At 66.1% G+C, this 56,527-nt stretch carries 57 protein-coding genes (1 of these 57 cut by a window edge); 38 read left to right on the top strand and 19 right to left on the bottom strand.

Going from position 1 to position 56,527, the window contains the following annotated elements:
* The 5 genes from D6T63_RS14565 to D6T63_RS14545 form a co-directional block, all read left to right on the top strand.
* Positions 1–1,008, top strand: the end of a protein-coding gene (locus D6T63_RS14565; RefSeq protein ID WP_120149788.1) for a DUF4118 domain-containing protein. The gene continues 1,524 nt to the left of window position 1, outside the view; 1,008 of the gene's 2,532 nt are visible here — the last part of the coding sequence; the start codon falls outside the window, past its left edge; its stop codon occupies positions 1,006–1,008.
* Complete coding sequence (locus D6T63_RS14560) at positions 1,005–1,706, top strand: response regulator (RefSeq protein ID WP_120149787.1); 702 nt, start codon at positions 1,005–1,007, stop codon at positions 1,704–1,706. Before D6T63_RS14565 ends, D6T63_RS14560 begins: the two co-directional genes overlap by 4 nt.
* A gap of 157 nt (positions 1,707–1,863) precedes the next feature.
* Positions 1,864–2,472 carry a DUF308 domain-containing protein gene (locus tag D6T63_RS14555; RefSeq protein ID WP_120149786.1) on the top strand — a complete coding sequence of 203 codons (609 nt, stop codon included), beginning with the start codon at positions 1,864–1,866 and terminating at the stop codon, positions 2,470–2,472.
* Between the two features lie 47 nt (positions 2,473–2,519).
* The gene (locus D6T63_RS14550; protein ID WP_120149785.1) at positions 2,520–2,897 is read left to right on the top strand and encodes a hypothetical protein; all 378 of its coding nucleotides are present in this window, start codon (positions 2,520–2,522) and stop codon (positions 2,895–2,897) included.
* A gap of 51 nt (positions 2,898–2,948) precedes the next feature.
* The gene (locus D6T63_RS14545; protein WP_120149784.1) at positions 2,949–4,556 is read left to right on the top strand and encodes an AAA family ATPase; all 1,608 of its coding nucleotides are present in this window, start codon (positions 2,949–2,951) and stop codon (positions 4,554–4,556) included.
* Between the two features lie 111 nt (positions 4,557–4,667).
* On the opposite strand, the gene D6T63_RS14540 is transcribed toward D6T63_RS14545, so the two are convergent.
* Entirely contained in the window at positions 4,668–5,213 is a 546-nt protein-coding gene (locus tag D6T63_RS14540) for a CGNR zinc finger domain-containing protein (protein ID WP_120149783.1), read from the bottom strand.
* Between the two features lie 88 nt (positions 5,214–5,301).
* Between D6T63_RS14540 and D6T63_RS14535 the strand changes: the two genes are divergently transcribed.
* The 3 genes from D6T63_RS14535 to D6T63_RS14525 all read left to right on the top strand — a co-directional run bounded on the left by D6T63_RS14535 (position 5,302) and on the right by D6T63_RS14525 (position 8,429).
* Complete coding sequence (locus D6T63_RS14535) at positions 5,302–6,270, top strand: EamA family transporter (RefSeq protein WP_235830775.1); 969 nt, start codon at positions 5,302–5,304, stop codon at positions 6,268–6,270.
* A 128-nt stretch (positions 6,271–6,398) separates the two neighbouring features.
* Entirely contained in the window at positions 6,399–7,169 is a 771-nt protein-coding gene (locus tag D6T63_RS14530; RefSeq protein WP_120149781.1) for an SRPBCC family protein, read from the top strand.
* A 231-nt stretch (positions 7,170–7,400) separates the two neighbouring features.
* Positions 7,401–8,429 (top strand): ion channel, encoded by a 1,029-nt coding sequence (locus tag D6T63_RS14525; protein WP_120149780.1) that lies wholly within the window; start codon positions 7,401–7,403, stop codon positions 8,427–8,429.
* A 34-nt stretch (positions 8,430–8,463) separates the two neighbouring features.
* On the opposite strand, the gene D6T63_RS14520 is transcribed toward D6T63_RS14525, so the two are convergent.
* Genes D6T63_RS14520 through D6T63_RS14510 form a run of 3 tightly spaced genes read right to left on the bottom strand, consistent with a single transcriptional unit; the run spans position 8,464 to position 11,300 of the window.
* A complete protein-coding gene (locus D6T63_RS14520; RefSeq protein WP_120149779.1) occupies positions 8,464–10,719 on the bottom strand; it encodes a heavy metal translocating P-type ATPase in 2,256 nt (751 codons plus the stop codon).
* Between the two features lies 1 nt (position 10,720).
* A complete protein-coding gene (locus tag D6T63_RS14515) occupies positions 10,721–10,945 on the bottom strand; it encodes a heavy-metal-associated domain-containing protein (protein ID WP_120149778.1) in 225 nt (74 codons plus the stop codon).
* Between the two features lie 28 nt (positions 10,946–10,973).
* Positions 10,974–11,300 (bottom strand): metal-sensitive transcriptional regulator, encoded by a 327-nt coding sequence (locus tag D6T63_RS14510; protein ID WP_120149777.1) that lies wholly within the window; start codon positions 11,298–11,300, stop codon positions 10,974–10,976.
* A 156-nt stretch (positions 11,301–11,456) separates the two neighbouring features.
* On the opposite strand from D6T63_RS14510, the gene D6T63_RS14505 reads away from it, so the two are divergent.
* The 5 genes from D6T63_RS14505 (at position 11,457) to D6T63_RS14485 (ending at position 15,947) form a co-directional block, all read left to right on the top strand.
* Positions 11,457–12,119 (top strand): DUF305 domain-containing protein, encoded by a 663-nt coding sequence (locus tag D6T63_RS14505; RefSeq protein ID WP_120149776.1) that lies wholly within the window; start codon positions 11,457–11,459, stop codon positions 12,117–12,119.
* Positions 12,120–12,242: 123 nt separating this feature from the next.
* Positions 12,243–12,896, top strand: a complete 654-nt coding sequence (locus D6T63_RS14500; protein ID WP_120149775.1) for a DUF3105 domain-containing protein — start codon at positions 12,243–12,245, stop codon at positions 12,894–12,896.
* Positions 12,897–13,074: 178 nt separating this feature from the next.
* A complete protein-coding gene (locus D6T63_RS14495; RefSeq protein ID WP_235830774.1) occupies positions 13,075–13,815 on the top strand; it encodes a GAF and ANTAR domain-containing protein in 741 nt (246 codons plus the stop codon).
* An 8-nt stretch (positions 13,816–13,823) separates the two neighbouring features.
* Positions 13,824–14,924 (top strand): alanine racemase, encoded by a 1,101-nt coding sequence (locus tag D6T63_RS14490; RefSeq protein WP_120149774.1) that lies wholly within the window; start codon positions 13,824–13,826, stop codon positions 14,922–14,924.
* A 144-nt stretch (positions 14,925–15,068) separates the two neighbouring features.
* Positions 15,069–15,947: a TPM domain-containing protein gene (locus tag D6T63_RS14485; protein ID WP_182977024.1), complete on the top strand. Its 879-nt coding sequence runs from the start codon at positions 15,069–15,071 to the stop codon at positions 15,945–15,947.
* A gap of 29 nt (positions 15,948–15,976) precedes the next feature.
* Here D6T63_RS14485 and D6T63_RS14480 read toward each other — a convergent pair whose 3' ends face one another.
* Together D6T63_RS14480 and D6T63_RS14475 are read right to left on the bottom strand one after the other, a co-directional pair.
* The gene (locus D6T63_RS14480; protein ID WP_235830773.1) at positions 15,977–17,590 is read right to left on the bottom strand and encodes a peptide chain release factor 3; all 1,614 of its coding nucleotides are present in this window, start codon (positions 17,588–17,590) and stop codon (positions 15,977–15,979) included.
* Positions 17,591–17,792: 202 nt separating this feature from the next.
* The gene (locus D6T63_RS14475; protein WP_120149772.1) at positions 17,793–18,398 is read right to left on the bottom strand and encodes a dihydrofolate reductase family protein; all 606 of its coding nucleotides are present in this window, start codon (positions 18,396–18,398) and stop codon (positions 17,793–17,795) included.
* 216 nt (positions 18,399–18,614) lie between these two features.
* On the opposite strand from D6T63_RS14475, the gene D6T63_RS14470 reads away from it, so the two are divergent.
* Positions 18,615–19,157, top strand: a complete 543-nt coding sequence (locus tag D6T63_RS14470; protein ID WP_147394386.1) for a hypothetical protein — start codon at positions 18,615–18,617, stop codon at positions 19,155–19,157.
* A 192-nt stretch (positions 19,158–19,349) separates the two neighbouring features.
* Here the strand turns inward: D6T63_RS14470 and D6T63_RS14465 are convergent, their stop codons facing one another.
* A complete protein-coding gene (locus tag D6T63_RS14465; protein ID WP_220725949.1) occupies positions 19,350–20,936 on the bottom strand; it encodes an MFS transporter in 1,587 nt (528 codons plus the stop codon).
* A gap of 91 nt (positions 20,937–21,027) precedes the next feature.
* Between D6T63_RS14465 and D6T63_RS14460 the strand changes: the two genes are divergently transcribed.
* From D6T63_RS14460 to D6T63_RS14450, 3 genes are all read left to right on the top strand, one after another.
* Positions 21,028–21,582, top strand: a complete 555-nt coding sequence (locus D6T63_RS14460; protein ID WP_120149769.1) for a TetR/AcrR family transcriptional regulator — start codon at positions 21,028–21,030, stop codon at positions 21,580–21,582.
* Positions 21,583–21,683: 101 nt separating this feature from the next.
* Complete coding sequence (gene mscL / locus D6T63_RS14455; protein ID WP_120149768.1) at positions 21,684–22,103, top strand: large conductance mechanosensitive channel protein MscL; 420 nt, start codon at positions 21,684–21,686, stop codon at positions 22,101–22,103.
* Positions 22,100–22,792 carry a Pr6Pr family membrane protein gene (locus D6T63_RS14450; protein ID WP_120149767.1) on the top strand — a complete coding sequence of 231 codons (693 nt, stop codon included), beginning with the start codon at positions 22,100–22,102 and terminating at the stop codon, positions 22,790–22,792. The genes mscL and D6T63_RS14450 overlap by 4 nt, the downstream gene beginning before the upstream one ends.
* An 81-nt stretch (positions 22,793–22,873) precedes the next feature.
* On the opposite strand, the gene D6T63_RS14445 is transcribed toward D6T63_RS14450, so the two are convergent.
* The gene (locus D6T63_RS14445; protein WP_120149766.1) at positions 22,874–24,361 is read right to left on the bottom strand and encodes an FAD-dependent oxidoreductase; all 1,488 of its coding nucleotides are present in this window, start codon (positions 24,359–24,361) and stop codon (positions 22,874–22,876) included.
* A 133-nt stretch (positions 24,362–24,494) separates the two neighbouring features.
* On the opposite strand from D6T63_RS14445, the gene D6T63_RS14440 reads away from it, so the two are divergent.
* The 5 genes from D6T63_RS14440 to D6T63_RS14420 all read left to right on the top strand — a co-directional run bounded on the left by D6T63_RS14440 (position 24,495) and on the right by D6T63_RS14420 (position 29,082).
* Positions 24,495–26,111: a cryptochrome/photolyase family protein gene (locus tag D6T63_RS14440; RefSeq protein WP_120149765.1), complete on the top strand. Its 1,617-nt coding sequence runs from the start codon at positions 24,495–24,497 to the stop codon at positions 26,109–26,111.
* An 8-nt stretch (positions 26,112–26,119) separates the two neighbouring features.
* Positions 26,120–27,103 carry an aldo/keto reductase gene (locus D6T63_RS14435; RefSeq protein ID WP_120149764.1) on the top strand — a complete coding sequence of 328 codons (984 nt, stop codon included), beginning with the start codon at positions 26,120–26,122 and terminating at the stop codon, positions 27,101–27,103.
* 131 nt (positions 27,104–27,234) lie between these two features.
* Positions 27,235–27,489 carry a hypothetical protein gene (locus D6T63_RS14430; protein ID WP_120149763.1) on the top strand — a complete coding sequence of 85 codons (255 nt, stop codon included), beginning with the start codon at positions 27,235–27,237 and terminating at the stop codon, positions 27,487–27,489.
* Between the two features lie 13 nt (positions 27,490–27,502).
* Positions 27,503–28,420: an FHA domain-containing protein gene (locus D6T63_RS14425; protein ID WP_120149762.1), complete on the top strand. Its 918-nt coding sequence runs from the start codon at positions 27,503–27,505 to the stop codon at positions 28,418–28,420.
* 95 nt (positions 28,421–28,515) lie between these two features.
* On the top strand, positions 28,516–29,082 hold the full coding sequence (locus D6T63_RS14420) for a 2'-5' RNA ligase family protein (protein WP_120149761.1): 567 nt from the start codon (positions 28,516–28,518) through the stop codon (positions 29,080–29,082).
* On the opposite strand, the gene D6T63_RS14415 is transcribed toward D6T63_RS14420, so the two are convergent.
* The 3 genes from D6T63_RS14415 to purB form a co-directional block, all read right to left on the bottom strand.
* Entirely contained in the window at positions 29,059–30,501 is a 1,443-nt protein-coding gene (locus D6T63_RS14415; RefSeq protein ID WP_120149760.1) for a lipase maturation factor family protein, read from the bottom strand. The genes D6T63_RS14420 and D6T63_RS14415 overlap by 24 nt on opposite strands.
* Positions 30,502–30,600: 99 nt before the next feature.
* The gene (locus D6T63_RS14410) at positions 30,601–31,476 is read right to left on the bottom strand and encodes an endonuclease/exonuclease/phosphatase family protein (protein WP_182977023.1); all 876 of its coding nucleotides are present in this window, start codon (positions 31,474–31,476) and stop codon (positions 30,601–30,603) included.
* A gap of 61 nt (positions 31,477–31,537) precedes the next feature.
* On the bottom strand, positions 31,538–32,968 hold the full coding sequence (gene purB, locus D6T63_RS14405) for an adenylosuccinate lyase (protein ID WP_120149758.1): 1,431 nt from the start codon (positions 32,966–32,968) through the stop codon (positions 31,538–31,540).
* Between the two features lie 117 nt (positions 32,969–33,085).
* On the opposite strand from purB, the gene D6T63_RS14400 reads away from it, so the two are divergent.
* From D6T63_RS14400 to D6T63_RS14370, 7 genes are all read left to right on the top strand, one after another.
* Positions 33,086–33,400: a hypothetical protein gene (locus D6T63_RS14400; protein WP_147394384.1), complete on the top strand. Its 315-nt coding sequence runs from the start codon at positions 33,086–33,088 to the stop codon at positions 33,398–33,400.
* The gene (locus tag D6T63_RS14395) at positions 33,397–34,740 is read left to right on the top strand and encodes a hypothetical protein (protein ID WP_120149756.1); all 1,344 of its coding nucleotides are present in this window, start codon (positions 33,397–33,399) and stop codon (positions 34,738–34,740) included. The genes D6T63_RS14400 and D6T63_RS14395 overlap by 4 nt, the downstream gene beginning before the upstream one ends.
* Positions 34,724–35,884: a histidinol-phosphate transaminase gene (locus tag D6T63_RS14390; protein ID WP_120149861.1), complete on the top strand. Its 1,161-nt coding sequence runs from the start codon at positions 34,724–34,726 to the stop codon at positions 35,882–35,884. Before D6T63_RS14395 ends, D6T63_RS14390 begins: the two co-directional genes overlap by 17 nt.
* A gap of 135 nt (positions 35,885–36,019) precedes the next feature.
* Complete coding sequence (gene pdhA, locus D6T63_RS14385) at positions 36,020–37,240, top strand: pyruvate dehydrogenase (acetyl-transferring) E1 component subunit alpha (protein WP_120149755.1); 1,221 nt, start codon at positions 36,020–36,022, stop codon at positions 37,238–37,240.
* Positions 37,240–38,214 carry an alpha-ketoacid dehydrogenase subunit beta gene (locus D6T63_RS14380; protein ID WP_120149754.1) on the top strand — a complete coding sequence of 325 codons (975 nt, stop codon included), beginning with the start codon at positions 37,240–37,242 and terminating at the stop codon, positions 38,212–38,214. Before pdhA ends, D6T63_RS14380 begins: the two co-directional genes overlap by 1 nt.
* Positions 38,215–38,223: 9 nt before the next feature.
* Positions 38,224–39,894, top strand: a complete 1,671-nt coding sequence (locus D6T63_RS14375; protein WP_120149753.1) for a 2-oxo acid dehydrogenase subunit E2 — start codon at positions 38,224–38,226, stop codon at positions 39,892–39,894.
* A gap of 9 nt (positions 39,895–39,903) precedes the next feature.
* Positions 39,904–40,128, top strand: coding sequence for a hypothetical protein (locus D6T63_RS14370; protein ID WP_120149752.1), 225 nt, complete (start codon positions 39,904–39,906; stop codon positions 40,126–40,128).
* Positions 40,129–40,152: 24 nt separating this feature from the next.
* On the opposite strand, the gene D6T63_RS14365 is transcribed toward D6T63_RS14370, so the two are convergent.
* Both D6T63_RS14365 and D6T63_RS14360 read right to left on the bottom strand, forming a co-directional pair.
* Complete coding sequence (locus D6T63_RS14365; RefSeq protein WP_120149751.1) at positions 40,153–41,448, bottom strand: aminotransferase-like domain-containing protein; 1,296 nt, start codon at positions 41,446–41,448, stop codon at positions 40,153–40,155.
* A gap of 58 nt (positions 41,449–41,506) precedes the next feature.
* Positions 41,507–42,475 carry a helix-turn-helix transcriptional regulator gene (locus D6T63_RS14360; protein WP_120149750.1) on the bottom strand — a complete coding sequence of 323 codons (969 nt, stop codon included), beginning with the start codon at positions 42,473–42,475 and terminating at the stop codon, positions 41,507–41,509.
* A 364-nt stretch (positions 42,476–42,839) separates the two neighbouring features.
* Here D6T63_RS14360 and D6T63_RS19285 point away from each other — a divergent pair, with 364 nt between their 5' ends.
* From D6T63_RS19285 to D6T63_RS14340, 5 genes are all read left to right on the top strand, one after another.
* Positions 42,840–42,980 (top strand): hypothetical protein, encoded by a 141-nt coding sequence (locus tag D6T63_RS19285; protein ID WP_182977022.1) that lies wholly within the window; start codon positions 42,840–42,842, stop codon positions 42,978–42,980.
* Positions 42,981–43,068: 88 nt separating this feature from the next.
* On the top strand, positions 43,069–44,040 hold the full coding sequence (locus tag D6T63_RS14355; RefSeq protein ID WP_120149749.1) for a lantibiotic dehydratase C-terminal domain-containing protein: 972 nt from the start codon (positions 43,069–43,071) through the stop codon (positions 44,038–44,040).
* A 43-nt stretch (positions 44,041–44,083) separates the two neighbouring features.
* Positions 44,084–44,275, top strand: coding sequence for a hypothetical protein (locus tag D6T63_RS14350; RefSeq protein WP_120149748.1), 192 nt, complete (start codon positions 44,084–44,086; stop codon positions 44,273–44,275).
* A gap of 102 nt (positions 44,276–44,377) precedes the next feature.
* Positions 44,378–44,869, top strand: coding sequence for a universal stress protein (locus D6T63_RS14345; RefSeq protein WP_120149747.1), 492 nt, complete (start codon positions 44,378–44,380; stop codon positions 44,867–44,869).
* Positions 44,866–45,717, top strand: coding sequence for a universal stress protein (locus D6T63_RS14340; RefSeq protein WP_182977021.1), 852 nt, complete (start codon positions 44,866–44,868; stop codon positions 45,715–45,717). Before D6T63_RS14345 ends, D6T63_RS14340 begins: the two co-directional genes overlap by 4 nt.
* 72 nt (positions 45,718–45,789) lie before the next feature.
* Here the strand turns inward: D6T63_RS14340 and D6T63_RS14335 are convergent, their stop codons facing one another.
* Complete coding sequence (locus D6T63_RS14335) at positions 45,790–47,295, bottom strand: AAA-type ATPase lid domain-containing protein (protein WP_120149745.1); 1,506 nt, start codon at positions 47,293–47,295, stop codon at positions 45,790–45,792.
* Positions 47,296–47,460: 165 nt separating this feature from the next.
* On the opposite strand from D6T63_RS14335, the gene D6T63_RS14330 reads away from it, so the two are divergent.
* The 3 genes from D6T63_RS14330 to D6T63_RS14320 are packed head-to-tail and all read left to right on the top strand — an operon-like array spanning position 47,461 to position 50,350.
* Entirely contained in the window at positions 47,461–48,504 is a 1,044-nt protein-coding gene (locus D6T63_RS14330) for an amidohydrolase family protein (RefSeq protein ID WP_120149744.1), read from the top strand.
* The gene (locus tag D6T63_RS14325; protein ID WP_120149743.1) at positions 48,504–49,319 is read left to right on the top strand and encodes a metal-sulfur cluster assembly factor; all 816 of its coding nucleotides are present in this window, start codon (positions 48,504–48,506) and stop codon (positions 49,317–49,319) included. Before D6T63_RS14330 ends, D6T63_RS14325 begins: the two co-directional genes overlap by 1 nt.
* Positions 49,320–49,324: 5 nt before the next feature.
* Positions 49,325–50,350: an NAD(P)-dependent alcohol dehydrogenase gene (locus tag D6T63_RS14320; protein WP_120149742.1), complete on the top strand. Its 1,026-nt coding sequence runs from the start codon at positions 49,325–49,327 to the stop codon at positions 50,348–50,350.
* Positions 50,351–50,866: 516 nt separating this feature from the next.
* Here D6T63_RS14320 and D6T63_RS14310 read toward each other — a convergent pair.
* From D6T63_RS14310 to D6T63_RS14290, 5 genes are all read right to left on the bottom strand, one after another.
* A complete protein-coding gene (locus D6T63_RS14310; protein ID WP_407923751.1) occupies positions 50,867–51,091 on the bottom strand; it encodes a hypothetical protein in 225 nt (74 codons plus the stop codon).
* 196 nt (positions 51,092–51,287) lie between these two features.
* Positions 51,288–51,911: a 3-hexulose-6-phosphate synthase gene (hxlA, locus tag D6T63_RS14305; protein WP_120149740.1), complete on the bottom strand. Its 624-nt coding sequence runs from the start codon at positions 51,909–51,911 to the stop codon at positions 51,288–51,290.
* Between the two features lie 55 nt (positions 51,912–51,966).
* A complete protein-coding gene (hxlB, locus tag D6T63_RS14300) occupies positions 51,967–52,566 on the bottom strand; it encodes a 6-phospho-3-hexuloisomerase (RefSeq protein ID WP_120149739.1) in 600 nt (199 codons plus the stop codon).
* Positions 52,567–52,991: 425 nt separating this feature from the next.
* Positions 52,992–53,735: an IclR family transcriptional regulator gene (locus D6T63_RS14295; protein ID WP_120149738.1), complete on the bottom strand. Its 744-nt coding sequence runs from the start codon at positions 53,733–53,735 to the stop codon at positions 52,992–52,994.
* Complete coding sequence (locus tag D6T63_RS14290; RefSeq protein WP_120149859.1) at positions 53,735–55,081, bottom strand: APC family permease; 1,347 nt, start codon at positions 55,079–55,081, stop codon at positions 53,735–53,737. Before D6T63_RS14290 ends, D6T63_RS14295 begins: the two co-directional genes overlap by 1 nt.
* 635 nt (positions 55,082–55,716) lie before the next feature.
* On the opposite strand from D6T63_RS14290, the gene D6T63_RS14285 reads away from it, so the two are divergent.
* The coding region (locus D6T63_RS14285) for a copper amine oxidase (protein WP_456236542.1) at positions 55,717–56,527 on the top strand (811 nt) is incomplete at its 3' end.

Genomic DNA, 56,527 nt, shown 5'->3' with positions numbered 1-56,527 from the left:
CTGCTGGCCCTCGTGGCCCGGACCCGGGAGGCGTTCGGCCTCGACGCCGTGCGGCTGCGGGGCACCGACGGTACCCTGCTGAGCGAGGACGCTTCCCGGCCGCCGTCATCCGTGGAGGCCGATCCCGCGACCGTACCCGTGGGTGAACATGCAGTCCTCGAGCTTGTTGGCCGACCGCTGGAAGCTGCGGACCGGAGACTGCTGGGCGTCATCACTACCCAAATGGACACAGCCCTGGAGTACCGGGATCTTTCCCGGGCCGCGAGTGAAGTAGGCCCACTCGCCGAGGCGGACCGCGTGCGCACGGCGCTGCTCGCCGCCGTCGGGCACGATCTCCGCCGTCCACTCACCGCAGCGACCACCGCCGTCACCAGTCTTCGATCATCCAACATCTCCTTCTCGCCCGACGAGCAGGGTGCGCTCCTCGAGACCGCCGAACAGAGCCTCGGAACCCTGTCGAAGCTCGTGACCGACCTGCTCGACGCCAGCCGCATCCAGGCCGGCGTGCTCGGCGTCGTGCTTGAACCCGTTCGTCCCGAGGACGTGATCCTTCCCGCACTCGAGGAACTGGATCTCGGTCCTGGCGATGTCCAGCTCGACCTCCCTGCCGAGTTCCGGCTCCTTCTTGCCGATGCCGTCCTGTTGCAGCGCGTACTCGTGAACCTGTTGTCCAATGCCATCCGATACACCGGCCACGGGGAACCACCGGTGCTGTCGGTGAGCGACTTCGGCGGGCGAGCGGAACTGCGGATCATCGACCGTGGGCCTGGAATCCCGGACGACCGGAAAGGCCAGGTGCTCATGCCCTTCCAACGGCTGGGTGACACCGATAATGACACCGGCCTCGGGCTCGGGATGGCGCTGGCCAAGGGTTTCGTCGACGGCATGGGTGGTCGGCTGACACTCGAGGACACTCCCGGAGGCGGACTCACCTCCGTGATATCACTGCCGCACGCGCCGCAACCGCACCCGGTGCTCCTCACCGGGGACAGTGTCGGAGCGGCGTGAAGGTCCTCATCGCCGACGATGATCCACAGATCCTCCGGGCCCTCAGTATCACCTTCACGGCGTCCGACTACGACGTCGTCACCGCAGCAGACGGCGCCGCGGCGCTCCGGCGCGCGGCCGAGCACCACCCCGACATCGTGGTGCTGGACCTCGGCATGCCGCGCCTGAGTGGAATCGACGTCATTCATGGGCTCCGTGGCTGGAGCTCGGTACCGATCCTCGTGGTCTCCGGGCGAATGGACTCGATCGACAAGGTGCAGGCACTCGACGCGGGTGCAGACGACTACGTCACCAAACCGTTCCTCACCGACGAGTTGCTCGCTCGGGTGAGGGCCCTCACCCGGCGGCGCCTGCCCGCACAGGAAGAAGCAGGCGCGAGCTTCGGAGACGTGCGCGTGGACCTTGTCGCCAAATCGGTGGTCAGGACCACCGATGGCTCCTCCATCCACCTCACGCGCACCGAGTGGCGCCTGCTCGAAACGTTGATGCTGAACCCCGGGCGGCTTGTAGCGCAGGAGAACCTGCTGACAGAGGTATGGGGGCCGGAGCACGTCCGTGACTCCGGCTACCTCCGCCTGTACATCCGGCAGCTGCGAAAAAAACTCGAGCCGGACCCAAGCACACCCCGGTACCTGCTGACCGAAGCGGGCATGGGGTACCGATTCATGGCGAACGGCAATCAAAGGCACGATAGCTGAGACAGTGAAGCCGATGTTCATCAGATCGGCACCGCGCTGCTGATGATTCCCACCTCGAAGGTCGGGGCGGTTCCCGGCAATCAGGGGCGAGGCCTGGAGGACTAAACTGAACTGGCCGGAGATCGCCCGGCCACCGCACTCCCCAGAGAGGGCCTTGATGGCTGCTGCACCGCCTGCCCCGGGCGCTGGTCATGACACCGCCGAGTCGACGGTCTGGAAGCCGTTCCTCGCCCGCGCGGTGGTGAGCGCCGTGTTCGGGCTGGTGACGATCTTCTGGCGTGAGCCCTCGACCCTCGTGATGTCACTGGTGGGCGGGCTGTACTTCCTGCTCACCGGCGCGGCCTACCTGTGGACGCACCGGATGTCGCACTGGGGTGCGCGGCCGCTCCTCACCGACGTCGGCGGTGGGCTGCTCGTCGGGGCGGGCATCGCGAGCCTGGCCTTTTCGGACGAACGCAGTTTCGCGTTCGCCGGAGCCGTCGCGCTCGTCGTCGCGGGTATCGCCGAACTGGTGCGCGGCCTCGGGATCCGCAGCCATGTTGCGGCCCGCGACCTCGTCGTCGTGGGAGTGGTGAGTTCCGCCACCGGCGTCATCCTCCCGTTCGTCGAACAGCTCGGGGCCCACGCCCTGCTGGGAGTGACCGGGGGAGGAGCCCTCCTGTCCGCGGTTGTGCTCGGCATCGCCGCACTCAGCTACCGGCACGATTCAGCGCTGAGCGCATCGGCCACTTCCGGTGCCGAGGGCGAGCCCGAGCCCGTAAACTAGAACCTCTACGCCTCGTAGAAGATCTCGCATCACCGGAAGGAGTGCCCGTGGCCAAGCGCCAGCCGGGAAAACCCACGCAGGGACGGTTCCGCCACGGCATCAAGGCTCCGCTCGTCTTCTCCGCCGTGCTCGCCGTCGTGGCCGGGACGGCGACGTCCATCTTCGCGACCGGTGGCGGCTCGAAGGTCCTGCGGGTCGATCTGGGCATCACAGCGGCCGGGATCGCCTTCATCACCTCCCTCGTGATCTGCGCGATGCTCATGATGGCCGAGACGCCGAACGCAGGGCATCTCAGCGAGGGCTCAGGCATCAACCGATCGTCGGCCAAGCCGGACCGTAAACCGGACGCAACCCAGCCCACAGCCGGACCGGAGGACGACGACGAACCCCGGTACGGTGAGCGCCTGCCTAAGCAGGACACCTAGGATTACGGTCCCCCTGGCACATTGCCTTGACGGCGCTGTTAGCCTCCCCACATGGGGGATACCACAGCAGGCTTCATCAGGGACTTCAGTACGATGGTGCGGCTCGCGCAGGAAGCGCAGCCGCACTCGATGCGCGGACGGGAGCTCCTCGACACCCTCACCGCACACCTCGGCACGGACGCGGGCGGGGTCGCCGTCGTGCTGGAGGAGGTGGGCGCCCACCGCTTCGTGGACGCGGACATCGTTCTCGCAGCACTCGTCGGGGAGGACGCCCGACTCGTAGGGATCGGTGGCGGCGACCAGCGCAACCACATGTCGCTCAGCGACATGCTCCAGCAGTCCCAGATGTACCCGAACTTTCCGCTGTCGCAGCCGGATTACGCGAACCTGCCGGTGGGGCCGGACGAGCAACGCCAGACCGTTGCCCTCGGTTTGCGTCTCTTCGAGCGCGACGGCGTGCCCGTTGCCCTCCTGCAGCGCAAGGCCGAGCCGCGCTTCGGACGTCAGGCGGCGTCGCTCGAGGTCCTGTGTACCGATCCTGCCGTGACGGCAGCACTGCTGGCCGAGTTCCGGCGGCGCATGCAGAGCGAGAGCGTGCTGAAGGGCCAGGTCCTCTCCTTTACCGTCGGCGATTTCGGCGCCGGCGGGGCAGGCGTCACGTTCCACCACAGGCCGCTGCTCACCGTCGACGACGTGATTCTCCCCGAGGGACTCCTCGAAAGGGTGACGGAGCACGCCCTCGGCATAGCGGCCCATCGCGAGGCCCTCATCGCCGCCGGTCAGCACCTCAAGCGGGGCATCCTCCTGTACGGCCCGCCCGGCACGGGCAAGACCCACACGGTGCGATTCCTGCTCAGCGGGAGCGAGGGTACGACGGCGATCCTCCTGACCGGCGGTACGCTCGCGCACGTCGGCGAGGCCGCGAGGATGGCGCGCGCCCTGCAGCCCTCCATCGTCGTCCTCGAGGACTGCGACCTCATCGCCGAGGATCGCAGCTTCGGGCACGGACCGCAGCCGCTGCTCTTCGAGGTGCTCGACGCGATGGACGGGCTCGACCCCGACGCCGACGTCACGTTCATCCTCACCACCAACCGCGTGGACATGCTGGAGCGGGCGCTTGCGCAGCGCCCGGGGCGCGTGGACCTGGCCGTCGAGGTGCCGCTTCCAGCTGAGCACGAGCGTGCCGCCCTGCTGCGCCTCTACGCCCGCGGGCTGCCCTTCAGTGCGGGGACCATAGGGACGGTGGCCGGCCGCATGGAAGGCACGACGGCGTCCTTCACCCGTGAACTGGTGCGCAGGACGGTCCTCGCGGCAGCGCTGCTGGGAGTGCCGGTCGCCGACACGCATCTGCTCGCCGCCGTCGACGAGCTCTTGTCGGACAGCGCCGCCCTCACGAGGAGCCTGCTGGGCAGCGGCAGCGGCGGCGAGGACGGTGGACCAGAAGCCGGGGGACGGCCATCCGGCTGGATGCAGGGCCCGATGACGTACGCCGGCAGCTACACGCCGGTGCCCGGAAGCACCTCCCCTGGGCTCGTCGACCGTACGGGCTTCGCGGACGGTGGCTTCTCCGAGGACGGATTCCCCGGTGACGGGATCGAAGCCGTTCCTCCTGTGGAGCGCAGTCGCGAGGACGGACAGCCGGACGCCGCCGGGCGGTAGGAGAGTGTTTTACGAGCTCCAGGGACTACGCGGGCTGAATGCGCCGTCGTCGCCCCTGTTCCTCTTTCCAGGGCGGGAGGGAGCCGAACCCTGATGGCGGGAGCGGACGGATCACGCGCTCGATGCTTTCCTCGCCCGGTATGCCCTGACGTGCGTGCGGTTCGCGCAGTTGCCGGTGTCGCAGAAGCGTTTGGAGCGGTTGCGGCTGAGGTCCAGCACCACGCCGTCGCAGTCCTCGGCCGCACATGAATGCAGTCGGTCGAGCTCGTGCCCGCGAATTACATCGGCGAGGGCCATTGCGGCCTCCGTAGCCATGCGCTCCTCGAGGGGGGCTTCTGGAGCGGTGGCGTGCAGATGCCAGTCCCATTCGTCGTGGCGGACGAGTTGCGGGAGTGCGTTGGACCTGCGGAGGATCGCGTTGACGGACCCGACGGCGTCGTCCTCCTCCGCGAACCAGATCACCTCGAGCTCCGCACGTAGCGCCCGGACGGACTCCAACTCCGCCGTGGTGTGGGTCCTGGAGCCCGAGAAGCGCTGCTCCTCGAGGAATCGGTCCAGGCCCTCGAGGGTGTCCAGCGGATCGACGTCTTCCCTGGCCGTGTTGATGAGCGCGGCGGCTGAGGAGAGTGCGACTTCCGTGTCATAGGTGAACAACATGTTGACTCCTGACTTTGCACTCGTTTAGTGTCATCACCATACTTACTCGACACTCATGACACCAACCACCGACCCGAAAGGAGGGGACGTGACACTACGCCCCGCTGCCGGACTCTGGATAGCCCTCGTCTCCGCCGCGACCTTCGGCGTCTCGGGTCCGTTCGCCAAATCCCTCCTCGAGATCGGCTGGAGCCCCGGCGCCGCGGTCGGACTGCGCATCGGAGGCGCCGCCGTCGTGCTCCTCATCCCCGTGCTGATGGCGCTGCGCGGGCGCTGGTCCACGATGCGCGGCAACGCCCTCACTGTCGCGATCTACGGGACGACGGCAATCGCCCTGTGCCAGCTGTTCTACTTCAACGCTGTGCAGCGGATGTCCGTCGGGGTGTCGCTGCTGCTCGAGTACCTGGCGCCCGTGCTGCTCGTGGGGTTCCTCTGGCTGCGCTCGCGGAATGCGCCGCACGCACTGACGATCATCGGCTCGGTCACGGCGATCCTCGGGCTCCTGCTCGTCCTGGACCTCACCGGCGATGCCCGGCTCGATCCCGTCGGCGTCCTGTTCGGGCTGGCCGCCGCCGTCTGCCTCGTCGTGTTCTTCCTGATGTCGGCGAGGGTGGACGAGTCGCTGCCGCCGATCGTCATGGCGGGTGGTGGGATGGTCGTCGCCTCGATCACCATCCTGGTCCTCGGACTGACGAACGTGATGCCGTTCCGCTTCGTCTTCTCGGACGTGGAACTGGCCGGGCAGACCTACAGCTGGATCGTGCCCGTGGCGGTCCTCGTTCTCGTCGCCACGGTGGCCGCGTATGTGACCGGTATCCTCGCTGCACAGCGCCTCGGGTCCAAGGTGGCGAGTTTCGTGGCCCTGACCGAGGTGATGTTCGCGGTCCTCGCGGCCTGGCTCATCCTCGGTGAACTGCCCGGCGCGGTTCAACTTCTCGGTGGGCTCCTGATCGTGGCCGGTGTCGTGTGCGTGCGGCTGGACGAGCTACGGTCCACGCCCGACGACGACGCGGCGCTCGATCAGCCCCATACGGTGGAGCCGCTGCTGCGGCCCTGAGGGGAACGGATCCGCGCGCGGCCCTGCCATACAAGGCGCGACCCACGCTATGCTAAGCATGCTGATGAACTGCTTCAGTAACTGTTTGCATTCCTAGCCGTAGCTTGTTCCAACCCGGAGGAGACGCCATGAGCACGAAGTTCGAGAAGAGCATCCTTGTCAACGTCCCGATCAGCATCGCCTACAACCAGTGGACCCAGTTCGAGGAATTCCCCCACTTCATGGGCGGGGTCACATCCGTGACCCAACTCGATGACGAGCGTCTGAACTGGGTTGTCGAAATCGGCGGTGTCCGCCGGCAGTGGGATGCCGTGATCCTCGAGCAGGTACCCGACACCAAGGTGTCGTGGGCCGCGACAGAAGGCGCAACGAACGCCGGCTCGGTCTCCTTCGAGGACGTCGGAGGCGGGCAGACCCAGGTGCATCTCGTCCTCGAGTACGAGCCCGAGGGCCTGGTCGAGAAGATCGGCGACAAGCTCAACGTCGTCGAGAACCAGGCAGAGGGTGACCTGAAGCGGTTCAAGGCATTCATCGAGGATGAGGGCTACGCCACAGGAGCGTGGCGGGGCTCTGTCGGAACCGGCATCGGCGCCGGCGAGCCAGGGGTCGAGGCCGCCGCCGCTTCGCGCGGTGACAGCGGCAAGGCAGGAATCTCGGGCAAGGTCGCTGCCGGTGTCGGTCTTGCCGCTGCTGCCGCGGCTGTCGGAGTCGCGGCCAGCAAGAAGAAGGACGAGGAAGCACCGGACCTGGACGCCGATGTGACGCTGACGCCGGTCGATGATGCCGCACCCGAGGTGTACACGACGAGCGAGGACGATGTGCTTTCCCCGAGCACCGCAGAGACCCTCCTACCCACCGACGGAACGGACAAGAACCGCGGCACGGGTGGGGCACCGTGACCATCGGTCCGCTCCGCCTGCACCAGCACAGCGGATAACACCCGTCCCCTAGGGCCGGGACCAGCAGCACGGACAGCCACCCACTCCACGACGGAGGGGGTGGCTGTCGGCTGTTCGGCGGAAAGGAGGCGGCGATGAAGGACATCAGCGCCGTCGGGACCGCGTGAACACGGGATCGACGTCGGAGGATAGGGTCGAACGGTACTGACAGGGAGAGAAGGGAACGCCGGCGTGCCATTCGTCTTGATCCGCCTGATCCGGGGCCTCGGGCGCTCACGCATCTGGGTGATGCCGGCTGTCATCATCGTCGCGGTGTTCCTCACCAGTTGGCCCCTGATGGTGTGGGCCGAGCCGTCCAGCAACACCATCACGTCGGCGGCGAATTACTGGTGGTGGTTCCTGGTGACTGCCGCCACGGTCGGCTACGGCGATTTCTTCCCGACCACGGTGGGCGGTCGCGTCGTCGGGGTGTACGTCATCGTCGGCGGAATCGTCACGTTGACCACCCTGTTCACCAGGATTGCAGCGGCTATCGAGAATGCGAAAGGACAACGCATGAAGGGCACGATGGATCTGGATATGGCGAACCACCTCGTGATCGTGGGTTACACGCCCGGACGCACCGAACGGCTGATCCACGAGATCGTCTCCGACGAAGCCCATGCCCTTGCCCTGTGCGCCTGGGACGACATCCAGGAGAATCCGATGCCGGCGCAGCCCGACCTCGGCTTCGTTCGGGGAGACCTCGCCGAAGAGGGCGTGCTGCGCCGTGCCGGAGTTCATCGGGCTGCGCGCGTGCTCATCGATGCCCGGGACGACAACGAAGCACTCGCCGTCACCGTAGCGGTCAAGCATGTGAATCCCGAGGCGCACACTGTCGTCACGCTGCGCGATATGAGCCGGGCCGTCAACTTCTCCTACATCGCCGCCGACGTCCGCTGCGTACAGTGGCACTCGCCTCGCCTTGCCACCGAGGAACTGCAGGATCCCGGCATCGCTGTCGTGTACGCCGACCTCATGAGCCACGGCGGCCGGAACACCTACAGCACGCGACTGCCGCGGACGCTCCCGCAGGTCAGGTTCGGGCAGGTCCAGGAGGCCATGGGACGAAGTTTCACCACGACGGTGCTCGCCGTGCAACACGAAGGGGCCGTGATCAATCCCGGCTGGGACACCGAACTGCCCGACAGCGCCGTGCTGTACTACGTTGGCGAGCGCAGGCTGTCCGCGGAGGAGATAGCGCGGGCCGTTGCGCCGTAGCCATCGAGCGCGGTTCCGCTGCGACCTGGATGGACTACCTGCCGAAGCCGCGAAGCCGTAGGGAGTTGGCGACGACGAGCACCGAGCTCGCCGCCATGGCGGCTCCGGCGAGCATCGGATTGAGCAGGCCGAACGCCGCGACGGGGATGCCGACGGCGTTGTAGAAGAACGCCCAGAACAGGTTCCCCTTGATGGCGCTCAGCGTCCGCCGGGAAAGCTCGATGGCCTGCGCCACCTGCTCGAGGCTGTTGCCCATCACCGTGAGATCGGCGGCCTCGATGGCAACATCGGTCCCGGAGCCCATGGCGATGCCGAGGTCCGCCTGCGCCAGGGCCGCGGCGTCGTTCACGCCGTCGCCCGCCATGGCGACGGTGGCGCCCGCAGCCTGGAGGCCACGCACGACGTCGACCTTGCCCGCCGGCGTCACGCCGGCATGCACGTCTGCGGCATCGATTCCGACGGTCGCCGCGACCTGCAGGGCGACGGCGCGATTATCACCGGTCAGCAGGACGGGGCGGAGGCCAAGACGGCGGAGCCGCTCGATCGCCGCTGCCGAACCGTCCTTGATGGAGTCGGACAGCGTGACGAAGCCGGCCACGGCATCATCGATCGCAACCCACACCGCCGTCGTGCCCGCATCCTCGACGGCGCCGAAGGCCGCCATGTCGACGTCGTTCGGGCGGATGCCGTTCCGCTCGAGCCAGCCGGTCCGCCCGGCGGTGACCGTGACACCGTCGACCGTCCCGCGCACTCCACCTCCGGGCGCGCTCGAGAAGTCCCGTGCTGCGGGCAGTCGGCCGGCGTCGGTAGCGTGCCGCGCGATGGCTTGCGCGATCGGATGCTCACTCTGGGCCTCGACAGCCCCCGCGAGGCGCAGCAGTTCAGCACCGGACGCGTCGTGGAGGGAGACGACGTCGTCGACGGCCATGGTACCGGTGGTGATGGTGCCGGTCTTGTCGAGGACGATGGTGTCCACGGTCCGGGTGTCCTCGAGGACCTGGGGCCCGCGGATGAGGATGCCGAGCTGCGCTCCGCGACCGGTACCGGTCAGGAGCGCCGTCGGCGTAGCGAGCCCGAGGGCGCAGGGGCAGGCGATGACCAGGACCGTCACCGAGGCGGTGAAGGCAGCGTCGAGGTCGCCGGTCAACAGGAGCCAGAGGACGAACGTGACGATCGCGATGACGAGGACGACGGGGACGAAGACCGCGCTGATGCGGTCCGCGAGCCGCGCGATCCGCGCCTTGCCGCTCTGCGCCTGGCTGACCAGCCGGCCCATCTGGGAGAGCACGGTGTCGGACCCGACGCGCGTCGCCCGGACCACGAGCCTGCCGGACGTGTTGATGGTGGCGCCCGTAACGGCATCGCCCGCGGTCACCTCGACGGGGATGCTCTCACCCGTCAGGAGCGCGGTGTCGAGCGCGCTGTGGCCCTCGATGACGACGCCGTCGGTCGCGATCTTCTCGCCCGGACGAACCACGAATTCGTCTCCGGGAATCAACGCCTGGGCGGGCAGCGTCACTTCGGTGCGCTCGCCGTCGACGGTGCGCAGCACGTGCGCCTCCTTCGCGCCGAGGGTCAGCAGCGACTTCAGGGCGTTGCCTGCGCGTTGCTTGGCGGAGGCTTCGAGGAAGCGCCCGAGCAGCAGGAAGGTCACGACGACGGCGGCCACCTCGAAGTACAGGGAGTACTCGCTCATGTCCATGCCGGCCATCCCGCCGTGCTGCGTCAGCGTGGGGTCCGCGAAGAGCTGCCACGACGAGAAGAGGAAGGCCGCCGTGACGCCGATCGAGACGAGCGTGTCCATGGTGGAGGACAGGTGGCGGGCGTTGATGGCCGCGGCCCGGTGGAACGGCCAGGCCGACCACGTCACCACGGGCAGGGACAGTCCGAAGACCACCCAGCCCCAGTTCGTGAACTGCAGGGCGGGCACCATCGAGATCAGCAGAACCGGCACGGAGAGGACGGCGGCGAGGGTCAGGCGGGCGCCGAGGAGGGACGGCGTGTGGTCGTGGTCGTGACCGCCCTCGACGTCGTGCTCAGGCTTGACGACATGCGCCCCATAACCGGTGGCGACGACGGTATCGATCAGGTCCTGGTCACTGATGGACGCGGGAACCCGCACGACGGCGGTTTCCAGCGGCAGGTTGACGCTCGCCTGGACGCCGTCGAGTTTGCCGAGTTTTCGCTCCACGCGCCCTACGCATGACGCGCACGTCATCCCCGAGATGGAGAGTTCGACGACGCGCTGTTCCTGCTCGGCACCCTGCGCCGGGATCTGCTGCATGGTCATGTCAGGCGCCGTCGTGCACCACGGTGTAGCCCGCTTCGGCGACGGCTTCGTCGATCGAAGCGGCGTTCAGTGGCACCGAGGAGGAGATGGTGGCGGTGGAGTTGCCGCCGTTCACGAGGTCGACGTCGACGGTCTCGACGCCGGGGAGGTCCGAGAGCTCGTTCGTGACAGCGCTTACGCAGTGGCTGCAGGTCATACCGGTGATGTTGATCGTGGTGGTGGTCATGATGTTCTCCCTCAGTGATTCGATGTGTTCAGCGGAGCAGGCGGCCGATGGCCGCCGTCGCTTCCTGGACCTTGTCCTGCACGGCCTCGTTCTTGCCGGAGGCCTGGGCCTCCTGCGCAGCTCCGACCACGCAGTGCGCGATGTGTTCCTCGAGCAGCCCCATGGAGACGGCGTGCAGGGCTTTGTTGACCGCCGCGACCTGCGTGAGGATGTCGATGCAGTACTTGTCCTCCTCGACCATGCGGGCAATACCGCGAACCTGTCCTTCGACCCGGCGTAACCGCTTGAGGTAGGCATCCTTGTCCGCCGTGTAGCCGTACGGCGCCGTTTCCTCCACAGGTGTCCCTGTCGTCATGAATTTACTCCTCGCTCACCGATCGATCATACCCTTGGGGGGTATAACGCAACGGCGCGAGGAATCATTCCCGGCTGGGTCCGGCCATCATTGCGGGAATACCCAGCGGGATGCCGTACGTTGGCTAACCGGCACTCAACCAATCCAAGGACCTTCATGACCCTCTCGCTGCCGACCTGGCAGAAGCGCGTTCTCCTGATCCTCTCGGGGATCGCGGTCCTCGCGCTGTTCGCGTTGGCCTTCTCCGCAGGGCGCGTCTCCGCCGGCCCTTCGTACCCGAATACCACGAGCGCCGATGCGGGATTCGCCCGCGACATGCAGGTGCACCACAACCAGGCCGTCGAGATGTCCATGATCGTGCGGGACAACGTCACCGACGAGACACTCCGCACCATCGCCTACGACATCGCACTCACGCAGCAGCAGCAGGCCGGGCAGATGTACGCCTGGCTCGAGGAATGGACATTGGACCAGAGCAGCTCGCAGCCGCGTATGGAGTGGATGGCCGGTGGTTCCGGTGACCACGGAGATATGGCCATGGGAGCCGGCGCCGATGCAGGATCCATGCTCACGTCCGAGGGGCTCATGCCGGGCATGGCGACCGGGGTGCAACTCGATGAGTTGCGCTCCGCCCGCGGTGAGGACGCCGCGAGGCTGTACCTCGAGCTCATGATCAACCACCACGAGGCAGGAGTGGAGATGGCGGCGGCCGGGGTCGAGCTCGCGGACACGGAGCAGGTCCGGACCCTCGCCACCAAGATCCAGTCCGGCCAGCAAGCCGAGATCACGCTGATGCGCAGCCTGCTCGAGGACCTCTAGTCCCGTCGATCCGGCCTCCCCCGCGGGCCGGTTGAAGGACTGGCACGCACCGCCGGTACATTGGAACCGGCGCCATCCGATCCGCGGCCAACGCCGCAACTCCCCAGCACTGAAGGACGACCGTTGAACAAGAAGCGATCACAGGAGAACCAGGACCGCCAGGCGCGCCTGGCTGCCATCCAGGCTGAACAGCGGGCCGGTGAGCGGAAGCGCAACGCCCTGATCTTCGGTGGCATCGGTGCCGTCATCCTCGCCGTCATCATCGCTGTGACCCTGGTGATCGTGAATCAGATTCAGGTGAACCAGACCCGGGAGGCTGCAGCTTCCAAGCCGATCGCGGACATCCAGGAATACCCGGACGTCACCTTCAATCACGTCGAGGGTGCGGTCGAGTACGACCAGTCGCCTCCCGTCGGCGGTGACCACAGTCCGGTCTGGACCAACTGCGGCGTTTACACAGAGCCGGTCCCCGACGTGAACTCCGTCCACTCCATGGAGCACGGAGCCGTCTGGATCACCTACAACCCCGACCTGGACCAAGCCGAGATCGACAAGCTGACGGACCTGGTCGGCACGCGCTCCTATGTCCTGCTGAGCCCCTATCCCGACCTGGATACGCCGATCGCGGCCAGCGCCTGGGGCGTGCAGCTGAAAATCGATTCCGCGGACGATGCGCGGCTCGCGACATTCCTCGACAAGTACATCCAGGGGGAGCAGACCCGCGAGCCGGGTGCTGCCTGCTCGGGTGGAATCACGCCGCCGGGACGCGCCTCCTAGTTCCGCCTCGCTGGTGTCGACGGGGCTCGACGAAGCCCGTCGCTCCATGCTCGTTTGTCCACACCCGATGCCCGACGACAAACCTGTTCCGCATATTTCGCGCAGGGGTACCTGCCCGGTAACGTGGCAGCACGGGGTGGCATGAAGGCGGCCTGTGGCAAGTGAAAGGCGGACAGTCGTGACGAACGACCAGATCCTCGGCGAGGTGAGCCTGCCGAGGATGCTCCAGGACATCGTGTTGGAGAGTTCGGACATCCACCAGTTCCTGGACAACCTGGCCAAACTCGCAGCAGATGCGCTGTCCTCCGAGGGTACGCAGATGCTGTGCGGCATCGTCCTGCTTCGACCCCGGTCCAAGGCCACGGTTGCGAGCAGTAGCGAGCGGGCCCAGCGCTTGGACGAGGTCCAATACCAGTTCGATGACGGCCCCTGCATCCGTGCCGCCCGCGAGGGTCAGATCTACGTCGTCGCCGATTTCACGGAAGAGTCGCGTTTCGGGGACTACCCGAAGGCTATTGCCGACCACGGGCTGAGGTCCGCTCTCGGGGTCCCGATCCCACTCGACGGTGTTGCCGCAGCCGGCCTCAACCTGTATTCCCCTCGGCCCAATGCCTTCGACGAGGCTATGATCGCAGCGGCCAGTGAGCTCGCGCGGGAGGCTTCCCGCTCGTTGAGGATGGCCGTGCGCGTCGCGCACCTGTCCGACACCGGGGCGCAGCTCAAAGAGGCGATGAATTCCCGCACCACCATCGACGTCGCCGCGGGCATCATCATGGGCCAGAACCGCTGCAGCCACGACACCGCGATGATCATCCTCAAGGCGGCGTCCAGCGGGCGCAACATAAAGCTGGGGGAGATCGCCGCCGCGGTGGTCGCGTCGATCGGGCAGCAACTCCCCGAGACCCACTTCGACGCCTGAGCCGCGCCATGGCTCCTCCACCCGATGACGCCTCGACCCCTGCCGTTGTGATCGATGCAGCCCTGCTCGAGCGCAACATCACCGCCATGGCGAAGTCCGCCCGTCAGCGGGGACTTGCCTTGCGTCCCCACGCCAAGACGCACAAGATCCCCGAGATAGCGCACTTACAGGTCGCTGCCGGCGCCGTGGGACTGACGGTCGCCACCATAGGCGAGGCCGAGGTCTTCGTCGACGCCGGGATCGGGGACATCTTCATCGGCTATCCACTCTGGGTCGACCAGCGCGCCGCCGCCCGGTTGCTGGCGCTCGCCGACCGGGCACGGGTGACGGTCGGTATCGATTCCGCCGAGGGCGCACGGCAACTGGTCCGTAGCCTGGGGGCCGATGCCCGGCGCGTCCCGGTGCGGGTGGAGCTGGATTGCGGCCACCATCGCAGCGGCGTGCGGCCCGAGGACGCCGTGGACGTGGCGAAGGCCGCCGAATCGGCCGGGGCGCGGGTCACGGGGATGTTCACTTTCCCGGGCCACAGCTACGGGCCCGATGCCGCCGCCCCGGCGGTCGCCGATGAGCAGCAGGCTCTTTTCGCGGCCGAGGCGTCCTTCCGGGACGCCGGTTTCCGTGGACTAGACGTCAGCGGCGGATCCACACCCTCTGCGGGCCTGGCCACCGGTGGCATCCTGACCGAACTGCGACCTGGTGTGTACGTGTTCGGGGACGCCCAGCAGTGGGAGCTCGGGCACTGCCGCCCGGAGGACATCGCCCTGACCGTCGAGAGTACGGTTGTCAGCCACCGGATCGGTCCGCCCGGAACTCCGGGCCGCTTCATCGTCGACGCCGGCAGTAAGGTGCTGGGCAGCGACCGTGCAGCATGGGCCACCGGCTATGGCCGGCTCCTCGACCACCCGGACGCCCGTATCGTGGCGCTGTCCGAACACCACGCGACGGTCGAATGGCCACTGAACGTGTCCCTTCCACCGCTGGGTTCACGCCTGCGCGTCGTCCCCAACCACGTCTGCCTGACCATCAACCTCGTGGACCGGGTGCACGTGGTGCGGGACGGCGTGGAGCAGGGCACCTGGGCCGTTGCGGCGAGGGGCCGGAACAGCTAGGAGCGGCGAAGGTGGATCGGGCTGGGGCCCTTGGCCCCTGGGGCATTGCAGGAGTGCCGCCTACAATGACACCGACGGCGGATGGTCCACCGCCGGAAGCGCACAGCGATTCCCCGGCTGCTGCGCCTGATCAGGGGGCATGCAATGAAGCGCATGATGGACGTCGCGCGAATCACCGGAGCCACTGCCGCGGTGGTGCTCGTCCTGACCGCCTGCGGCGGCAGTGGGACGGAGGCAACGCCCGAACCTCCCGGGCAGGGCAGCCTCGTCGACGCCGCCGATGTCCTGACCTCCGGCGAAGAGCAATCCCTCAACGCCCTCATCGTGGAGCGGAACAGCGCTACGGATGCAGCGCGGGTCGCAGTACTCACGGTCGACGGCGCGGGCGGCTCGATCGAGGATTACGCTCGATCAGTGGCTACCGCGTGGGGCGTCGGCGACCAGGGTGCCGACAACGGGGTGCTGATCGTCGCCGATACGGGCGAGCGCGAACTCCGGATCGAGACGGCGGACGGGGTGCGGGACGCCCTGTCGGACGACGACGCCGAGAGCATCATCGACAACGTCCTGGAGCCCGCCTTCGCCGACGAGGAGTACGCGCGTGGGCTGACCGAGGCAGTGGAACAGGTGTACCTCTACGCAGAGGGTGGAGAGCCGGTACAGGAGCCCTTCAACATCGGGCTCCTCGCTGCGGTGCTCGCGGGCGGTGTCCTGGTGATCGGCGCACTCACCTGGTGGATCGTGGCGGACTCGCGGCGCCGGCGTCGAGCGGCGGACGAGGAACTGCGGACCGCGGAGAAGGCCGACCTGGATTTCCGACTGACCGATGAGCAGCGGGACGCCTACCGGAAGTACCGCTATCGCAAGCGGGGTGACGATGCCGTGTCCAATCCGGTGGTATGGCTTCCCCTGTACGCGGCCAACCCGGCTCTGTACTCGGGAGGTACCGCAGGGGGCTCGTCCGGATCGTCCATCAACGGAGGCGGGGGCTTCAGCGGAGGCGGAGCGTCGGGCAGCTATTAGCGACGTCCGCGACTCGGAGCATGGCGGTGCTACTGGTCGACGGCGGCGCCGATCGCCTCGAGGACGACGTCGGGGTAGTCCTTCTTGAAGTGCCCCACCTTCCACTTGTCCCCGAAGACGGCCACGATCTCGCCGTCGGAACGGAACATGATCTCGCCGCCGCGGAAAGTCTCGGGGACGCCCTGGCTCTCGGGGGACACACGCATGGCCAGCGAGTAGGACAAATGGTCCAGCGACGTCGGAGCATTGAACTCGGTGCCGAGGCGCTCCGCGGCCACCTCGAACTGCAGGGCCCCGACGGCAGCGAGGACGGGCGCCTGGTCACCACGAAGGTCGGAGCGCAGCACCTGCACCACGCCTTCGTGCTCGAGCTGCTCGATGCCGCGCCGGAACTGCTTGTAGCGGCCCGGGTCCTTCGCTCGGGCGACGGCGAACAGCTCGGGGGAGAAGCGGGGGATGTCCGGAAACTGCACGGGCTGTTCGGCGAAGAGGCTGTCTCCCACGCGGAGGCTCGTTGCATTGACCAGCCCGACGACGTCGCCCGGCCAGGCGGTGTCCACCACTTCGCGGCTACGCCCGAGGACGCGGTGCGCGTACTTGGTGGCGAAGGGCTTCCCGGTGCGCTGGTTGGTGATGACCATGCCGCGCTCGAACGTACCGGAGCAGATGCGGAGGTAGGCGATGTGGTCTCGGTGTGCGCTGTCCTGGCCGGCCTGGACCTTGAAGACGAAACCGGACAGCGGCGCCTCGATCGGCCTCGGCTCGTCCTCCTTGGACGGCCTCGGCGACGGGGAGGGGGCTACGTCGACGAGGATGTCGAGGAGTTGCGAGACACCGAAGTTCTTGGCGGCGGCAGCGAAAAGAACGGGCGTCTGGCGGGCGGCCTCGAACTCTTCGCGGTCGAAGGATCCGTTGGAGGCCTCGACGAGTCCTGATTCTTCGCGGGCCTCGAGCCACGCACCGGCGTCGCGCGGGTCGAGGGCATCGATGTCGACGTCCGTTTCGTCGGCAGCCTGTGCGCCGGCCTCGACGGCTTCGAGGGCGATGGCACGTTCCGCCCGGAGATCGAGCAGCCCCTTGAAGTCCCCGGCAATACCGGCGGGCCAGGTGAGCGGAACCGGCGTCATGCCGGTGCGCTCGCCGACGTCGTCGATCAGGCCGAGGGCGTCGAGGCCCGGGCGGTCCCACTTGTTGATGACGGTGATGATCGGGATATTGCGCGCCTTGCACACCGCCAGCAGTTTCACGGTCTGCGGCTCGAAGCCCTTGGCGGCATCGATGAGCATGACGGCCGAGTCGACGGCGGCGAGGACGCGGTAGGTGTCCTCGGAGAAGTCCGCGTGGCCGGGGGTGTCCACGACGTTGAGGATGGTGTCGCGGTAGGTCAGTTGCAGTGCGGCCGAGCTGATGGAGATGCCGCGGTCCTGCTCTATGCCCATCCAGTCGGACACCGTCGCGTGGCGGCTCGACTTGCCGTGGGTCACGCCGGCGTTCTGGATGGCGCTGGCGAGCAGCGCGAGAGCCTCCGTCAGCGTGGACTTGCCGGCGTCGGGATGCGAGATGACGGCGAAGGTGCGACGTCGTCCGGCCTCGCGGCGGACGGCATCGGCGTCGAGGACGGGGGATTCGGTTAACAGGGCCACGTCTCCATTGTCCCCGATCCGGCACCGCAGCCCGTCGGGGTGGTCCGCTGTTCGCTGTGCGCGTGGGCGGTGGGAATCCCAGAGGGGCCCTGGATGCAGATCTGGTTCGCATCGAGCCTCACTCCATCGGCATCCTCGTGGTCCCTTGCTAGGCCATCTCGCTCGGCGTCAGTTGCGGGTACCACGTCGACCCGGTGTTCCATCACCGGACCCTGTAGATGAGATGGGTGACACGAGTGCCGGGCACGACCACGGGATCGTCGAGCAGTATCTCTTCAACGAGGCCGTCGAACCAGCGGATGCCTTCGCCTAGGAGCACCGGAATCAAGTCAACCCGGAGCTCGTCGACGAATCCTCGTCGCAGGCACTGCTGCACGACATCGGGTCCCGCGACGCCGATCTCTCCGCCATCTGCCAGTCGGGCGGCGCGAGTGAGCGCGGTGTCCAGATCGGCGACGAACTCGAACGGGGCAGGGCCTCCGTCCCGCCGCGCCGGCGGCCAGTCCGGTGGTGGCCCACGGTGCGTGAGCACCACGGTGGGTGATTCGTTCGGAGGGTGTCCGCCCCAACCGTGCGTGACATCGAACAATCGCCGCCCCGTCACGAATGCACCCTCACGCGGCAGCGAATTCCAGTACGCGGCGTCCAACCCGCTCAGATGAAACGGTTGGGCAAGTCCTGGCATCCACGTAGCAATGTCTCCGGCCTCGTACCAGTCGAAAAGCGGCCCGACACTGTCGTCGGCCCGGGCGATGAATCCATCGAGCGACATGGAGAACTGCGCGGAGACCTTCACGGAGTTGAACATGGAGACATTGTGTTGATTGCCACCACCGTAATCAACCGATCCTGCCGGCCCGTGAATTCCTCGGAAACTCCAAGCGGAATGTCCTTGCGAGGAGGCACTGGCCAATCTCCCCGCACAGGCCTATCTTGACCCTTACGGGCGTCGTTCGCGTCCCGTAGGCGGTAGGACGTGCTGGTCTTCAAGGTTCGTGTCGAAGCGGCTGAGGACGGGTTCGCAGTGACCTGTCCGAAGGTTCCTGCGCTCCACTACCGGATCGGATCGATCTGGGATGCCTGCGGTGTGCGCCCTGTCCTGGCCGAGCTCAACGGGGTTCCCGACGACCTGGTGTGGCTGCACATCAAGGCCCAGGCAGGCGCAGTGACCATCGTCTCCGACGTGCATCCGCTGCACAGGGTGTCGTTCCACTCCGTCGCACGACCGTCGCATCCGTCCTTCGATCGCGGAACCGTCGTGTTCGATCATGCGATGACCGCTCTCCAGCACGAGGCCGATTACGCCGAGCGGGAAGGCCGGACCGATGCAAGGGTCAAGGTAGTCGTCTCGTTCCTGGACGGCACGAAGATTCAGGTGCCTCGAACAGGGGGTTGCGCGCTGTCGGAGGTGGTCGAGTGTACCCGCGTGACGGGCGACTTCAGCGGGTGGCTCAGGGTGCAGTTGACCGGGCAGAACCCGCCGGTATCGGGCTGGCATGCTCCTGTCGTCGGTCTGCAGGTCGGAGTCTTCGCGCCGGAAGCCACCAACGCCCGGCGGTACCGGTGACCGGTTGAACGCCGAAGATTCCCGGCCCGGAGGGCCCTCGTCGAGGGCCGGAACGGACGGTTGATACGCCAGGCGTTCCGGAAGAGGGTGTCCGTCGGATCAGCCGACGAGGGGCATGACGGCATTCACTACGAGACGGACGAGGCGCTGNGGGGGGGGGGGGGGGGGCTGGAGCCGACGGTCCGTTCCTCCTTATCGGGAGGCGCCTGCGGACGTGCCGTGCGTCCGGGAGGGTGCGACTGCGGCCTTGCCGCGCAGGCTCCAGGCGGCGAGGACCGAGGCCCCGACCATCAGCAGGGCCGCAATGCCGGCGGTGACCGTCACTCCACTGTCGAAGGCGTGGAACGCGGAGTCCCGGAGGAGCGACGCACTGCCGGGACCGAGCTGGGACGCCACCTCGACGGCGCCGCCGAGCGTCTCGGTGGCCGATTCGGCCTGCACGGAACTGAGCCCTGCGGGGAGTATCAGGTTCCGCTGGTAGGACGCGAGGAGGATGCTCCCGAGGACGGCGGTCCCGAGGACGGAGCCCACCTCGTAGGCAGTCTCCGAGACCGCGGAGGCGGCGCCCGCTTTCGCTGCAGGAACGGTCGAGAGAATGAGGTCGTTGGAGACGGTCTCCGAGGCGCCGACGCCGATGCCGAGGATGACGAAGGCGATCATCAGGAATCCTGCAGACCCACCCTCCCCGAGCAGCGCGATCATCGCATAGGCCACGGCGGAGAACAGCAGCGCCACCGAGACGACGACGTGCGGCGGCAGCCTGCGTGCGAGGGGCACGACGGCAAGGCCCGCGATGATCGTGACGAGGAGTCCCGGCAGGAGCACGAGTCCGGCGTCGAGCGGGGTGTAGCCGAGCACCAGTTGCAGGTGTTGTGCGACGAAGAACAGGAAGCCCACGAGCGAGAAGATCGCCAGCAGGTTCACCAGGACGGCGCCGGAGAAGGCCCGCACCCTGAACAGGCGCACATCCAGCATGGGATCGTGCCGCCGGAGCTGACGCACCACGAATGCCGTGCCCGCAGCGATGCCGATGAACGCCGCCGTCACGGACACCAGCAGGGGCCCGCCCTTCGCGAGGTTCTTGATGGCATAGACGACCGGAAGCATGGTCGCGACGGACAGGACGATGCCCGCGTAGTCCACGCGACCGGGATTGGCATCCCTGGACTCGGGCACGACGGCAGGCGTCAGCGCGAGCATCAGCACGAGCACAGGAACGGCGAGGAGAAAGACGGAGCCCCACCAGAAATGCTCGAGGAGGATGCCGCCGAGCAGGGGACCGAGCGCAGCGCCGGCGGAGAAGCCCGCGGCCCACACGGCTATGGCGATCCGACGCTGGTGGCGGTCGGTGAAGATGTTGCGGATGAGCGAGAGGGTCGACGGCATGAGCATCGCACCGAAGACACCCAGACCGACGCGGGAGGCCAACAGGAAGCCCGCAGTGGGGGCGAAGGCGGCGGCGACAGAGAACACGGCGAAACCTGCGGCACCGATCATGAGCATGCGACGGCGGCCGAAGCGGTCCCCGAAGCTACCCATGGCGACGAGCAGGCCCGCCAGGACCAGCGGATAGCTGTCCACGATCCACAGCAGCATGGTGCCGCTGGTGAAGAAGTGTCGGGAGATCTCCGGCAACGCGAAGCTCAGCACGGTGTTGTCCACCGAGACCAGCAGCACCGGCAGCATCAGCACGGCGAGGGCGAACCACGCGCGGCGGCCTGCAGGCGGAACGGGAAGGACGGGAGAGGACTGGATGGCACGCGGGTTCACCCCGGACATACGTGCGGAGGGGGACGGTGTAGTGGTCATCTCCCAAAGGTATACCGTCCAGCCGGTACAGTACAACAAAAGTGACGGGTATCATCAGGGAGTGTCAAGTTCCCGCGAGCGCATCCTCGACAGCTTCGAAAACGCGCTGATCCGAGACGGCGAGAGAGCCGCCACCATGGAAGCCGTCGCAGCGGCGGCCGACGTCTCCAAGGGCGGCCTCCTCTATCACTTCCCCTCGAAGGAAGCCCTCGTGGAGGGACTGGCCGAACGCCTCCGCGGGCTCGCCGACAGGGACCGGGACGCCATGACGAAGGCCCCCGACGGAGCGGCTCGCTACTACGTGCGTACCTCCGTGTTCGAGGACAGCGCCCTTGATCGTGCACTCGTGTCGATGGCACGCCTCGCCCAGCAGGGGCACCCGACGGCAAAAGGCTCCCTGGCCGAGATCCAGGAACGCTGGCTCGACGCCCTCGAGGCCCAACTCGGGGACCGCACCACCGCGCGCGCGGTCAAGCTGCTGGGGGACGGCCTCTACTACGACGCGGCATTCTTCGCATCGGCGGGCTCGGGACGGACGAGCAGCCGGGAAATCGATGGCCTGCTGGACATCGTCGACCTGATCGTCGCGGGCCGGGGCAGGATCACCAGCACCTAAAGACCCGGCTCCCTGCCCGCGACCGGTCGGGTGCTTGCCCACCTCACTAGAGTTGGTCCCGCAATCACTTCGGCAGGACATCGACCACAGGGGACGAGCGCATGATCAAGGGTTTTCGGGACTTCATTCTGCGCGGCAACGTGATCGAACTGGCGATCGCCGTCGTCATCGGCAGCGCGTTCACAGCTCTCGTCGGGGCATTCACCGCAAACATCATCGACCCGGTGATCGCCTCGGCAGGCGGTATCGACGCGGCCGGATTCGGCTTCCTCGTCCGTCCGGGCAATGACGCAACCTTCGTCGACGTCGGCGCCGTCATCACGGCCGTCGTCACCTTCCTGATCACAGCCGCCGTCGTCTACTTCCTCTTCGTGGTGCCGATGAACCGTGCCAACGCACGGCTGCGCTCCCTCGCCGCCCCGCATGAGCCCGAGGAGGAGCCCACGCCCATGGACATCGCGCTCCTCACGGAGATGCGGGACCTCCTGCGGGAGATATCGTCGAGGGACGCCCGGCCGTGACCGCAGCAATCCGCTCGGGCACGAACCCGGGTGTCCTCCGTCTGCAGAACCTTCCGACCAGGGCGGTCGTTCGAGTCACCGTGGCAGCGGTGGTGTTGCTGGCGGTCCTGTCGACCTTCCTCGACACAGCCTCCCGCACCGCCGTCAACCCATTCAATTTCTTTGGCTTCTTCACCATCCAGTGCAACCTCCTGGCCGCGGCAGTGCTGCTCATCGTGGCCGTGCTGCACCTCCGATCAGTTGCCGAACCCGAGTGGGTCGTCCCGGTCCGAGCGGCTGTCACCACCTACATGTTCGTCGTCGGCGTCGTCTACAACCTGCTGCTCGCCGGACTTCCAGGCGGTGTCGACCTCGCTTGGTCCAACTGGGTGATGCACGTGGCCTTCCCGATCTATGCCGTCCTGGACTGGCTCGTGACCGCTGACCGCCGTCGATTGTCCTATCGCGTCCTCCGGCTGATCCTCATCTACCCCCTGGTGTGGGTGGTCGTCGTCCTCGTCCGGGGGGCGACGGACGGATGGGTGCCCTATCCTTTCCTCGATCCGGCGTCCGGCTACGCGTCGGTTCTCCTGTACGTCCTCCTCATCGCAGCCACGTGCACAGGCTTCGGCGCCCTCTTGATCCTGGCCAGCCGCCACGTCGCTCCGCTCGCCGACCTGTTCGGCAGGGTGCGGAGGGGCCGTTCCTGAAGCACCCTCGGGGGCGTCCAGGGGTCGCCCTCCGCGGGTGTCGGCTCGGAACGTTCCGATCCGAGCAGCGCCTGTCCCGGTCTACCTTCGCGTATCCGACAGGTCCGACGTCGACGGTCCCTCGAGCAGTTTCCCGCTCGCCGTGAAACGGGAGCCGTGGAGCGGGCAGTCCCACGACCGTTCCGCATCATTCCAGGAGAGGATCCCCCGGAGGTGAGGGCAGACGGCCGAGACGCGATGCTGAACGCCGTCGACCGTGCAGACGCCGATAGGTCGTGCTCCCTCGCGGATGACATGCCCCTCGCCTTCCCCGGGAGCAGAAGCGCTGCTCCTGGAAAGGCCCGACAACCAGCCGCTCACCATGTTCATGCCCACCGAGGCATTCGCCTGCGTTGTCTGCAGGGCGTCGGCCGGGCTGATCTTCGTGCGATAGAGCGTCTCCGCCCAGGGCATGTTGCCGCCGAGGATCTCACCTGCCAGGGCGAGGGAGGCGGCCACGGCGTTGGTCATGCCCCACTTGTTGTAGCCGGTGGCAGCGTAGATATGGCCACCTCCGGCCGGTACCTTGCCCACGTAGGGCACGGCTGCGGCGGGCGTGTAGTCCTGGGCGGACCAGGTGTAGGCCGGCCTCGCCGTCGGGAAGTATTCCTGCGCCCAGCGGATCAGGTCGTCCACTCTGGCCTGCGTGTTGGAGCTGTGGCCGACCTTGTGCCCGTTGCCGCCGACAATCAGGTACTTGGTGCCGTCCACCGTCGCCGTCCGTAGAGAGCGGGTAGGGGAATCCGCGCTGAGGTACATGTCCTCGGGGACGTCATCCTCGACCGTCAGCGCCACGCAGTAGGAGCGCATGGGCTGCAGCACGGCGAAGTACCCGCCGCGGTCGAGGATGGGGATGCCGGTCGCGAGCACGACGTTCGACGCCGTCACCGCCCCCGCGCTCGTCTTCAACTCCACGCCCTCGGCCCCGGTCCTGGCGACCCCCTCGACCCGGACGCCTTCGACGAGCACCCCGCCGTGACGCTTGAACTCCGCAGCCAGCCCGGCCAGCACCTCCAGCGGATGGAACTGCGCCTGGTCTCGCAGGCGCAGTGTCTTCCTCACGGGAAACGGAAGGGAAGCCGCGGTGCCGAGTTCGGTGTCGAGTCCTGCTTCGGTGCAGGCCTCGTGCTCGGAGACCAGCTTGCGGGCGCCCGTGTCGGTGGTTGCGTAGTCGATCGCGTCCCGTGTCTCGTAGGCGATCCCGTGCTCGTTGCAGAAACGCAGGAGCCAGCTCTGGCCCTCGCGGTTGCCGGTCACGTAAGCCCGTGCCAGCTCGGCGTTGTGGTGTTTGAGGATGGTCGAGATGCTGGTGCCCTGGAGAAGGGACAGTTTTGCCGTCGTATTGCCGGTGGTGACCGCTCCGGTGGTCCTGGCTTCGAGGATCGCCACCCGGTGACCCGCCCGGGCCAGGAGCAACGCGGTCGTGAGCCCCGTCAGGCCTGCGCCGACCACCACGGAGTCGAACCTGGAATTCTCCTGCAGCGGATCCGAGGGAATGGCCGGTGCTGTGTCGAGCCAGAGCGATCTCATGGTGGTCCCTTCAGAAGCCGGTCGGTGGATCCACCGAACCACTAAGCATGCTTACAGTCAAGCGTCCGGATGCGTGCCGGAGCTGGCGCTAGGGTGACGATGGACGACCGTCTCCTTCAGGAAGGCAACCTCCGTGCACGTCCGACTCGTCCTGCCGCACCAGCTGTTCGAGGAGCACCTCGAGGCCCCTTCCGACACGCACTTCGTCTTCCTCGAGGACGATCTCCTGTTCCGCAGCCTCCGGTTCCACCAGCAGAAGCTCGTCCTGCACCGTGCAGCCATGACCATCTTCGCCCGGCGGGTAGAGGCGGCGGGCTACAGCACGCACTATGTGGAAACGTCGGCGGATACACCGAGCCAGGAGCGCCTCCACGCCACACTCACGGACTGTGAGGCAACGCTCGTGACCTATTACGACGTCGTCGACGACTGGCTCGAGCGGCGGCTCACCCGCACGCTGGCCGACGCCGGCGTCGAGGCCCACGTACTGGAGACACCACAGTTCCTCACTTCCCGCGACGTCTTCGCCACCTACTTTTCTTCGCACAACTGGCGGATGCAGACCTTCTACGAGTGGCAGCGCAAGCGGCTCGGGATCATGGTTGGGTCCGACGGCTCGCCCGAGGGCGGAAAGTGGAGCTTCGACACGGAGAACCGCAAGAAGCTGCCCAAGAGGATCGATCTCCCGGACCTGCCGGAGTTCGACCGCCTGCCGGAGGTCGAGGACGCCATCCGATGGGTCGCCGCGGAGTTTCCGGACAACCCCGGCAACGCCGGATCCTTCAACTGGCCCGTGACTCACGCTCAGGCGTTCGACGCACTCGAGGCGTTCCTCGTCGAGCGTTTCGAGCTCTTCGGCCCCTATGAGGACTCGATTGCCGTGGGGCAGACCTACCTCTTCCACTCGGCGCTGAGCTCCAGCATGAACACAGGTCTCCTCAGCCCCGTGGAGGTGGTCGACCTCGCGCTCGACTTCGCGGATCGGCACGGGACGCCGATCGCCAGTGTGGAGGGATTCATCCGCCAGATCATCGGCTGGAGGGAGTACATCCGCGCGTCCTACGTGCTGCGCGGTCGGGAGATGCGGACCGGCAACACGCTCGGGTTCACCGCGGACCTGGATCAGCGCTGGTGGACCGGTGACACGGGCCTGGAGCCGGTGGATTCCGTCGTCACCCGGATACTCGACACCGCCTACGCGCACCACATAGAGCGCCTCATGATCCTCGGCAACGCGGCCCTGCTGATGCGGGCGAAACCGGACGCCGTCTACGAGTGGTTCATGGAGATGTTCATCGACGCGTACGACTGGGTCATGGTGCCCAACGTCTACGCCATGAGCCAGTACGCCGCGGGAACCATGATCACCACCAAGCCCTATGTCAGCGGCAGCAACTACATCAGGAAGATGAGCGACTTCGGGGACGGGCCGTGGCGGTTCAGCTGGGACGCGCTCTACTGGGAGTTCGTGGGCGACCACCGCGAGCTGTTCGCCCGCAATCCGAGATCCCGGATGAGCGTCGTCCTTCTCGACCGCATGGACGCCGAGCGGCGAACCGCACTGCGCCGAGAGGCTGCGCAGTGGATCCCGGGCAGAGGCTCGACGTCGGGTGGGCCGGGCGAGGTGCGCACGCCCACCCAGGCTCGGGCGCCGCTCGAGGAACGCTCGACCGCGGAGCAGGGATCATCGGCCGAGCAGCGGATGGCGGCGGAGAAGACGGCGACCGAGGCCACCCTGCCCGGCCTATAGTCGAAAGCATGGAAAAGAGAACCCTTGGAACAACCGGTCACCCCGTCTCCGTCATCGGCCTGGGCACCTGGCAGCTCGGCGCCGATTGGGGAGAGGTCGAGGACGAGGACGCCGTCGCCGTCCTCGACGCGGCCGTCGAAGCAGGCGTGACCTTCTTCGACACGGCGGACGTCTACGGCGACGGCAGGAGCGAATCGACGATCGGTGCCTTCCTGAAGGACAATCCGGATCTCGACATCTTCGTGGGCACGAAGATGGGTCGTCGAGTCGACCAGATCCCCGAGAACTACACGCTCGCCAACTTCCGGCAGTGGATCGACCGCTCGCGCACGAACCTCGGCGTCGACACCCTCGATCTCGTGCAGCTGCACTGTCCGCCGACCTCCGTCTACAGCTCCGACGAGGTGTACGACGCCCTGGACACCCTCGTGAGCGACGGCGTCATCAGGAATTACGGGGTGAGCGTGGAGCGGACCGACGAGGCGCTCGCTGCCATCAGCCGCGGCAACACCGCCAGCGTCCAGATCATCCTCAATGCGTTCCGCCTCAAGCCGCTCGACGACGTCCTGCCGGCAGCGAAGGCCGCCGGCGTCGGGATCATCGCGCGCGTCCCCCTCGCCTCCGGCCTCCTGTCCGGGAAGTACACCAGTGACACGGCATTCGCCGAGAACGATCACCGCAACTACAACCGGAACGGTGCAGCCTTCGACGTGGGTGAGACGTTCTCAGGGGTCGACTACGAGACCGGGCTCCAGGCGGCCCGTGAGTTCGCCGAGCTGGTCCCCGAAGGGACCACCACGGCACAGGCCGCGCTCGCGTGGATCGTCGCGCAGGACGGCGTCAGCACGGTCATCCCTGGAGCGCGCACCCCGGAGCAGGCCAGGGCAAATGCCGCCGCGGCCGGCTTCACGGATGCCGCTGCCGGGATCAGCGACGCCGTCACCGCCATCTACGACCGCCACTTCAGGGCCACCGTGCACCCGAAGTGGTAGTCGCGTGACCGGAACCTGCCCCTGCGGTGGGCGGGTTCCGGTCGGACCGGCCCTCCGCTAGGGTGGGCACACCAGGTCAGACGGAGTTAGAGGACGTCTGTCATTGTTAGATCACTGACGAAGGAATCGACATGACTGAAAACACCTCGAGCGTTGGCCCCGGCGAGTCCCACACCATCCGCGATTGGACCGACCTCGCCGAAGAGATGTGGTCCTACCTGACCGGCCGTGGCGCAGCCATCAACTACACGCTGCAGGACATGACCATCGAGGTCCCGCGCGATATCGGCCCGGACGCGCCCCGGGCGACGTGGAAGTTCGACGGCACCCTGCGGATCACGACGAGTGACAACGCCGTCGGCGGTTCCGGCCCGCACGCGAGCTGATTCGCACAACACGATGGCCTCGACACTCAGGCTCGATATAGATATCGACTTCTCGCTGGGGGAGCCGGCGGTCGACGGCAAGCCGGAGGCGCGCCTGTCCGGCACGGTGAAGGCCGCGGGCAGCACCGTGGACGTCTTCGTGGATGATCCTGCGTCTTTCCGCGGCAACAACCTGCCCGGCATCGGGCAGGTGCGAACCATCGCGAAGGCGTTGGCGGACCGCGGTCTGGCGGTGTCCGTCAGCGGACCCAAGGGTCTCCTGGTCAGCATCGGAGCCGTGCGCTCCTCCCTCGCCCAGCGGCTGATCACGCGTTCTCCGCACATCCGGCTCGGTTCGCCGGGGACGCTCGCACCGCTGCTCGGAATTGGTCGGCGTGCCCTGGAGAAGGGCGACTCCCCATCGCTCCTTCCTCCCTCCACGCCGTTCCCACTGGTGCCGACCGTCAACCGACGGATCAAGCGGACCATCACGACGACGCACTACCTGCCCGGCGGCGGTCGCCCGCGGCTGATCTTCGTGCAAAATTCCGAGTCCTGGAACGGACAGGTGCCGCGTGAGTTCGAACTGTTGGGTGAGCGCACCACGATCGGCAGCGGAGCGGACGCGATGCTTCAGCTCGTCGGTCTCGATCACCTCCACGCGGAGGTCGTCCACACCGAGGACGACGAGTACGTGCTGGTGCCTCACGGAGTCATCACGGGCAGCGTCAACGGCAGGGAGGAGTCCGTCCTCCGCACCGGCGCGCGTGTCCAGCTGGGCGCGTGGGCCCTGGCATTCTTCCGCGAGGAGTATGCGGATCACGGCAGGCCTTTCGGCGGACGCAACGGCGGTGAGCTGTCCTATCAGCGGCCCCAGCGCAATCCGCGCACAGGGCGAACCGAGAGGGATGGATCGACGGGTGTCGGCGACTTCCGACGGCCGCCGCGCTGACTGGGTCCGCCGCGGTGATCGGGCTGCCGCGCTGACCGGGCGGACAAGGCGAGCAGGACGAGGAGTGACGGGACCGGCAGGAAGGTGCGCACGGCATGGCCGATAGCGTCGAACTCCTGCTGGACCCGTCGTCGGACCTGGTCCTGCTCGAGGACTGGGCTGCGCTCGAGGCCGAGGGGCTGCCGAACCAGTCGAGGCACCAGTCCTTCAGCAATGCCCCGCACATCACCCTGGCCGCGGCCACCCGCATCGACGGCAGGTACGACGACGACCTCGCTGCTGCCGCGGAAGGCCCGCCGCTGCAGCTGGTGACGGCGGGTTTCCTCGTCTTCCCCACTCGCCGGAAGTTCGTCCTTGCCCGTCAGGTCGTGGCCGATACCGCCCTCACCAACCTGCACCGGCGCATCTGGTTCGCCCTCGAGGGTGTCCCCGAGTCCGTTCCCACGACACTCCGCGGCGCGTGGACCCCGCACGTCACCCTCGGGCATGGGCTCACCTCCGGCCAGCTCGCGAACGCCCTGGAGCTCCTCCGCGAGCGGCCGCCGGAACGGCTGGGCGCGGGAATCGTGCGCCGGTGGGACGCCAAGGAGAAACGCCTCATCCTGCTCGGCGGCGGCGGAGTCTCCTGGGAAGAGCAGTCAGGGAACCTCCGCACGCAGTGATGCCGGATGAACGAGGAAGCCCTGCGGTTCGCGGATCCACCACAGGCCGGTGGCCCGCTTCTCGGCTCTCGTCGAGAACCGGTAGATGAAGATCCTCGCCCTGACGTAGCGCGGCCGTGCACCGTCGAAGGGGTCATGGCGCAGGAGTTTCAGGATCAGCGGGTCGGCCTGCAGGAGCTTGACCAGGAACGGCGTGAACCAGCCCCGCTCGGATCCGAGGGCGAGGAACCACATCATCCAGTCCAACCGCAGATGGTAGGGCGCGAACTGGCGGGGCATCCTGGACGGATCGCCCGGCTTGCCCTTGAACTCGTATTCACGCCACCGCGCGCCCGGTCCGACGTCGTCGAGCGTTCCCTCCACGATCACCTCGTACCGCACCTTCGTGACGCTGCCGAACGCACCGTAGGCATTGCCGAGATGCCACCGGTTGAAGCTCGCGTTCATCAACTGCCGCCGGGCGAACAGGTTCAGGAGTGACGGCCAGCTCAGATAGGCGAGGAGCAGCATCGCGAGCGCGACGACGATCGTGAACCACAGGGGCGTCGGCTCGTAGGAGCCGGACAGCTCGAGGGTGGGAAGAACTGCCTCGTAGAAGGAATCGGGGACGGCGGCGAAGGCCAGGATGATCGTCAGGGTGTTGAGCCAGGCGAAATTGCCGGACAGCACCAGCCAGCCCTGCGTCACGATCATGACCAGCGCCGCGAAACCCGCGACCGGTTGGGGAGCGAAGAGAAGGAACGGCACGGCCAGTTGTGTCACATGGTTACCGGCGACCTCGAGGCGGTGCAGCGGTTTCGGTAGGAGGTGGAAGAACCTGCTGGCCGGGTTGGGCATCGGCTGGGTCTCGTGGTGGTAGTAGAGCGCCGTGAGGTCCCGCCATGAACTGTCGCCGCGCATCTTGATCATGCCCGCGCCGAATTCGAGGCGGAAGACGAGCCAGCGAACCATCAGGAGGACGAGGAAGGGCGGTGCGACATCACCTGACCCGAGGAATGCGACGATGAACCCGGCTTCGAGCAGCAGGCTTTCCCACCCGAAGCCGTAGAAGGTCTGACCCACATTCACGATCGAGGTGTAGAGCCACCAGATGGCGAGGAACGCTACGAGGGGCACCCAGGGCGGCCCGGCCTGCGGCACCCCGATGACCAGCAGGGCGGCGATCCCCGCGCCGCTCCACGCGACGATGCGCAGCAGTCGGTCGGTGTAGCCGCGGTGGAACAGGGACGGACCCGCCTGCCGCCCGGCATGTTCGAGGAACACAGGAACGGGCATCAAGCCCTTCTCACCCAGAAGCGCAGGGAACTGGTTCACGGCCGAGATGAACGCGACGAGGTATACGGCTGCCACCCCGCGCTGCAGGATCTGCCGGCCCACCTCGTAGTCCTCCGCCGACAGGACCTCGGTCAACCACTCCACCCGTCCAGCGTCCTGCCGCCAGGAAGGCGTCGTCAAGGGAGCACTGCCGGCTCGCGCGGCTTCGCGAAGTGCTAGCTGTAGCTGCTCCGGGAAGTACCGCTAGCGGGGCGGAACGGGGTTCTCGGCACCGGAATGCCTGCGCGGGATGTCGACGAGGACCTGGACCGGTGCGTGGTCGCTGGCATAGCGGCCATCGAGCGTCGACGTGTTGACGGCGGCCTGGCGTACCAGGACGTCCGGTGTCGTGAGGATCCAGTCGATCCGGCGCCCGCCGTCGACCGGCCGTGCGTAGCGCGGGTAGGTCCCGTGGTCGGGGGTGAGGTGCTCTTCCGCCCTGAGCCAGGCGTCGACGAGGACGCCCGAGCCGACGAAGCTGCGGTGGGCGGAGGCCCCGGCGTCGGAGTTGAAGTCCCCCATGACGATCGTGGGGAGTCTCGGCCGGAAGAACCGGACGAGGTCGAGGACGGCCCCTGCACTGCGGATCCGCGCGTTGTCCGACTCTTGGTCGAAGTGGGTGTTGACGAGCAGGATCTCCCGATCCATGACGACATCCCGGAAGCGCCCCCAGGTGACGATCCGGGTCACGCCGTTGCCCCAGGTGGACGAGCCGATGAGCTTCGGGGTGTCGGAGAGCCAGAACTGGTCCCATTCGATGAGCTGCAGACGGCGTGCGTCGTAGAAGATCGCCGAGTACTCGCCCCTGCTGCCGCCCTCCCTGCCGGCTCCGATCATGCTGTATCTGGGCGGCAATGCCGCCTCGATGACAGCGAGCTGGTGGTGGAGCGCCTCCTGCACGCCCAGGACCGCCGGGACCTCCCGGCGCAGCAGGTCCTGCAGGGGGGCGATCCTGCCAGGCCAGTAGTCGACGTCACCGGGCTGGGTGGCGGGACGGTCGTACCGGATGTTGAAGCTCATGACATGCAGGGACGTTCGGCCGGCCTTGATCAGCGGGGGTGGTGCGGGTGTTCGTGGCATGGCGCCTTTCCGGTGCGGCACGTGGAGCATGACTGCTGCCCGGCGTTGCGCCGGCACCCGGTCAACCCAGATGGTCCACGAGCTGCGCCGCGATCCCGGTATAACGCGCCGGCGTCAGGTCGAGGAGTCGCTGCTCCGCCTCCTCGCTGAGCCCGAGGCCGCCGACGAACTCACGCATGCGGTCGGCAGTGACGCGCTGGCCACGGGTGAGGTCCTTCAGCCGCTCATAGGGATCGTCGAGGCCACCTACGCCGGCGACCGCTTCGGCTCGCATGACCATCTGGACCGCCTCGCCGAGCACCTCCCAGTTGCCGTCGAGATCGGCCGTGAGCACGTCCTCCGCGACGTCGAGCCGGGCAAGGCCTTTCGCCACATTGGAGATGGCTAGCAGCGAATGCCCGAGAGCCACGCCGATGTTGCGCTGGCTGGAGGAGTCCGTCAGGTCCCGCTGCCAGCGCGAGGTCACGAGGGTCGCCGCCAGGACGTCGAGCAGGGCCGACGAGATTTCCAGGTTCGCCTCCGCGTTCTCGAAGCGGATCGGGTTGACCTTGTGGGGCATCGTCGAGGAACCGGTGGCGCCCGCGACCGGGATCTGGGCGAAATAGCCGATGGAGATGTAGCTCCAGACATCGGTGCAGAAATTGTGGAGGATACGGTTGAAGCGGGCGACGTCGGAGTACAGCTCCGCCTGCCAATCGTGCGATTCGATCTGCGTGGTCAGCGGATTCCAGGTGAGACCGAGGCCCTCGACGAAGGTCCGGGCGACGTCCTGCCAGTCGGCCTGCGGAACCGAGGCGTAGTGGGCCGCGTAGGTGCCCGTTGCGCCGTTGATCTTGCCGAGGAATTCGGTAGCGGCGATGCGGTCGAGCTGTCGCGTCAGCCGGTGGGCGACGACCGCCATCTCCTTGCCGAGCGTGGTCGGGGTCGCCGGCTGGCCGTGCGTGCGGGAGAGCATCGGGGTGTCCCGCGACGAGCGGGCCAGGTCCGCGATGGATGCGACGAGGCTGCGTGCGGCGGGAAGCCAGATATCCACGACGGCGCCCTTGACCCCGAGGGCGTAGGAGAGGTTGTTGATGTCCTCGGAGGTGCAGCCGAAGTGCACCAGGGGCTTCAGGTGCCCGATGCCTATGCCTTCGAGCCGCCGGCCGATGTAATATTCCACCGCCTTGACGTCATGAACGGTGACGGCCTCGATCTCGGCCAGCTCGGCCACCGAACCGTCGTCGAACGAGGTGACGACAGAACGCAACGCCGCTTCCTGGTCCGCGCCCAGCGGCTCCGTGCCGGGAAGCACCGCGTGGCGCGTGAGGTGGATGAGCCATTCGACCTCGACGTGGACGCGATCGCGGTTGAGCGCGGCTTCCGAGAGGAAATCGATGAGGGGGGCGACGGCCTCGCGGTACCGGCCGTCGAGGGGGCCGAGGGTCAGCGACGTTCCCTCCCCTCGGGACAGAGCAGCGAATTCAACCCGGGAGAGCGCGGAGTCAGCCATTGACCCATCATTTCACGGAGCCGGCCCGGCACGGCACGTCGTGTCCACATACCCGCCCGCCGGGCCGCCCGCCACAGGCCGTCCTCCTAGCGTGGAGGGAACAGGCGGAGACGGGGTGTGGCGATGGACGGTCGATGGGGCGCGGGAACCGGGTGCGTGCCGGGAGGTCCTGCGAGCGAGGAGATCACCGCGATGGAGGCGGCCCTCAGGAGGCATGCGGGGAAGCTCGCGGACATCCGGCGGCACGCACTGTCCGTCGCCCTTCTCTCCTGGGATTCCCCCGCAGGTGGCAACTTCCGTACGTACCTCTCCGAACGCTGCACCGAGCTTTCGGGCACCATCAGCCTGCTGGAGTCCGCCGCGCAGGACCTCGGTGACTACGGTCATCTCGTCCGCGAGGCCGAGGCGCTGCATCGTGAGGTGGGACTGTGACGGACCGGCTCCGGCCCGAGAGGCCCGACGACGGTTCGATGGACATCCGCGGGGGAGTCGGAGGAATCCGGTTCCAGTGGGACGAACTGGATCACGCCGCTCGGGTACTCGCCCTCCTCTCGGCAGACACGGCCGACGTCGCCACGGCCCTCGGTCACCTGGACGCTGATGTGGCGGAACTTCCATGGCGCATCATGCACCTTCGGCCGACAGGAGGCGTAGCCGGGCCGTATTACCAGGCTGCGCGGGCCCAGCTGGGCTCCGCGTGGTCGTCCGCGGCCGAGAACGGCCGGTTACTGGCCACGACGGAGGAACGACTCCGAGTGAGCCTGCGTGCCTACCGTCTGGCTGATACCGCCGCGGTCGCGGCGACGGAGGCTGCACGCAGCGGAACCGGTGCGACGGCGCGGGCACTGGCCCGCGGGGCGATGATCGGCGGTGCCCTGCAGGTAGGACCGATCGACCTCCGTGGTGCGTCCTTCGGTGCCGGTGGCTCCCACACTTCCGGCGCAGGCTCCTCCTTCGGGGCGGTGGTGGCGTTCGACGGGACGGTCGAGGGCGTGGTGAAGCGCGTCGCGGCAGTGGAGGCCGAAGGAGCAGGGACCTTCGAGGTGTTGCGGCTGGGTACCGACGCGGACCCTGTGTACATGGTGGTGCTCCCCGGCACCCAGACGCGACTGGTCGATGGTGTGGCCGGCAGCAACCCCTTCGATGCCGGCGGTGTCGCGGAGGCCCTCGCCGAGGACAGCCGGTACACGGAGGCCGCTGTGCTGGAAGCTCTCGCACAAGCCGGTGCCCGGCAAGGAGACGCGCTGATGCTCGCGGGTTACAGCCAGGGTGGGATGCACGCCGTGAACCTCGCTGGTTCTGGCGGGCTCGGCGGGCAGTACGACGTCCAACTGGTCCTGACGGTCGGGTCGCCGACGGGATGGCAGAAGACGAACAGCGGCGAGTACCTGCACCTCGAGCACGCAGCCGACGCGGTGCCAGGACTCGACTCGTCACCGAACGGCGACGACCGCCACCGGACGACCGTCACGCTGACCCATCCGGTGCCACCCCTCGGTCAGGCGGCGGACGGCTCGCCGGAACCCTGGGGACTGGGACCGGCACACAAGCTGAAGAACTACGCGGAAGGCGCGAGGCTCGTGGATGCCAGCAGTGCACCGTCCCTCGTCCTGGCCACCGCCCTTCTCGCAACGGCCGGCGCCCGTGGAACCGCCCACCGCTCCACCTTCACGGCAGTACGGCGCGTACATCCGAAGGTCAAACCGGGGCCCGGAGCCACGCCCCCTCCGGCGGGAGCCGGTCTAGGCTATGGCCATGACTTCGATCGATGACCTCCGGGCCATACCCCCCGCCGAAACCTCCGAAGCCGAGGGCAGCTCACCGGGTCTCCGCCCACGTGGCGTCCTCGGAAAGCTTCCGCGCTACGCAGCGGGCAAGCCGCCCGTCATGGTGGACGGCCTGGAGAGTTTCAAGCTGTCCTCGAATGAGAACCCCCTTCCGCCCCTTCCTGCAGTGCTCGCGGCCATCGCCTCCGAGACCTCGATCAACAGGTATCCCGATCCCATGACGACCGCACTGCGGACCGAACTCGCGGCTTACCTCGGCGTGCCTGCGACCGACATCGTGACCGGGGCGGGCAGCCTCGGGGCACTGAACCAGATCCTCGCCACCTTCGCCGGGCAGAACGATTTCGATGCACCCGACGAGGTGGTCTATGCGTGGCGGTCCTTCGAGGCCTACCCCATCAGCGTCGGGCTCGCCGGCGCTGCGGGCATCCAGGTACCGGTCCGGGCGGACGGCACCCACGATCTCGAAGCGATGGCCGCCGCGATCACCGACAGGACCCGCGTGGTCCTGCTCTGCACGCCCAACAACCCCACGGGGCCCATCCTCACGCGGGACGAGGTCGTCGATTTCCTCGCGGAGGTGCCCTCCCACGTCGTCGTCGTGATCGATGAGGCCTACCAGGAGTTCGTCCGTCGGCCCGACGCCGTCAACGGGATCGAGCTCTACCGCGACTACGGGAACGTCATCGTGCTGCGGACGTTCTCGAAGGCCCACGGCCTGGCCGGCCTCCGGGTGGGCTACTCCGTCTCGCAGCCGTCGCTCACGGAGCACCTCCGGGTCAGCGCCGTTCCGTTCGCCGTCTCGCAGATCGCCGAGCATGCCGCCGTCACATCGCTGCGTCACATCGATGAGGTCGAGGCCCGCGTGCAGCTGATCGTCGACGAGCGCACGCGCGTGGTCGAGGGTCTGCGCGGCCTGGGCTGGAACGTCCCGGAGGCAGAGGGCAACTTCGTCTGGCTGGCACTCGGCGATCACACGCAGGACTTCGCGGCGAGAGCCGGAGAGCATGCATTGTCCGTCCGCGCTTTCGGGTCCGAAGGCGTCCGTGTATCCATTGGTGAGGAGACCGCCAACACGCGCTTCCTGGAGCTGTGCGGAGAATACACGCACCGACCCGCTGCCCGTTGAGTCCGTCTCGAATAGGCCTGCGCGCCCCTGCTGACTAGTCTTGGTCAGTATGTCGCCCGAAGATATGTTCTTCGGTGTATGACTTACGGCAAACATTCCGTAAGAGGTATGTATAGGGTCGGGTAAGGAGCAGGGATGAACGCCAGTCGCTTGCCGGCAGCGGAGTTCGAGGCAGAGGAAGTACTGCGCGCCGCGCACGCCGCCGATGTCGGCCGGGACCAGGAGCCCGGTGGGGAGATGCTTCAGGTCCTCTCCTCGGATGGCTCGATGGCCGGTGGCATGGCGGCCGAGGTCGCCGGAAGCACCGTCGATTTCGCTCCATACCTGTCGGCGACGGACGCCCCGCACCTCCGCTCGCTCTACCGCGACATGTTTCTCATCCGGCGCTTCGACCAGGAGTCCACCGCGCTGCAGCGCCAGGGCCAGCTCGCCCTGTGGGTACCGCTCACGGGCCAGGAAGCTGCGCAGATCGGTTCCGGCCGCGCCCTTCAGCCTCAGGACTACGCATTCCCCACATACCGCGAGCACGGTGTCGCCCTGACGCGAGGCGTCCGGTTCGACGAGATCCTTCGCCTTTTCCGGGGCGTGACCAACGGCGGCTGGGACCCGCGCGAGCGGAACTTCCATCTGTACACGCTGGTGCTGGCGGCGCAGTCCCTCCACGCGGTCGGCTACGCGATGGGAATGCAACGTGACCAGCTGGCAGACCCGTCCCTTCCGCAGGGAGTGTCCGTCGCCTACTTCGGTGACGGCGCCAGTTCCGAGGGTGACATCCACGAATCGATGGTGTTCGCCGCCTCCTTCGACGCGCCGGTCGTCTTCTTCTGCCAGAACAACCAGTGGGCTATCTCGGTTCCGTCCTCCGTTCAGACGAAGGTGCCGCTGGCGAAGCGAGCCGAAGGCTACGGGTTCCCGGGGGTACGCGTGGACGGCAATGACGTCGTCGCCGTCGAGGCCGTCATGCGATGGGCGCTCGAACATGCGCGAACGGGGAAGGGGCCGGTGCTGATCGAGGCCTACACCTACCGCATGAGTGCACACACCACGGCGGACGATCCGACGAAGTACCGATTGTCACGGGACGAGCAGGAATGGCAGACCCGTGACCCGCTCGCACGCCTCGAGGCCTACCTCCGTACAGCGGGCCTGGCGGACGAGTCGTTCTTCGAGGAGCTGGGTGCCGAGGCCCGCTCCATGGCCACGGACCTGCGGGAGGCCGTGCTGTCCATGACCGCGCCGGATCTCGAAAGCCGCTTCGCGGCCGTGTACGCGGAACCGCATCCGCTCGTCCAGGAGGAGCTGCGCTTCTTCCAGCAGTACGAGGCCGGATTCGCCGACGAAGGGAAGCACGCCTGATGGCGACGATGACCATCGCGAAGGCGATCAACGAGGGATTACGTGCCTCGCTCGCACATGATCCGAAGACCCTGCTGATGGGCGAGGACATCGGCGAGCTCGGAGGCGTCTATCGCGTGACGGACGGGCTGAAGAGGGAGTTCGGGGCCATGCGCGTCGTCGATACCCCTCTGGCCGAATCCGGCATCATCGGCACCGCGATCGGCCTGGCGCTGCGCGGCTACCGGCCCATCTGCGAGATCCAGTTCGACGGCTTCGTCTTCCCCGGATTCAATCAGATCACCACCCAGCTGGCGAAGCTCCGCACCCGCAGTGACGGCATGCTCAGCGCTCCTGTGGTCATCCGGATCCCCTACGGCGGCGGGATCGGCAGCGTCGAGCATCACTCGGAGTCGCCCGAGGCGCTCTTCGCCCACACAGCGGGCCTGCGGATCATCACTCCGTCGAATCCCCAGGACGCCTACTGGATGATCCAGCAGGCCGTCACCTGCGAGGACCCGGTGATCGTCTTCGAGCCCAAGCGCCGTTACTGGCTCAAGGGCGACGTGGACACGAGGACTCCGGCGGCCGATCCGTTCACGGCCCAGGTTCTCCGCAGGGGGAGCGACGCCACCGTCGTGGCCTACGGACCGCTGGTGCCAGTCGCACTCGCGGCGGCGGCTGCCGCCGCGGAGGACGGCCGGAGCATCGAGGTCATCGACCTTCGCTCCATCTCGCCGATCGACTTCGACACCGTCACCGCATCGGTGACCCGCACCGGTCGCCTGGTCGTCGCGCACGAGGCTCCGACCTTCGGCGGCCTCGGCGGGGAGATCGCAGCGCGAATCTCCGAGTGGGCGTTCCTGTCCCTCGAGGCACCCGTCATCCGCGTGGGCGGCTTCCACATGCCGTACCCGGTGGCACGTGTGGAGGAGCAGTACCTGCCGGACATCGACCGCATCCTCGAGGCACTCGACCGTGCCTTCGCTTACTGAAGGACCATCATGACGCTCAAGACGTTCAATCTGCCCGACGTCGGTGAAGGCCTCACCGAGGCAGAGATCGTGCAGTGGAAGGTGGCGCCCGGCGCAACGGTGTCCGTCAATGACATCATCTGCGAGATCGAGACCGCGAAGTCGCTCGTCGAGCTCTCCTCGCCGTACGCGGGAACGGTCTCCGAGTTGCTCGTACCCGAGGGCGAGACGATCGAGGTCGGCACGCCGATCATCTCCGTGGAGGACGCGTCCGTCTCCGGATCCGGGAATGAACACGACGGCGCCGGCCCGGGCGTCACCGCGCCGCAGGACACGAGCGGTCATGGCTCCAGTGGAACCGCATGGCCCCCGGCTCCGGGCGCGAACCATGGCCGGTCCGCTGCCGATTCCTCGTCGCCCGACCAGGATCCTGTTCCGGTGCCCGAGATGCCGGGAGAGATTGCCGGCCCCCGCGCAGGAGGCAGCCCCGCCCGGGAGGCTGCGGCTCCTGGGGCAGCGCCGGCGGAACCGACACCGGGTCCCCTTGTCGGCACGGGCCCCAAGGCAGACGCGGTGAGGCGTCGCCCCCGGAAGCCGCAGGCTGCCCCGGTGTCCGGTGCGCACGTCGGGTCACAGCAGGGCCACGCGGCAGCTACTCGCCTCGACGAGCAGCAGGCCTCCGACCAGGCCGGCCATGCCGGTGGCCCGGAGCCGGCTCGTCAGGCCGCCGCCGTGGAAGTCCGGCCGGAATCGGGCACCGCTCCTGCGCAGTCCGAGGGGATGGCGCCGCAGGCCCGGGTCAACCCGCTCAACCAGCTGATCAACCGCGTGTTGGCGAAGCCGCCGGTCCGTAAGGCCGCCCGGGACCTCGGGATCAACCTGGCCGACGTGCCGGCCACCGGTTCTGCCGGTGAGGTGACGAAGCAGGACCTCATGAGCTACCAGTCCCAGCGCGACGCCGAGCAGGATGGTGCCGACTCGTTCTGGACCGACCGCAAGCTGCTGGGTGGTGGCCGTATCGAGCGCATCCCGGTCAGGGGCGTCCGCAAGGCCACGGCGAAGGCCATGGTGCAGAGCGCGTTCACGGCGCCACATGTCAGCATCTTCGTGGATGTCGATGCCTCGCGGACCATGGAGTTCGTCAAGCGGCTCAAGGCTTCCCGCGATTTCGAGGGCATCAAGGTCTCGCCGCTGCTCATCCTGGCGAAAGCCGTCATCTGGGCAGCCGCGCGGAATCCCTCCGTCAACGCCACTTGGTCCGACGACGAGATTCTCGTCAAGCACTTCATGAATCTCGGCATCGCGGCCGCAACTCCGCGCGGCCTCATGGTGCCCAATATCAAGGACGCTCAGGACCTCTCGCTGAAGGAGCTCGCGCTGGCACTGAACGACCTGGCGACGACGGCCCGGGCAGGCAAGACTCAGCCCGCCCAGATGCAGGGCGGAACCCTGACCATCACCAACATCGGCGCCCTCGGCATCGACACGGGAACGCCGATCATCAATCCGGGCGAGGTGGCGATCGTGGCGTTCGGCACCATCAAGCAGAAGCCCTGGGTGCTCGACGGCGAGGTCATTCCCCGCTGGATCACGACGCTCGGCGGCTCCTTCGACCACCGGGTCGTCGACGGCGACCTCAGCGCGCGCTTCATGGCCGACGTCGCCTCCATCCTCGAGGAACCCGCACTGCTGCTCGACTAGGGTTGGCCCATGAACCAGCAGCTGCCGGGTGAGGACCCGGGCCGCCGACCGCGACCCAGGTACCCCCTGAGCAGGCTCCTGCTGGTGGTGGCGATCGGCTTCATCGCGTCCACTTTGCTGCAGGTGGCTCTTCCGGGTCTGGACACCATCGCGCGGCTGTCCATCCTCGTGATCGTCGCAGCCCTGATCTCCATCGCGGTGACGATGCGGCAGCAGAAGGGCCCGCCCCGCTAGGTTCTGAGGCCGGCCGCTTCCTTCCTACACCCGGTTCTCATCCATCGCCGTGCGGAGGATCGGAGCCAGGCGACGGACACCTTCGACGATGTCCTCGGGAGACACGGCGCTGAACGCCAGCCGGAGTTTGTTCGACGGCTCGTCCGACGGAGTGAACGCGGCACCGGGAATGAAGACGACGCCGGCGTCGATGGCCTTGTAGAGCAGCGGATAGGTGTCGATGCCCTCCGGAAGGGTCACCCAGACGAAGAACCCACCGTCGGGGGTCGTCCAATGCACGCCGTCGGGCAACTCCTCAGCGAGCGCGCCGAGCATGGCGTCGCACCGCTCCCGATAAAGGCTGCGCATCGAATGCAGGTGTCCCCGCCAGTCGTACTCGGTGAGGTAGGCGGTCACGAGCATCTGTGTCAGCGGCGACGGACACAGCACCACGGCCTCGCAGGCGAGGTAGAACCGGCGGTGGAGGTGCCTGGGCACCAGTGCCCAGCCGAGCCGCACGCCCGGGGCGAAGATCTTCGAGAAGGACCCGAGGTAGATGACGTCATCGGGGTTGTCCGCACGCATCGGTTTGAGGGGCTCCCCGTCGAAGCGCAGCATGCCGTAAGGGTTGTCCTCGAGGACCAGGATGGTGTGGCTGCGGCAGATCTCGACGACGCGCTGCCGACGATCAGCGGCCATCGTGATGCCGCTCGGATTGTTGAAGCTGGGGATGGTGTAGAGCAGCTTGATCGCGCGGCCCTGCGCCTCCAGCTCGACGATGATCCGCTCGAGCTCCTCCGGGATCAGGCCGAGGTCGTCCATGGGGATGGTCACGACGTCGACCTCGTAGGCCTCGAAGGTGTTCAGGGCGCCGACGTAGGTGGGATCCTCGCAGAGGATCACGTCACCCGGGTTGCAGAAAACCTTTGCGGCTACGTCCTGGGCGGACTGCGAACCTGTCGTGATCACGATGTCATCGGGGCTCGCCCCCTCGATGCCCTCGGCTGCCATCACCTCGCACACGAGCCGACGGAGTTCCTCCATGCCCTGTCCGCCGCCGTACTGCAGGGCCTCGAGCCCGTGCTCGGCGATGATCTTCTGCGCAGTGCGGCCCAGGTCCTCCAGGGGAAGAGATTTGAGGTAGGGGCTGCCGCCCGCGAGGGACACGAGGCCCGGACGGATGGAGATGTCGAAGACATCGCGCACCGCGGACTGCTTGATGTTGGCCGCCCTCAGCGAGAAGAGCTGATCGTGGCGATTGGCGGAATCGACGGCGCGTTCGAGGGCGGCTTCGGTCTCGGCGGGCAGGAGGTCGGCGGAGGTTTCGCTGGAGGACGTCACGCCCAGAGTCTAAGCGCGGGTTGACTAACAGGCAACAGTTGTTCACCAAAAGCGCCGATTACACCCAGCCGGCCTCGCGCGCCTTGAGAGCAGCCTGGAAACGACTATCCGCGTGGAGCGTGTCGAGCATCCACGCGATGTGGCGTCGGCAGGTCCTCACATTGATGTCCAGGCGCCGGGCGATCGACTCGTCGGACAGACCGTTGGCGAGGCCATGGATAATAGATCGCTGCATGCTGCTGAGCGGTGACGCCACCGCGTCCGGAGCGAGGAACGGCTGGCTGATCTCCCAGGCGATGTCGAAGAGATGGGTGAAGATGTTGATGAGGCTGTGGTCGCGGATCACCAGGGCGGCCTTGTCCTCGCGCGTGAGCTGGCGTCCCACCAGAGCCAGCTTGTCGTCGAAGATCAGCATGCGCAGGGGAATGAAGGGAAGGACGCCGAACTCACCGCCACCGGCGGCGATGGTCTCGACAGCCTTGCGTGTGGGAACGTGGTCGCGGGTACTCGTGTCGTACAGGGTCCGGCGGCGTACGCCCTTCTCCAGCAGCTCGAGGTCCTTCCGGACGCTCTCCTCGTGGACGTCCGCCGTCGAACCCTGCCCCGGCTGCGCGATGTAGACCTTCTCCGTGACGTCGCGGCCGTAGTCGATGAGGACCCGGTGGATGAGGTGCGGGTCTTCGAGCGTCTCGACCGATGTGCTGGCCAGCACGTGCTTGCGGGCATCGAGGAAGGTGGGGAGGAGGCTCGACAGCTCACGCCGCTGGCCGCTGATCCGGGCTTTGAGTTCCTGCATCGCGCGCTCGTCCGCGTCCACCAGATCGGCGAGGGCGACGTCCGGCGATACAGCGACGAGCCCATTCTCACTGCCGGCCTGTGGGCTGAGGAGACGGCGCTCCGAAAGCTTCCCGATGGCCTCATCGATGCGGCGCAGCGTCAGGCCGAGTGCCTCCGAGACCTCGGAGCGGCTCCAGCCCGGGTGTCCTACCGCATACCGGTAGACCTCGAGCGACGTCGCGTCCAGCATGAGCTCTCCCTGTCCCGTCCCATGGCGTGGGCACCGATCACGTATGAAAAACATGACATGTCCAGTTAATGACACACCACCCCGACTAGCAACTCCTAGGTGCTGCAACGTCGCGGAATCCCCGCCGTTCCGGCGATCAGGGGTACCCCGAGCAGACTATCGTCCGCTCGGGCCACAGGCCGGCGTCCGTTTCGCGTCATGTCCGTAAACGGTCACCCGTACTGCTGGACATTACCCTCTGGTCACCGCGAGTCTGAGGGAGCCGGTTCACAGGAGTCCCGCGAGGAGCTCCGTAGGAAACGGGCACTGCGGACAGCCGTGCGGAACAGCGGGACCTCCCGGAGACGGGCAAGGAAGGATCGTCATGAAGAAGGTACTCGGCGCGACTGCAGGCCTGTTGATCCTGATCGGAGCCGTGGTGCCGGCAGGTCAGTCCGCCAGCGCAGCAAGCTGGGACTGGCCCAAGGCGTCGGTCACGGCGAGCAGCTGGGACTGGCCCAAGTAGAAGAACTTGCGGCGACGGACTAGAGCCCGGGCGCCGCAACCAGAGCCCGCCCCAGCGGGGGTGATCACAGACCCTGAAGGGAAGAGCCATGAGTCAGCTGACAGTCGCCCGAACCGCCTCACGGACGGTCGTCAGCACTCAGTGGTGGCATCTTTCCCTCTCGACGGGTGGCTTCGATGTAGCGGACGGCATCATTGAAGAGCTGGTTACCCCGCTGGTGGCGCAGGCACAGGCGCTCGGCGCCAAGCGCTGGTACTTCAGCCGCTGTGAGGACGCATCCACGGGGGTCGTGAGCCAGATCAGGCTCAGCATCCATGCACATCCCCGGGTCCTCGAGCGGCTCCGGGCATTCCAGCGGGCACTTCAGGTGCGCAGCGCTCGGAACCTGCCGTTGCTCGTGGTCCGGCAGCACTACACGGCCCCGGCGAGCAACACGTATTACTCCGGTGGCCAGGAGATGGCGGATCCCCACCTCGAAGCGAACCTCGTGAAGTACGGCGGAGTCGAAGGCCTCCATCTCGCAGAAGAAGTCTTCGAGCTCAGCTCGGAACTCGCGGTCTGGGCCAACCAGCGCTTCCCCCGCATGCAGAGCCGCTCGGCACTCGGTGCCCTGATCCTCTTCGATGCCGCCCACAGCATGATGCGCGGGCCCCGTTCCGCCGGCTGGCAGGATCGCCGCCGCCTCACCTGGGACTTCTACTGGGACAGCCACCTCCGGACCTGCACCGCCGACGTCGGGCCGCGTGCTGCCGGAGTCCGCGAGGCCATGACCGCCCAGGTCGCTTCGAAGGCCATGGGCTTTCATGCCCTCATGGCAGCGACGGCGTCCGAATCGGCCGTGCACAACTGGCGACGGCGCTGGTTCCGCGCGCTCGATACGTACCTCTACCGCGCTGACAAGGTCCGGGTCAGTCGCAGCGCCCAGCACCTGACCGTCTACCAGGCGCACATGACGCTCAACCGCCTCGGTTTCGTGGCGCGGGAAGAGGCCGCCCTCGGGCTCTACGCGCGGTCGTGGAAACCACAGGCAGGCCTCATCACCGCAACGCGAAGTGCCTGATCGGCTACGGCCGGACAGGACCCATCGAGCGAAGGACTGCACCATGAACGCCAGGAATACCATCGTGCTAGCCGTGGACCAGAGTGACCTCACGGAGGCGTTGGGCTGTACTTCGGAGGTGGTCGAGTCCATGCAGGACAACGGTGTGCTCGAGTCGCAGGGTCAGTTGTGGGAGATCGGACCGGCGCGGGACTACCTGCGCGACGCCGCGTGGGCGGACCACCACTGGCACTGAGCAGAACATGCGGGCCGCAGGCGGGACGTAGTGCCCTAGCCGTACAGCGTTACCCACGCAAACATCGAAGGAGCAGCATCTCCTGCCAGCGAAGGATCCTTCATGGAAACCACTCCTACACCGGGACAACGAGTCATCATCGTAGGTGTCGACGGTTCCTGCTCCTCTGTTGCAGCGCTGCGACTCGCAGCCAGCCTGATGCCCCTCGCCGGAGACAGGATCGACGCCCTCGCTGCCTGGCAGCACCCGCTCGTATCCGGCCCCTACACGCCGTTGGAAGATGACTACGAGGAACTCGCAGGCCGGGCCCTGGATCGGGCAGTCACCGATGCTTTTCCTACTGGGGCTCCCTGTGTCGTCACGCGACGGGTGCGTCATGGACTCGCAACCGAGATCCTCATCGAGGAAAGCAGGCATGCATCGATGGTCGTCCTCGGCTCGCGCGGTCGCGGGGGATTCAACGGGTTGCTCCTCGGATCGGTGAGCTCCGCTGTCGTTGAGAGAGCCGAATGCCCGGTTCTCGTCTCTCATGGAGCCGCGCAACTGGCGGGAGGTGCGGCAATCGCTGTGCCGACGGTCGGAGCCTCGATGTGACCGCATCCAGCGTCTCCCCAGCCGTGGCCAAACCGGTCGTCGCCGGCTATGACGGCTCCGACGGCTCACGACGCGCGGTCCTGTGGGCAGCCCATCATGCGGCGGCGGCAGGGCTTCCGCTCGTCGTCGTGCACTGCTGGTCCTGGCCGTTCTTCACCCACGACCTCGGCCCTGTGCCCGACGTGAGGGACAGCGGTCTGCAGCGCGCAGCGGAGAAGATCGCAGCCGAGGGCCTGGCCCTCGCGCAGCAGGCCGAACCGGAAGTCGACGTCAGCAATCGGCTACTCGTCGGATTCCCCACGGAAGTACTCACGAGACTGTCAGTCGAAGCTGCCATGCTCGTGACCGGCACACGGGGGCTCGGTGGTTTCGGGGGCCTCCTCGTCGGATCGGTCAGCCTCCATCTCGCAGCCACGGCTTCCTGTCCCATCGCAGCGATCCGGAATGACCAGCCCGACGACGGCGAAGTCCTGGTCGCCGTCGATGGCTCGCCGGAAAGTGACCGGGCCGTCACGGCGTCAGCTGATCTCGCAGAGACCCTCGATGCTTCTCTGCACATTCTGCATGTCCGCCCGTACAGCCGACACGCAGCCGCACGGCTTCCGGACCTGGACCGCGATTCCGTCATCCAGCAGGCGCTGAATCTCCTGCCGGCCGACGCCGACCTCACCGTCATCGAAGATTCCTTCGCGGAGCCCTCGGTGGCCGGGGTCATCCTGCATCACGCAAGTCGCGCTGTCTGTGTGGTGCTCGGCGCCAAGGGAAACAACACACTCGGTGCCCGCCTCGGATCCACGGTGCACGCGGTGCTGCATCACGCCCAGGGCAACGTCCTCGTCGTGCGTTGAGTCGCGACAGCCTCAGGCCCCCATCGGCGATCCGGCGCAGCACTCGGCCGGTCATGAGGGCTGCACGTCAGGTCAGGAGCGGCGCGGAGCAAGTCCCAGCTTGGCAAGCCGTCGATAGATCGTGGCCCGGCTGATACCCAGTTCCACAGCGGCAGCCGCGACAGACATCCCGGGCTGAGCCAGGGTCCTCACTATTTCGTCGCGTTCGAACTTCTCGATCCGGGTCAGCTTCTGTGTGCAGCGACTCAGCAGCCCGGGGGGAAGATGCCGAACGTCGATCGTCTCCGTGACGAGCGCGGCGGCATGCACCACCTCGACCAGTTCATCGACGTTCCCGGGCCAATCATGGTTAGTTAGGGCCCGTTCGGCTGCCGGGGTGAAGTCGAGATCGCGCAGTCTGGTCTGTCGTGCAGCGTATCTCGCGAGAGGCATCACATCACTCGGTCTTTCGCGAAGCGAAGGTACGGGTACGACGGTTTCCACGGACTCCCGCAGGGGTTGCGGCACGTGATCGAGCTGTTCAGCGGAGAAGGCCCAAAGGAGGGACGGAGCTGCTCCGGGGGCTCGCGGAGAGGAACTGAGGATGTTCCTCGCGTGGGCAGCGAGTTCGTGGGCAGCCCACGCGGGAAGGAAGTCAGCGTTCTCGATGATGATGGCAGTGTCCGACTTCGACAGTTCGGGCGTCCACAGGGCGAGCCATGCGTCGACCATCTCCGGGGACGGGACGGTCGCGCACAGGATTCGGCTGGCCGGATGCGCCTGCCGAAGGGCCTGCCCGAGCAGCGTTGCTCGTCCACTTCCATGTTCCCCGATGGCTGCAACCGCGTTCCCTCGGGCCAGCGTCGCCGTTGCTTGTTCGAGGGCTGCGGTCCAGGGTGCAGACATGGCGCGCATCGTGCCTGCTGCGGGCTCGAGGCGTGGCCTTCGCACGCGGAATACTCCTCCTTGTGGCCTGGCGGGTGCAGCGCGCCCCTGTGATCGGCTGAACATGAGGGTCGAGGTATTGGTGGCCGCGGACTGGGCAAGGGCCAGAAGGAGTCCGGGGGAGGTCTTGGACCAGGTGGTGATGTTGATGCTTCCCTCCAGGTGACCGGTGACAGGGTCCATCACCGGCACCGCCGCGCAGGTGTAGGTTCGGAGGCTGGCGCTGTAGTGCTCTTCGGCGCGGACCAAGGTAGGAACCCGGTCCGCCAGGGCAAGACCGAGACCGTTTGTTCCGGCTTCCCGCTCAGAGAAGGCGAAGCCGGGGGCTAGGTGAACGCGATCCAGTGCCCGCAAGAGGGAGGAGTCCCCGCTGAAGCGGTTGAGGACAAGTCCTTCGGCGTCGGTCAGCATGAGGCTGAGTGGTTCGTTCGACAAGGTCTGGTGAAGGCCTGCCAACACTTCCTGTCCACACTGGTAGAACAATGAATCATCGGGCACCTCGCCGGCCCAGGCAGGTTCGACGATCTCTGGCGATACCCCGTACTCCTGGCTTCTCTGCCAGGACGCCAGAAGGCGACGAGTACTGGAGGAGACTCCGCCCCCGCTGGATTCCTCCGTCGTGGCAGTGAGTGACTTTTCGTGGTTCGGCTTCATTGCCGACCTCCTTGAAGGTGATCATCCGACGATAGCTTGTGCGTTGCTTCTTTGGCCGACCCCGTGTCTCACATTGAGACGCCGATCAGGGTTGCTGAGCTGAGAGGGCGCATAGTGTCGTCCTCCATCACGACTACGGCAGTCGTGAGGAGATGGAGATCAGGCATGTACACCAAAGACGGAGAGAATTATTTCATCGTTGACGCTCACATTGCCCTGTGGGACGCCCGCCCTGAAAACCAACGCAACATCCATGGCAAGCAGTTCATCGACTGCTTCTACGACTATCACCGCAACCTCTCACCCGCCGAACAGCTGTGGACCTACGAGGAATACCTGTATCAGGGCGGGCAGCGCCTGATGAAGGACATCTTCGAGGACGGCTACGTCGATCACGCGATCTTCCAGCCCGCGTATCTCGGGGAGTTCTACAAGAACGGGTTCGGACAGATCGAGGAGTCCTACGCCCTGGCCGCGGCCCATCCGACCCAGCTCACCTACAACCACTGCTTCGACCCGCGCAATGGCGAGGCCGGCCTGGACCAGTTGCGCGCGGATCACGAGCGCATGAACTTCAAGGGCGTCAAGCTCTACACCGCCGAATGGAACGGCGACTCGCGCGGCTACAAGCTCTCCGACCCCTGGACCTACCGCTACTTCGAGGAATGCCGGAAGCTCGGCGTGAAGAACATCCACGTCCACAAGGGTCCTACGATCCGCCCCCTGGACCGGGATGCCTTCGATGTCTCCGACGTGGACCACGCGGCCACCGATTTCACCGACCTGAACTTCGTGGTCGAGCACGTCGGGCTGCCTCGCCTGGAGGATTTCTGCTGGATCGCCACGCAGGAGCCGAATGTGCACGGCGGTCTCGCCGTCGCCATGCCCTTCATGCACACCCGGCCCCGTTACTTCGCGCAGATCATCGGTGAACTCATCTACTGGATCGGCGAGGACCGCATCCAGTTCTCCAGTGACTACGCCCTGTGGACGCCGAGATGGCTGATCGAAGCGTTCGTCGACTTCCAGATCCCCGAGGACATGACCGAGTACGCCCCGCTCACCATCGACCAGAAGAAGAAGATTCTCGGCCTCAACGCCGCCAAGATGTACGACATCCCGGTACCCGAAGCCTTACGGCTGCCCGACGCCGAAGAGACCGCGACGGGCCCGCGCCAGCCCGACCGTGCGGACCTGGCGGGCGTCTGATGACTGATGTCCAGACCCTGCCGGCACCTCGCGCTGTCCTCCTCGAGTGTGAGGACGTCCGGCACGCCCTGCACGCCGTCCAGGATCCCGAACTCGATGAACCGATCACCGATCTGGGATTCGTGCGGTCCATCGACGTTACCCGGGGTGTCGGAGGCCTGGTCGTCAGCGTGCACCTACGTCTCCCGACGTCGTTCTGTTCACCCAACTTCGCTTATCTGATGGCATCCGACAGCAAGGACGCCATCGCGGCCATGGAAGGGGTCGAGAAAGTCGTCGTGGAGTTGGACGACCACCACGACTCGGACCTGATCAATGCCGGACTCGCGGCCGACGCCGGCTACCGGGGAACGTTCCGCCACGAAGCCGAAGACAGCCTCGACGAGTTGCGGTGGACCTTCCGGAAGAAAGCACACACCGCAGCGATGGAACGCTGCCTGACGGAACTTCTCCGCGCCGACCGGGACCTCGCAGAAACCGATGTCGGTGGCATCCGATTGGCGGACCTTTCGGCTGGGCGCAGCAAGACGGCTCTCCTGCGCCGACGGGAAACGCTCGGACTGCCCACGCATCCGAATGCCGTCGTCCTGGTCGACCATGAAGGGCACACCTACGCGCCGGAGGCCGTGTCCATGGCATTGCGTAGGGCCCGGTCGACCCGGATTTCCATCGACGGCAACGCCCACTTCTGCCGGGGACTGTTGCGCACCCGCTATGCAGGATCCGAGGCGGACCAGAGCGTTCGCCCCGAAGGCGCCGAACCCACCAGTCACCACACCCTGCTCCCAGTAGCAGTCAAGGAGATCCACCCGTGAGCACTATGCGAGCCGTCCAGGTCGTCGGTTACCACCAGGACCTGAAGATGACAGAGGCACCCATGCCGGAAGTATCCGGGCCGTGGGATGTCATTGTTCGAATCGGCGGTGCCGGTGTCTGCCGGACCGACCTTCACATCCTCGAGGGGCAATGGGCGGAGAAGTCGCAGGTCCAACTGCCCTACACGATCGGTCATGAGAACGCAGGCTGGGTCCATGCCATCGGGACCGCAGTGACGAACGTGGAGGTTGGCGACAAAGTGATCCTCCACCCACTCGTGACCTGTGGGCTCTGCCGCGCCTGCCGTTCCGGCGATGATGTGCACTGCGAGACCAGTAAGTTTCCCGGAATCGACACCCACGGCGGATACGCCGAGTACCTGCTGACCTCTGCCCGCTCGGTCGTGAGGATCGATGATTCGCTTGAACCCGCTGATGTCGCCGCTCTCGCCGACGCCGGCCTCACCGCCTACCACGCGGCGGCGAAAGCAGCCAAAAGACTCACGCCCAGGGACACCTGCGTGGTGATCGGAGCAGGCGGCCTCGGACACATCGGGATCCAGGTCCTCAAAGCACTCACGCCCAGCCGCATTGTCGTCGTCGACCGCAATCCCGCCGCCCTCGAACTCGCGAAAAGTATCGGAGCCGACGAAGGCGTCTTGGCCGACGGAAAACAGATCGAACACGTCCTCGAACTCACCGGAGGCCACGGCGCCGAGGTCCTCATGGACTTCGTGGGAGAAGGCGGGGCGACGTCCGAAGGCATCGCCATGACCCGACAAGCCGGGGATTACTTCGTCGTCGGCTACGGAGAGAACATCAACGTACCCACCATCGACCTGGTCTCCTCGGAAATCAACATCATCGGCAACCTCGTCGGCAGCTACAACGACCTGCAGGACCTCATGGCCCTCGCCGCCCAAGGATCAGTCACGTTGCATACGCAAAAATACGCCCTCGATGACTTCCAGTCGGCGATCGACGACCTCGACGCCGGCAAGGTGCGTGGGCGCGCGATTCTCGTTCCCTGACCTGATGCGCAGTACGCAGTGGTAGACCGATGGACCTCCTCCTGGTCCTGTAGGTCACCGCGAGATGAGCCTGTCCTAGTCGGACCCCTGCACGATGCTCCGGTAGGGCTCCACGGAGAGTCAGGGGCGACCACGCGGCTGGAAGAGTCCCTCCCTCGCGGCGTAGTCACCGGGTGAGGTGGCAGCACGATCGACACGGTCGAGGCAGCAGGATTCCTGACGGGCATCCGATGCGTCACCGTTCCGACCGTTGCCTCTACAGATGCGCCGACATCCCCTCCTCTGGTCTACACGGAGGAGGGGGCATTCGAGGAGTATCAGTTCTTCCCACGCAATCAGGATCTGGCCCTCGTTGACTCGGCCATCATCGCGGGCGCGCCCGCCTCGTTCATGCTGTCCGGCCTCGGATTCCAATCGGGGGGGTCTGGCAGGAGCTCACGCCACGCCCTTCGATATGCGGGTGTTGCACCAGGCCCAGGTAAACGCTCACCGAAGTGTTATCCGGTGTCGTGACGACTACGGGAGATATTGCTCCCGCGTCTCTCCGAACGGAACCGTGTCGCTGAGCGCGAGCGTGTACCGGCGATGATTATGGCGAGTGACTACGATGCCTGCAGATCGTTGTCGCGCTGCGATTCTTCGGAGCGTTGCTTCTGCATCGTCGAGCATCTCCTGAAGCTGGCCAGGTTCGGTAACGAGAACTTCCACCTGGTCGAGGCACTGTGCGCCCATGGTGATCACATTCCTTTCCATTTTCTTCGTGTCACCCTCGACGCGAAGTGGTGTAGGTCCTAGTTCGCGAAAGGTGTGATTGGTCCGCACACGCGGACGCTGGGAGTTGTACCGCTCTCGATGACGCTGAACGAAGTGTGGTGGATCCGGGAGTGGCGTCCCGGGCCTTTTCTCCAAGCCCGGGACGCCACCATCGTTCGAAGGGTTAGGCGATGGCGTCGCGGAGTTCCTTGGCTGCCAGGGCTGGGTCGGCGGCGCTGTAGATCGCGCCTCCGGCAACAGCTACCTCGGCGCCGGCCTTCTGGACGTCTCCGATGGTGGCAACCTTCACGCCACCGGCTACGGAGAACGGAACACGGGCCTCGGCGCCGGCGCTGAGGAGTCCCTTCAGGTCGAAGCCGGGCTTGGCCTGCTCGTCCAGACCAGCGTGCATCTCGACGAACTTCGCGCCCAGGGCGCGAACTTCCTTGGCGCGCGTGACCTTGTCCGCTACGCCGATGAGGTCGACGACGACGCCCTTGTTGTGGGCCTTGGCGGCCTTGACGGCACCAGCGATGGTGGAGTCATCGGCGGTTCCGAGGACGGTCATCAGGTCAGCACCGGCCTTGAACGCGATGTCTGCTTCGAGCTCTCCGGCGTCCATGGTCTTCATGTCAGCGAAGACGATCTTGTCCGGGTGGGCTTCCTTGATGGCAGTGACGACGGAGAGTCCGGCGGCCTTGATCAGGGGGGTGCCGAGTTCGATGATGTCGACGTACTCGGCGACTTTGCCTGCCAGTTCGAGGGCGTCTTCGGTGGTGAGCAGATCGATGGCTACTTGGAGCTTCATGGTGTTGTTCTCTTTCTGTTGGGAACTGCGGTAAGTGGAAGAGGAAAGGCCTTGGTTACTCGAGGTTCGCGTGCCTGAGCCAGAGCTTTTCGGCCGGCTCGTCGGTGTTGTCCCATAGGGACTGGAAGATGGCCTCGGTGGCCAGGAACAGTACCTGTTCGAAGAGGGACCCCGCGTACTGACGGGACACGCTGGTGCCGTGGTCGGTCTTCTGGGCGGCAGGGATGATCACCACGACGTCGGCGAGCTTTGCGAGCGGAGACTCGGCGTTGGTGGTGAACGCTGCAATGCGTGCTCCGGCCTTCGCCGCTGTCTCAGCGGATTTGACTACTCCTGAGGTCGTACCCGAGCCGGAAGCTACGAGGAGCAGGTCCTCGGAACCGATTGCTGGGGTGGTGGTATCACCGGCGACATGGACGGACAGTCCCAGGTGCATCAGCCTCATGGCAGTCATGCGGAGGGCGAGGCCGCTTCGGCCCGCTCCGGCGACGAACACCTGCCCTGGCTGGCGGAGATGAGCCGCCAGTGCGGCCAACTCCTGCTCGTTGATCTTGGCCGCCGTGTCCACGATCTCGTCCCTTATGAGGGTGAGATTACGACCAATGTCATCTGCCGTGGTGGGTGCGATAGTCGTCTCATCTGCTGTCGAGCTCACAATTCATCCCCTTTGATTTGGTCGTCCGCCCTGAGGGGCCGCACGAACGTTTTGTGGTTGATATCCATCATGGTGAGCCGAATGGGCAGGGGTAACACTGTTTTCTGACGGTTTTGCCTACACTTAAGTATTGGTGCGGACTCCAGCCTGCCGAGGACTACCCCGATGATCGGGATCAGCGCTCGGTTCTGGCGACACGTGCGCTGACGCCTGTGGATATCGTGTGCTGCCGTTCAGGTGATCGTCGGTCCGCGTCACACCTGAACGGCACCGGGAATGTAGATGGATCGGACAATCGTTGTCGAGACGGGGAACCTGTGAGGTTCTTGTCGGATATCGCCCCAGATGGTGCTCGGTCATATGTCGAGATATTCCACCGTTTGTCCAGATATCGATATACGGCGTCGCAAAGCTGCGTCTTGCGATTAGAGCAGGAGTGGCGCTAGTCGCGACGCCAGCTCACGGGCTGCTTCCGCGTGGTCGCAGATGGCGGAAAACCGTTCTGAGGGACCTGTGAGGCAGACAGCCGCCTCAACGGTCCCGTGTGGGAGTTTCACCGGGATGGCCAGGCAGGAGAACCCTTGTTCCAGTTCGTTGATGTCCGCGGCTTGGCCTTCGGCACGTATGTGCGCGAATTGCTCCTCTAGTTGCCGCCTGTCTGTGATGGTGTGCGGCGTCAGCTTCATCAAGGGGCCCTTTGGAAAAGGGGGAGCCGAATCACCGAGTTCAGCGAGCATGAGTTTCCCTGCAGCGGAGGCGTGTGGATGCCGGAGCATGTCGGATGCTGACTGCAGCGGATAATCCGGATCTTCGTCGGCAATTTTGAGAGATGCGTTGCGGAACAATACGAGGTGTACGGCGAAGCGGTTTCCGCTTCGGAACTCTTCTATTGCAGAGCGAGCCGCGGTGGAGACGTTCGGTGGCACTGCGGCCATGATGAGGCCTGAGATTGCGTGACCGAGCGCGAAACCGCGGAGGTCAGATGTGCGAACGAGGTATTCATCAGCAACGAGCGCGTTCAACATTCGGTAGACGGTCGCCGGCGGCATCTGCAGCGCGTCGGTAATCTCCTTCGCCGTGGTTCCGGTGCCAAACCGAGCCACTATTTCCAGAATCCTGAGCGAATTCGACGCAGTGCTGGGCCCCGAGTGCGCGGGTTTGTAGCCCATCAGCTGGGCCTTCCAAGAAACAGGTCCGAATCCTGGCTCTCGTCGTAGACGCCAACAGACGCCAGACGCTCAGGTAGACGGAGATGCAGGATCAGGGCGTATACAACGCTGGCGAGAAGGACGCCGGCGTAGATGAGGGCCTGCAGGTTACCTGTATCGGTTGATACTGTCGCGGCTTTCCACAGCACGAAACCGAGGGTCAGGGGCGTTACTGCCCCAAGGATCCAGCTGGCGTACGTATCTTCCCCGATCCGATGCAAGAAGAAGGGCAGGGAGGCGCTGGCAAGAATGTAGGCGCCGAGGTACCCGTAGGCGCCCAAGGTGAAGAAAAGCACGAGGCCCTGGTGAGGGCTGGTGCCGGAGAAGATAACCGCTATTGGGACTGCAGCCACTACCGGCATCACGACCATGATCGCCACCGAGGGCGTCCGATAGGAGGCGTGGGCTCGACCCATGATCCTTGGTGCAACGCCTTCTCTGCCCATGCAGAAAAGGACTCGGGCAAGGGCGCTCAGAGATGCGATGGCACAGGCGAACCAGGATGCTGCGATGCCGAGGTCAAGCACCGCGGCGAGTAGCGGGGAAGTTTGGGCAAACAGGTCGGATAACGGAGTGGAACTCGACCTGATGGATGTCGGTGCGTCGTGGAGAGCCAGATCTTGAGTGATCGCGGCAAGAAGATACAGCGTGCCTGCCAATATAGGAGTCCACGTAATGGTCCGCGGGATGCTGATGAAGGGTTTCTGCGCCTCGCCTCCCAAGGTAGTAGCGCTTTCGAAACCAACGAAGGCACTGACGGCTACGACGATTCCAATCCATAAGACATCCGGGTCTCCACTCCAGGAGAAGAAATCCTCAAAGTCCAACGTCGGCGTGTTGAGGGCGAAGTAGGCAATCATGAGGGCTGTGAGGAGCCCTATTGCTAGGCACTCAACCATCAACGTGAACCAGGCGGAGATTTGAACTCCCCTAATCATGAGGAAACAAGCGAAAGCTGTCGCTGCAAGAATGACTAGGGCCATAGAAATGTTGGGGTTCGGAAGATTGATCCCAAGGTTGATCATCATCTGATCTGTGTATGTCCCGACAGCCAACAGACTGGCCATGGCTATGACCCCGTATCCGAATATCGCTGACCAGCCGGCCGTGATGGCCGTCCGTTGTCCGAGTCCTTTGGCTGTGTAGCTGTAGAGGCCACTGACTGCAGCCATGCGCTTCGCCATAGGCCTGAGGCAGAAGGAGACCAGGATCATCACGGCCATGGCTGCTCCGAACGTCAGAACAAGGTTCGGAGAAGCGGAACCCGGGACGACGGTCGGATAGACGAGGGCCGGGATGACCGCCATGGCGCCAGCAGGTGCCACTGCAGCTACCGCTTGGGCGAAGACCGGCAGAAAAGCGAGCTTCCGGCGGCGCAAACCCTCCACCGGGGAGTGAGGTGTGATGAAGCGATCTCTGCGGGCGGACATCAAGAACCAGTTCTCCTTCGAACGGTAGGTGCACCTTGCTGACGAGGACGACAACGCAACGACCTGAGGCGCAGAACGGTAGCAGTCCCAGGCCCCGACCCGAGCAACTTCTGCCCCGGCATGTTTCCAGCATGTTTCAGATGTTTCCAACATGTTAACTGAGGTGAGAAGAATTGCTCCTGAATTTCTCAATGAAACTTCTGGAAGGGTCTCGCGCAGGGGGAAGTCTTTGACGTAGCGTTGTCTCATCAAAGGAAGTAAGTGATCGGCATCACATCAGCAGTACTCGACACGGAGTTCGGCTGATTCTCCGCAAGAGGCGTATGTCGGATTGCAGCTGATGCCTTTGTATACCCCACCAGGTTCGTCAGTTGAGTACTGACGTACGCCTATATGCGCATGCCGTGAACAGCTTCAACAATTGCAAGTTCTAATCATCTTCGGCTTACCGGGATCTTCGGCTGTCAGGCCGCGAGAAACCTTCATTTGTATATGTATTCAAGGAGAGAACGATGAGTATCGACAGTGACGTCAACACCGTAGTTGGGGTGGAGTACCCCCTTGATCCGCTTTCCCGTGCTGAGATTTCGCGTGCGGCTTCGATTTTGAAGGATGGGCCGGCTGCGGCGGAGTCGTTCCGTTTCATCAGTATCGAGTTGCGTGAGCCTGCGAAGGATTTGCTGCGGGCCGGTATTGAGACGGTGCGTGAGGCTGACGCGGTCCTGATCGATCGTGCCGAGGGGCGCTCCTATGAGGCGATCGTCGACCTTGATGCGGGCATCGTCTCGACGTGGACGCAGTTGGGCGCGGGAGTGCATCCGCCGTTCATGCTGGACGAGTTCGCCGAGGGTGAGGAGAGCTGCCGGAAGAACCCCGAGGTCATCGCGGCCCTGGCAGCTCGTGGCATCACCGATATGGGATTGGTGTGCTTCGAGCCGTGGTCGGTGGGGTACTTCGGTGAGGACAACGAAGGACGGCGCCTGATGCGCGCCCTGGTCTTCGTCCGTGACGAGCCCGACGACAGCCCGTATGCCCACCCGATCGAGAACTTCATCGTCATCGTCGACCTCAACACCGGCGAGGTCGTGCAGCTCCAGGACGATGAGAAGACTCCTGTTCCGGCCGCTAGCGGCAATTACCTGCCCAAGTACGTCGGCCCGGCCCGGACCGATCTGAAGCCCATTTCCATCACCCAGCCCGAAGGCCCGTCCTTCACGGTGACCGGTAACCATGTCCAGTGGGCCAACTGGACGTTCCGCATCGGATTCACCCCCCGCGAGGGCCTGGTCCTGCACCAGCTGCGCTACCAGGACAAGGGCGTGG

The organism is Arthrobacter cheniae, from assembly GCF_003602275.1.
Taxonomy (GTDB): domain Bacteria; phylum Actinomycetota; class Actinomycetes; order Actinomycetales; family Micrococcaceae; genus Arthrobacter_D; species Arthrobacter_D cheniae.
Note: the sequence above shows the minus strand (reverse complement) of the source record. Positions and strands in the feature narration are given on the sequence as shown.

Coding starts and splice junctions, on each gene's coding strand:
- D6T63_RS14510 (WP_120149777.1), bottom strand. CDS start 11,300: ATGACGACAGGGACACCTGTGGAGGAAACGGCGCCGTACGGCTACACG.
- D6T63_RS14420 (WP_120149761.1), top strand. CDS start 28,516: ATGGCCGATAGCGTCGAACTCCTGCTGGACCCGTCGTCGGACCTGGTC.
- D6T63_RS14290 (WP_120149859.1), bottom strand. CDS start 55,081: ATGGCGGTCATCCCGGCCCTCGTCTATCCGACCGTCGTCCCGGGTTCC.
- D6T63_RS14430 (WP_120149763.1), top strand. CDS start 27,235: ATGACTGAAAACACCTCGAGCGTTGGCCCCGGCGAGTCCCACACCATC.
- D6T63_RS14330 (WP_120149744.1), top strand. CDS start 47,461: ATGTACACCAAAGACGGAGAGAATTATTTCATCGTTGACGCTCACATT.
- D6T63_RS14445 (WP_120149766.1), bottom strand. CDS start 24,361: ATGAGATCGCTCTGGCTCGACACAGCACCGGCCATTCCCTCGGATCCG.
- D6T63_RS14320 (WP_120149742.1), top strand. CDS start 49,325: ATGCGAGCCGTCCAGGTCGTCGGTTACCACCAGGACCTGAAGATGACA.
- D6T63_RS14485 (WP_182977024.1), top strand. CDS start 15,069: ATGAAGCGCATGATGGACGTCGCGCGAATCACCGGAGCCACTGCCGCG.
- D6T63_RS14390 (WP_120149861.1), top strand. CDS start 34,724: ATGACTTCGATCGATGACCTCCGGGCCATACCCCCCGCCGAAACCTCC.
- D6T63_RS14360 (WP_120149750.1), bottom strand. CDS start 42,475: ATGCTGGACGCGACGTCGCTCGAGGTCTACCGGTATGCGGTAGGACAC.
- D6T63_RS14540 (WP_120149783.1), bottom strand. CDS start 5,213: ATGTTGTTCACCTATGACACGGAAGTCGCACTCTCCTCAGCCGCCGCG.
- D6T63_RS14375 (WP_120149753.1), top strand. CDS start 38,224: ATGACGCTCAAGACGTTCAATCTGCCCGACGTCGGTGAAGGCCTCACC.
- D6T63_RS14410 (WP_182977023.1), bottom strand. CDS start 31,476: ATGCCACGAACACCCGCACCACCCCCGCTGATCAAGGCCGGCCGAACG.
- D6T63_RS14350 (WP_120149748.1), top strand. CDS start 44,084: ATGAACGCCAGGAATACCATCGTGCTAGCCGTGGACCAGAGTGACCTC.
- mscL (WP_120149768.1), top strand. CDS start 21,684: ATGATCAAGGGTTTTCGGGACTTCATTCTGCGCGGCAACGTGATCGAA.
- D6T63_RS14380 (WP_120149754.1), top strand. CDS start 37,240: ATGGCGACGATGACCATCGCGAAGGCGATCAACGAGGGATTACGTGCC.
- D6T63_RS14370 (WP_120149752.1), top strand. CDS start 39,904: ATGAACCAGCAGCTGCCGGGTGAGGACCCGGGCCGCCGACCGCGACCC.
- D6T63_RS14505 (WP_120149776.1), top strand. CDS start 11,457: ATGACCCTCTCGCTGCCGACCTGGCAGAAGCGCGTTCTCCTGATCCTC.
- D6T63_RS14465 (WP_220725949.1), bottom strand. CDS start 20,936: ATGTCCGGGGTGAACCCGCGTGCCATCCAGTCCTCTCCCGTCCTTCCC.
- D6T63_RS14325 (WP_120149743.1), top strand. CDS start 48,504: ATGACTGATGTCCAGACCCTGCCGGCACCTCGCGCTGTCCTCCTCGAG.
- D6T63_RS14475 (WP_120149772.1), bottom strand. CDS start 18,398: ATGTTCAACTCCGTGAAGGTCTCCGCGCAGTTCTCCATGTCGCTCGAT.
- hxlA (WP_120149740.1), bottom strand. CDS start 51,911: ATGAAGCTCCAAGTAGCCATCGATCTGCTCACCACCGAAGACGCCCTC.
- D6T63_RS14345 (WP_120149747.1), top strand. CDS start 44,378: ATGGAAACCACTCCTACACCGGGACAACGAGTCATCATCGTAGGTGTC.
- D6T63_RS14435 (WP_120149764.1), top strand. CDS start 26,120: ATGGAAAAGAGAACCCTTGGAACAACCGGTCACCCCGTCTCCGTCATC.
- D6T63_RS14355 (WP_120149749.1), top strand. CDS start 43,069: ATGAGTCAGCTGACAGTCGCCCGAACCGCCTCACGGACGGTCGTCAGC.
- D6T63_RS14425 (WP_120149762.1), top strand. CDS start 27,503: ATGGCCTCGACACTCAGGCTCGATATAGATATCGACTTCTCGCTGGGG.
- D6T63_RS14555 (WP_120149786.1), top strand. CDS start 1,864: ATGGCTGCTGCACCGCCTGCCCCGGGCGCTGGTCATGACACCGCCGAG.
- D6T63_RS19285 (WP_182977022.1), top strand. CDS start 42,840: ATGAAGAAGGTACTCGGCGCGACTGCAGGCCTGTTGATCCTGATCGGA.
- purB (WP_120149758.1), bottom strand. CDS start 32,968: ATGGCTGACTCCGCGCTCTCCCGGGTTGAATTCGCTGCTCTGTCCCGA.
- D6T63_RS14520 (WP_120149779.1), bottom strand. CDS start 10,719: ATGACCATGCAGCAGATCCCGGCGCAGGGTGCCGAGCAGGAACAGCGC.
- D6T63_RS14490 (WP_120149774.1), top strand. CDS start 13,824: ATGGCTCCTCCACCCGATGACGCCTCGACCCCTGCCGTTGTGATCGAT.
- D6T63_RS14515 (WP_120149778.1), bottom strand. CDS start 10,945: ATGACCACCACCACGATCAACATCACCGGTATGACCTGCAGCCACTGC.
- D6T63_RS14530 (WP_120149781.1), top strand. CDS start 6,399: ATGAGCACGAAGTTCGAGAAGAGCATCCTTGTCAACGTCCCGATCAGC.
- D6T63_RS14335 (WP_120149745.1), bottom strand. CDS start 47,295: ATGAAGCCGAACCACGAAAAGTCACTCACTGCCACGACGGAGGAATCC.
- D6T63_RS14295 (WP_120149738.1), bottom strand. CDS start 53,735: ATGGGCTACAAACCCGCGCACTCGGGGCCCAGCACTGCGTCGAATTCG.
- D6T63_RS14545 (WP_120149784.1), top strand. CDS start 2,949: ATGGGGGATACCACAGCAGGCTTCATCAGGGACTTCAGTACGATGGTG.
- pdhA (WP_120149755.1), top strand. CDS start 36,020: ATGAACGCCAGTCGCTTGCCGGCAGCGGAGTTCGAGGCAGAGGAAGTA.